The following is a 55356-nucleotide window of genomic DNA, read 5'->3' as shown; positions in this document are numbered from 1 at the left end:
GTCCACGAACGGCAGACCGACGTCACCGAAGGGCGCGGAGACGGCCCGCGTGCCGCGCACCGTCTCCGCCCAGGCAAAGGCGTTGGTGTGGTAGCCGCTGGGCCGCAGCACCGTCCACTCCAGGCCGGACGCCGTCACCGCTTCCTCGATCTGCGGCGGGTAGCGGTGGCTGACCACCCCCTGGGAGGAGAGCAGGACCACCCGGCGCACCTCGGCGTCGCGGGCGGCGGCGAGGATTTCGTTCGGGTCGGCCGCCAGCAGTTCTCCGGTGAGCAGCAGGAACAGCGCCTCCGCGCCGTGCAGCGCCGGCTTCAGGTCGGCCGGCGCGGCCAGGTCAGCGGGCACGGCCCGGACGCCGGCCGGCAGGTCGGCCGTCGCGACCTGCCGCGACACCGCCGTCACTGGCTCCCCGGCCGCGGCCAACGCCTGCACCAGCGGCCGCCCGACGTTCCCCGTCGCTCCCGTCACCACGATCATGATTGCTTCCTTTCGGTGTGCTCTCTCGACACCTCAGGACGCTAGTTGCCTGGATATAGTAGGTACCTATAGGAAAGTAATGGGCCGGGAGGCGATTGTGAGCAGCACCACCGCACCGGGGTCCCCGGTGGCGCTCGACCCCGAGCAGGCCTGCCCGATCGCGCCGGTGGTCGACATCGTGTTCAGCCGCTGGACCACCCCGATCCTCTGGGCGCTGCACGAGTACGGGCGGCAACGGTTCGTGGAACTGGAACGCCGCCTGACCACCATCACCCCGAAGGTGCTCACCCAACGGTTGCGGCAGTTGGAGCGCGACGGCCTGGTCGTACGCACTTACCACCCCGAGGTCCCGCCGCGCGTCGAATACGAGATCAGTGAGCTGGGGCGCAGCCTCGCGCCGCTGTTCGCCACCCTCGCCGAGTGGTCGGCCGTCAACCTCGACCAGGTCGACCAGGCCCGCCGCGACTACGACGCCCGGCAGCGAGGCACCGGCCGGCGCTGATCGGCCCGCCCGTTCTCGGGTGCGCAGGGCGCGCTCTGGACGTGTCCGTCGACGACTCCCGTCCGGCGGCCGCCGCGAGGTGCGTCATCGGCCCACCATCTGCAGGTAGTGCTCGTTGTACATGACGCCGAGGATGTTGCCGAACGGGTCGACCACAGAGGCGGTGACGAAGCCGGGACCGCGCTGGACCGGCTTCTCGTAGGCCGTGGCGCCCAGGGACAACAGCCGCTCGAATGCGGCCTCGACGTCGTCCACGTGCCAGTAGATCACCGCGCCGCCGGCCTCCTGCAGGCTCGGGCGGGGGGCGAAACGGCGGTCGATGATGCCGAGTTCGTGCTGCTGGTCGCCGATGCGGAACTCGACGTAGGCGGGCGTCCCCTGGACCGGACGGGTGAAGTACGGCTCGATCCCGAGCAGTTCGGCGTACCAGCGGGCGGCAGCGGTGACGTCGTCGGCGAAGAAGCTGACGGTGGTGAGGCCTCGCAGCATCGGAGGATTCCCTTCTTGATCGGTGACACCAGCCATCCTCCGCCTCAAAGTGCTCATCTTCTGAGCAGTTTGTGGGAGGATCCTGGATCATGCGCGCCGATCGTCTCGTGGCCGTCCTGCTGCTGATGCAGATCCGTGGCCGCGTGACCGCGGCCGACCTGGCCGCCGACCTCGAGGTGTCGGTCGCCACCGCCCGCCGGGACCTGGAGGCGCTCGCGGCGGCGGGCGTCCCGGTCTATCCGCAGCCCGGCCGCGGTGGCGGTTGGTCACTGGTCGGCGGCGCCCGCACCGACCTCAGCGGCCTGACCGCGGCCGAGGCGCAGGCGCTGTTCCTGCTCGTCGGCCCCGCCGCCGTCTCGCCCGAGGCCAGAGCGGCGCTGCGCAAACTTCTGGGCGCGCTGCCGCGGACCTTCCGGGCCGACGCCGAGGCCGCCACCGCCGCGACGATGATCGACCCCGCGGGGTGGGGCGAGCGGGACCGTCCCAGACCCGCGATGGTCGACCTGCTGCAGACCACCGTGGTCCGGCGCCGCAAGATCCGCCTGACCTACGCCGGCCGCGATCGGGAACCGGCGGAGCGGCTGGTCGATCCGTGGGGCCTGGTCGACAAGGACGACACCTGGTACCTGCTGGCGGGAACCGACCGAGGACGACGGACCTTCCGCATCGACCGGATCATCCAGGCCGCACCGACCGATCAGCCTGCCGAACGCCCGGACGACTTCGTCCTCACCGCCGCCTGGCAGGAGGTCGTCGACGAGATCGAACAGCGGCGTTCGAGTACCTGGGCGACCGTGCTCATCCAGGAACGGTTCGTGCCGATCCTGCGTGACCAGTTCGGCCGGCACTGCCACACCGACGGCGAACCCGACCGGGGGCGGGTCCACGTCCGCCTCGCCGCCCCGACCCCACTGGACATCGCCCGGCACCTCGCCGGCTGGGGCGCGCTGATCGAAGTCGTCGAACCCCGCTCCGTCCAGGACGAGCTCGCCCGCATCGGCGCCGAGCTCGTCAGCCGATACCCGGGCGGGCACACCGACCGCAAGGCCGCCGCGCCCGGGACCGGACACCGCGGCGCCGAGCACGGGAGGCCAGCTGCCGGCGGGTGACCTGGCTCCTCAGGCGGTGGCGTCACTCACCGCGGACCGCCGGAGCACCGCGCCGATCCGGTCGAGGTGCGCGCGCAGGGCCGTGCCGGCGGCGGTGAGCCGGTCGCCGAGAGGCTGATCGAGCGGGATCGCGGCCACCTCGCTGAGGCACTCCGTCAACGGCTCATCCCCGCCGTCGGGACCGGGCGGCCCAGATGACGTACGCGGGATCCCGGTCCAGGTTGTGCCGGTCCCGGTCGTAGCGGCGGGTGGTGCGCGGGTCGGCGTGCCCCATGGCGTCCTGCACGTCCTCCAGCGGCACGCCCTCGGCCCGGGCGGTGGTGGCGAACGCGTGCCGCAGCGAGTGCGGGGACAGCTTCGCCCAGGCGGGGATTCCGGCGACCCGGGCGAGCCGGCGCACCAGCCGGAACACCGAATGCCGGTCCAGCCGGGCGCCGCTGCCGGTGACCAGCAGCGGCCCGGTCAGCTCGGGCACGGTCACCCCCTGCGCGGCGGCCCGGGCGGCCAGGTAGGCGTCCACCGCGTACGCGGTGCCGGGGGTGAGCGCGCGGCGGCGGACCTTGCCGCCCTTGCCGACGAACCGGACGCTGCGGTGCCCGCGCTCCGCGCCCAGGTCGGTCAGGTCCAGCGAGATCAGCTCACCGACCCGCAGGCCCAGGTCGGCCAGCAGGGCGATGGCGGCCCGGTTGCGGGCGGCGGTCGGGCCGGTGTCCGCCTCGGCGGCCGCGAGCAGCGCGTCGACCTCCTCCGGGGTCAGGCCGACCGTGGCGGAGTGGTCCCGGTCGACCCGCGGACGGTCGGCGGCGGCGACCGGGTTGGCGTCGACCGCGCGCAGCTTGGCCAGGAAGTCGTACCAGCTGGACAGCGCGGACAGGCGGCGGGCGACGGTGGCCGGGGTGAGCGGCCGGCCGCTGCGCACGCCCAGCGTGGCCTCCAGCTCCCGGCCGTAGGCGTTGACGTCGAGGAACGTGGCCCGCAGCGGGTCGAGGCCCCGGCCGGCGCACCAGGTCAGCCAGCCGGCCACGTCGCGCCGGTACGCGTCCCGGGTGTGCTCCGACAGCCGCCGGTTCCGCAGCCACGCCTCGGTGAAGTCGGCCGGCCCGCCGGTCAGGGCGGGCCGCACCGACCCGCGGGGCAGCACCTCGGGACGCAGCACGTGAGAAAGGCTCTCAGCCGGCGGGCGGAATCGCGACGAGGCGCGCCCGACGGGAATCCGACGAAGATCACACCATTCCGCCACCTGGGCGGGCCACCAGCGGTTTTCCGGTACGGGATACCGTCACCGGGTGCGTGCCAGCCGCCTGGTGTCCCTGCTGCTGCTCCTGCAGACCCGCGGGCGGATGACCGCCCAGGAGCTCGCCGACGCCCTGGAGGTCTCCGTCCGGACGGTCTACCGCGACGTCGAGTCACTCGGCGCCGCCGGCGTCCCGGTGTACGCCGACCGCGGCCCGGCCGGCGGGTACCGACTGCTGGAGGGCTACCGGACCCGGCTGACTGGGCTGACCGCGCCGGAGGCGGAGGCGCTGTTCCTGGCCGGGATGCCCGGCCCGGCCGCCGAGCTGGGCCTCGGTCAAGTGGTGGCCGCGGCCGAGCTGAAAGTGCTCGCCGCGCTCCCCGACGAGCTGGCCGACCGGAGCGGTCAGGTGCGGCAGCGGTTCCATCTGGACGCGCCGGGCTGGTTCCGCCAGCCCGAGCCCACCCCGCATTTGGCCACGCTGGCCCGGGCGGTGTGGGAGGACCGGCTGGTGGAGATCCGTTACCGGCGCTGGCGGGCCCCGCGCGAGGTGACCCGGGTGGTGGCCCCGCTGGGCGTGGTGCTCAAGGCGGGCCGCTGGTATCTGGTGGCCCGGTGCGGCGAGCAGCTGCGCACCTACCGGGTCGGCGCGGTGCTCGACCTGGTGGTGCGCGACGAGTCGTACGCGCGACCGGCGGACTTCGACCTGGCCGGGTACTGGCAGGAGTGGACCGCGCGGTACGAACGGGACGTCTACCGCGGGCAGGCCCGGGTGCGGATGACGGTGGCCGCGCTGGAGTTCGCGCAGTACGTCTTCCCGCCCGAGATGAGCCGGGCGGCCCGGGCCGCGGCCGGCGAGCCGGACGAGCACGGCTGGCTGGAGACCAGCGTGCCGATCGAGTCGGTGAAGCACGCCCACACCGAACTGCTCAAGCTGGGCGCGGAGGTGGAGGTGCTGGCGCCGGCCGAGCTGCGGGAGCGGTTGGCCGCCACCGCCCACGCCCTGGCCCGGCTCTACCCGGTGCAGACACCGGTGGGCGCCGCCGCCCCGGACGCCTCAACCGGTGAGTCGGACTGACCCCGTTCAGCGTGGGGCGACCGCGTCGTCGACCCGGGCCGGCAGCAGCTTCTCGAACCAGTGCTGGGCGTACGGGCCGCCGTTGAACGCGGGGATCTCGCGGTAGCCGTGGCGGGCGTACAGGGCACGGGCCTCGACCAGGTCGGCGCGGGTGTCCAGCCGGAGCCGGTCCGCCCCGCCCGACCGGGCGTACGCCTCGACGGCGGCCAGCAGGGCGGCCCCGCCGCCGGTGCCGCGGTGCGCGGGGCGGACGTAGACCCGGGTGAGTTCCGCCCAGCGGGAACGCCAGCGCAGGCCGGCACAGCCGGCGAGCTGTCCGTCGTGGCGGGCCAGCACGAGCAGCCCGGTGGGCGGCGCGAGGTCGTCGCTGGGCATCTCGGCCAGCGCCTCGGTCACCTCCGCCGGCCGTTCCGGCCGGCCGTGCCAGCGGCGGACCATCTCCGCCATGTATTCGCGCAGCAGGATCGCCGCATCGGGGGCGTGGGGTGGGGCGGGACTGGTCGTCCAGGTCGTCACCGCTCGATCCTCACCGCACCGTCAAACGGCTTTCGCCCGCCCGAGGCGCCGGTCAGGGGCGAACCGGCGGGCGCTCGGCGGCGAGGGTGACCCGGCGCAGCAGGTCCGCCAGCAACCGCCGCTCCTGCGGGGTGAGCGCGCCGAGCACCCGGTGCTCCTCGTCGCCGACCACCCCGAGCGCGCGCCGCCAGGCCGTCCGGCCGGCCTCGGTCAGTTCGACGTCGATCCGCCGCCGGTCCACCGGCGAGGGGATCCGCCGGACGAACCCCCGGCGGACCAGCGCGTCCACCCGGGCGGTGATCGAGGCGGGCGCCATGCGCAGGTCACCGGCGATCTCCGAGGGGGCGGCCCGGCCACCGCGTCCGGCCAGGGCGTGCAGGGTGCCGTACTCCTTCTCCTGCAGGTCCAGGTCGGCGAGGGCCCGGTCCTTCACCTCGCGCAGGTGCCGGGTGAGGGCCGACATCCGGGTGACCGCGCTCTCCACGTCGGGGTCGAGGTCGGGCAGGACGGGCAGCCAGCGCGCCACGTGCTGGTCGGTACGGTCGCGGTCGATCACCCGCCCCACGGTACGGCGTCGTCGAAATATTCGTTGTCGAAATATTCGACGTCTAAGTATCCTGCCGGGGTGACACACCCCCTCCGGCTCCGCGCCTTCCGCCTGCTCTTCCTCGGCCGTACCGTCTCCACCCTCGGCGACGCCGTCGTCCCCACCGCCCTCGCCCTGGCCGTGCTCCGCGCCACCGGCTCGACCAGCGCCCTCGCGGTGGTGCTGGGCTGCGCCATGGTGCCGCGGCTGCTGCTGCTCCCCCTCGGCGGCGTGGTCGCCGACCGGTTCGACGCCCGCCGGGTGGCCCTCGTGACCGACCTGGTGCGCTGTGCCGCCCAACTGGTCGTCGGTGTCGAACTGCTCGGCGACGCCCCCGCGCTGCTCCACCTCGCGGTCGCCTCCGCCGTCGGCGGCGCGGCCTCGGCCTTCGCCATGCCCACCGCGTCCCCGCTCGTCGCCGGCACCGTCGACGCCGACGGGCGGCAGCGGGCCAACGCGCTGATGGGCGTCACCGCCAACGCCAGCCGGCTCGCCGGCCCCGCCCTGGCGGGCCTGCTGGTCTGGACCGCCGGCCCGGGCTGGGCGTTCGTGCTGGACGCGGCCTCGTTCGCGGTCAGCGCCGCCCTGCTGTCGGTCATCCGGGTCCGGCACGTCGCCGTCCCACACCGGTCGCTCCGCGCCGACTTGGCGCTCGGCTGGCGGGAGGTCCGCGCCCGCGACTGGTACTGGAGCAGCCTGCTCGCGCACGGCGTGTGGAACGGCGCCGCGGCGGTGCTGCTCACCGTCGGTCCGGTGGTCGCCGTGGACCGCCTCGGCGGGGAGGGCGTCTGGGTGCTGCTGCAGCAGGGCGGCGCGGTCGGCCTGCTGCTCGGGTCGCTGCTCGCCGCCCGGGTACGCCCCGCCCGGCCGGTGCTGCTCGGCAACCTGGCCCTGGCCACGTACGCGGCGCCGCTGCTCCTGCTCGCCGCCGCCGCGCCCGCCCCGGTGAGCATCGCCGCGTACTGCCTCGCGCTGGTCGCGCTCGGCTTCCTCAACCCGGTCTGGGAGACCGTGGTGCAGGGCCAGTTCCGGCCCGACGTGCTGGCCCGGGTCACCTCGTACGACTGGCTGATGTCGCTGGGCGCCATGCCGGTCGGGTACGCCCTCGCCCCGCTCGCCGCCCGCGCCTGGGGGCCGTCGACGCCCCTCGCCGTGGCCGGCGTGCTGGTGCTGCTCGCCTGCGCCGGCACCGCCGCCGTCCCCGGCGTACGCCGGCTGCGCTGGCCGGTCGACGCCCCGCCCGCGCCAGTGGCGCAGGTGCCGGTGGGGCGCTGACCGGACCGGTCAGCGCCGGTGCCCCTAGGCGGCTGCCAGCTCGATCGGCTCAGCTTCCATCCACCCGTGGTCGCCCACGATCACAAAGGACGGTGCATCACGTGCAACCCGACCCGGCCCAGAGTCGGATGCGCGAACGCCTCCGGCACCGTGCCGATCACCGCGAAGCCGAGCCGCCGGTACAGCGCCACGGCCGCCATGTTGCTCTCCACCACGGCGTTGAACTGCATCGCGGCGTAGCCCCGGCGGCGGGCCCAGGCCAGGGCGTACTCGGTCAGGGCCCGGCCGACGCCGCGGCCGCGGGCGTGCGCGGCCACCATGAAACTGGCGGTGGCCACGTGCGCGCCGGGGCCGGGCCGGTTGGTGCCCATCTTCGCGGTGCCCAGCACCGTGCCGTCCGCCTCGGCGACCACCGTGTGGCCGGGCGGCCGCTCCACCCACACGTCGTACGCGACCTCCGCGGGCCAGGCCGGGTCGTACGGGAAGGTCTCCCCGGCGGTGATGACGTCCTCGACGATCGGCCAGACCTGCGCCCAGTCGGCCTCGGTGAACTCCCGGATCAGCATGCCGGGCACGCTAGTGAGCCCGCCCGCCGCGCGGCGACCCGGTTTTCTGGCGCCCGTGCCCGAACTGTGATCCGCCGGCCGCTGGACGGGGCCGCACGCGTCGGCAGCCTGCACCATCATGGGCACATGGTCGAACCCGCCACCGACCTGGACCGTAGCGAGGCGCCGCCCGAGGTGGCCGCACCGTCGCCGGCCGGTCCCCGCACCGTCGGGCCGTGGCTGGTCGGCGGCGCGGTCAGCGCCGTGCTGCTGCTGCTCGCCGGCCGGTACGGCTACCACCGCGACGAGCTGTACTTCCTGCTCTGCGGCCGGCACCTCGACTGGGGGTACGTCGACCAGGGTCCGCTGGTGCCGGCCCTGGCCCGGCTGCTGGACACCCTCGCGCCCGGCAACCTGGTGGTGCTGCGTACGCCGTCGGCGCTGATCGCCGGCGCGGCGGTCGTGGTGGTCGCGGCGATCGCCCGGGAGTTCGGCGGCGGCCGGGGCGCGCAACTATTCGCCGCGTTCCTCGCCGCGGTGGCGGGCATCGTGCTCGCCCCCGGGCATCTGCTCAGCACCACCACCGTCGACCTGCTGGTCTGGCTCGGCGCCGCCTGGTGCGCGGTGCGGATGCTGCGCACCGGCGACACCCGCTGGGCCCTCGGCGTCGGTTTGGCGCTCGGCGTCGGCATGCTGAACAAGCTGCTGCCCGCCCTGCTCGCCGTGGGCCTGCTGGCCGGGGTGGCGATCGGCGGGCCACGCCGGCTGCTGCGCGACCGGTGGGTGTACGCCGCCGCCGGCATCGTCGTCGTGCTCGCCGCGCCCTACCTGCTCTGGCAGGCCGCGCACGGCTTCCCTCAGCTGTCCGTGGCGTCCGCGATCGCCGGTGGCGACAGCTCCTACAGCGGCCGGCTGGACGCGCTGCAGCTGCAACTGGTCATCATCAGCCCGTATGCGGTGCCGATCTGGGTCGCCGGGTTGGTGGCGCTGCTGCGCCGGCCGGCCTGGCGGGCGTACCGGGCGATCGGCTGGGCCTGGCTGGTGGTGTTCGCGATCGTGCTGCTCGCCGGCGGCAAGGGCTACTACGACGCCCCGCTGCTGTTGGCGGTCACCGCCGCCGGCGCGGTCGTCACCGCCGAGTGGGCCGGCCGGGGCGCGGTGCTCGCCCGGCGGGCGCTGCTCGCCGCCGGCGCGGCCGTGGCGGTGTCCGGCAGCGCCGTCCTGCTGCTGCCCACCCTGCCGGCCGACCGGCTGCCCGGCTTCGTGGTCGACGTCAACTACGACGCCGGCGAGACCATCGGCTGGCCGGCCTTCGCCGACTCGCTCGCCGCCGTGCACCGCGGCCTGCCGCCGGAGCAGCGGACCCGCGCGGTGATCCTCACCGGCAACTACGGCGAGGCGGGCGCGGTGGCCCGGTACGGGCCGCAACGGGGCCTGCCGCGGGCGTACTCAGGGCACAACAGCATGGCCGGATTCGGCCGCCCGCCAGAGGACGCCGACGTGGTGATCGCGGTCGGCTGGGCCCGCCCCGACCAGCTGCGGGGCTGGTTCACCGAGGTCACCGAGGCCGGCCGGATCGACCAGCGGGTCGACGTCGACAACGACGAGAACGGCCTGCCCGTCTACGTCTGCCGGGGGCTGCGGCGGCCGTGGTCGCAGCTCTGGGACATCGAGGTACGCCACGCCGGCTGAGCCTGCTCGGGCACCGTGAATACTTGTCGGCATGCTCTGGGGTGTCAGCGGTCCGGTCTTCCTCCTCGACTACGTCGTGGGGGTGGCCGGGGCCCTCGCGATAGCCCTGTCCGTGCGAGCGCTGGTCGGATGGCGGACCCGGGGCGAGCCGGTGTCGACCGTCGAGCTGGCGTACCTCACCGATCGGGCCGGACTGGCCTGCCAGGTGGGTGTGGCCGCGCTGCGCCGGGCCGGCGTGGTGCAGCTCGGTGAGCTGGCCACCCTGTCGGTGGACGGGCCGCCGCCGCCCGGGTCCGCCCCGCTGGTGCGCGCCCTGCACGCCGCGCTGCGCCGGCCGCAGACCTGGGCCGCCGTGCTCGCCGATCCCGGCGTGGGTCGTGCGCTGCGCCGGCTGGTGGGCCGGCTGGTCCGCGACGGCTGGCTGCTCACCCCGGGTCAGCGGCGGCGCCTGGCGCTGGGCACCCTGCCGCTGTTCGCGGTCGCCGCGGTCGGGGTGACCCGGCTGGTGGACAGCGCGGTCGAGGGGCGCACGGCCGGCGGGCCGGCGTCCGTGGTGGGGCTGCTGCTGTGCTGCCTGGCCACCGTGCTCGGCGGCTGGTGGCTGTGCGAGGTGCCGGAGACCGGTGCGGCCGCGCGGCGGCTGCTGCGCCGGCAGCGCCGCACGTACGCGGAGCTGGCGCCGGAGCGGCGGCCCGCGTGGAGCGAGCGGGGCGCCGAGGAACTGCTGACCGCGATGGCGGTGTTCGGGCCGCGCCCGCTGCTCGCCGTCGACCCGCGCTTCGCCGAGCTGGTCGGGGTCGACGCCGAGCGCACCCGGCCGCGGGAGTACGCGAAGACGGCACGTTGACCCCGGCCGCGGCAGGACGCGCGTGGCACGCCCGCGCGGCAGTATGATCCGAGTATGACGAAGCGGGTGACGGTCAGCCTGCCGGACGACGTAGCGGCCTACCTGGAGCGGGAGGACAACGCCTCGGCGGCGGTCGCCGACGCGCTGCGGGCCCGCATGGACCGGGCCGCCGCGACGGCCGCGATGCTGCGTGCCGTCGGCATCGACGTGACGGACGACGGGGTGGCCCGGGTACGCGGAAAACTGCCTCCCCTCACCGCCGAGCAGCGGGCGGAGAACGCGCGACGCCGCGACATGCTCCGGGACGGCACCTGGCCCGAGACTGACTCCGCGGCTGCTGCCTGATGCCCGCTGACGACATCGAGATCCGGGCGATCCTGGACGCCTCCGCCATACTTTCCTATTCCCGCGGCCACGTGCACGTCGGTGAGCTGCTGGTCGACATCGCCGACGAGGGTGCCTACCTGGGCCTGCCCACCGTCGCGCTGCTCGAGGCGTACGCGCAGACCAGTGACCGACCGGCGGCCGCCCGGCTCGGCGTGCTGGCCACTCTGCCCGGCGTGGCGGTGCTGCCGCTGTCCGCCCCCGATGCGGCCCAGGCCGCCACCACGGTGCGCCTGACCAAGGGCGACCTGGCCCGTGCCCACGCCGTGTGGGCGGCACTGCGGCACGACGCGTACTTCCTGACCTGCGAGCCGCACCTGGTTCCGGCGGTGATCGCTCCCGAACTGATCCATCGCATCCCCGTGGACGACGCCTGACCTTGGCGGGCACGGGGATGCGATGTGGGGATCAGCGGATCTTCTCGGCGAGCCGGATCACCCGCGCCAACTCCTCCACCTCCGGGTCCTCGCTGGCGGCGGCCGCCCGCTCCGCGATCGTCGCCAGGTCGCCCAGGCGCACCTCCCGGCCGTACGGGCCGCCCTGCAGCGACTGCGCGAAATAGGCCGCCGCGTAGCAGGTCCACAGCTGTGGCGACGCTTTGCCGAACGCCCGGTTCAGGTCGCTGACGGTCACCGACTCGTACGCCTCGGCGGGCGCCTGGTTCGTCGGGTCGGTCCAGCGCACCTGCACGCGGGCGACCCGGGCCGACGGGGGCGGCCCGTCGGCCAGCCGGACGGCGTAGAGCGCCGTGACGCTGTGCCCGGGACCGACCTCGCCGCCGTCGACGCGGTCGTCGCGGAAGTCCTCGTCGCTGATCGCCCGGTTGTCGTACCCGATGAGCCGGTAGGACCGCACGACGGCCGGTTCGAAGCTGACCTGCACCTTGGCGTCGAGCGCCCGGACGCTCAACGTCGCCGGCAACTGCCGGACGAACACCTTCCGAGCCTGGTCCCGCTCGCTGGCGTACACCACGAAGCCGTCGCCCTTGTCGGCGAGTTGCTCCATCAACTCGTCGCCGTACTCGCTGCCGACCCCCACGCCGAGCAGGGCGATCTCCTTCTCGGCCTCGTCGCGTACCCGGCGCAGGATCGGCTCCGCCTCGGTCCGGCCGACGTTGGCGAGCCCGTCAGAGAGCACGATCACCCGGTTCGTCGCGCCCGGTCGGAATCCGTCGCGGGCCACCCGGTAGCCGAGCACCAGGCCGGCTTCGAGGTTCGTGCTGTCCTGGGTGCGGAGCGAATCGATGGCGTCGTTCAGCTCGTCGGCGTCGGACAGCCGGGTCATCTCCCGCACCACCCGGGCCTCGTCGCTGAACGCCACGACGGCGATCGAGTCGGTACGGCGCAACTGGTCCACAAGGGTGTGCAGCGCGTCCTTCACCAGATCGAGCCGCCCGGGCTCGCGCATCGATCCGGAGACGTCGACGACGAAGGTGAGGGCGGCGTCGGGACGGCTCTCCGCGTCCTCCGCGCGGGTCTGCAGGCCGACCCGCATCAACCGGACCTCCCCGGCCGCCTCGTGGGACTCCGGCAGCCGCGCGCCGTCGACGTGTACGGCGAAGCCGTCGCCGGCCGGCTCGGGGTAGTCCTGCCGGAACGAGTTCACGAACTCCTCGGGCCGCACCGCGGTCCGCTCGGGCAGCTGCCCGTCCATGATGAGCCGGCGGGCGTAGCCGTACGAGGCGGTGTCGACGTCAACGCCGAAGGTGGAGCGCGAGTCGTCCTCCGTCGCCGTTTCGGCCTCACCCGACCGGGGTGTGCCGTCGTGCTGGCGGACCGGCCCGTGCGCCGTGTCGCCGCGCTGTGCGCCACCGGCGGAGCAGGCGGTGACCGTCATCGTGAGGGCGAGCGCGGCCAGCAGCAGCGATCGTCGCATGTGGACCATCGGTTCCTCCCGGGCAGGCTGGGGCGGGCGATCCGGCGCAGCCGCGTCGGATCCGTCCCGGTCATTGACGCAGCTGGACGGTCCGACGGATCCCGTCGTGGCCGAGCCGATACACAAGCGTGAACGTCGTGACCGTCCCGTATGCAAGACGTGACCTGCCCCGGCCAACCGCGCCCGATGCCGACGGGCGGGACGGCGCAGGACCGAGGTCCGGAAACCCCAGCCCTGCGCCGTGGTGACGGGGGTCAGCGCAGGGTGCTCGCCCCGGCGTTGGCGTACTGCTCGTCGAGGTCGCCGGAGGGCGCGCCGCCGACGCCGATGGCCGCGACGACCTGGCCGTCGACGGTCACCGGTACGCCACCGGCGAGGAACAACGTTCCGGGGATGTCGCGCAGCGTGGCACCCGGACCGGTGACCCGGCCGGCGAGCGCGGACGTCGGCTGCCCGAAGGAGGCGGCGGTGAACGCCTTACGGGTGGCGGACTCGGCCGTCTGCGGGCCCGCACCGTCACCCTTGAGCTGCACCTGCACGTCGCCCGACCGGTCCAGGACCACGACGGTGACGCGGTGCCCGCCCTTCTCCGCCGCCTTGAGGGTCACCTCCGCCGCGCGCAGCGCCGCGTCGATGTCGAGCGACGGGTTGGCGACCACCTGGTTCTTGCCGGCGGCTGCGGCGGCGCGGGGGGCCGCGGACTCGGCGGCGTTGGCGTTGAGGGTGACGCCGGTGGCGGTGGCCACACCCACGGCGCCGGCGATCAGGCCGAGCGTGGCCCGACGGCGGACGTTGATCATCGCAGTACTCCTCTGGTTCCAGGTCAGGGTCGAGGTGACGTCCCCCAGCCTGGTCGTGACCGGCGGTGCGGGCATGGCCCACCGGATCCAAGCGGGATACATCAGATGGTTGATTCGCCCGTCGGAGACCTGCCGTACGCTGGGCCTTTGTCAAGATCAGGCGGGTGCGTGCGGGAGGTGCGGTGATGCGGGAGGACCGGCTGCGCCTGGCGATGCGGTGGGGATTCCTGCTCCTGCTGGCCGCCTCCGCCTCCCGCTACGTGGCGTACCACGGCGGGGGTGGCGCAACCGTCGGCGTGCTGACGCTGGCCGCGGTACTGCTGGCCGCGTACGCGGTGAACGAGCTGGGGTGGTTCACACCGGGCGTCCGGTTCGCGGCGGTGGTCGTCGCGTTCCTCACCCTGGTGCTCGTCGCGCCGAGCTTCGCCTGGTGCGCGATCCCGCTGTTCTTCCTGGGCCTGCGTCAACTGCCGCAACGCGCGGTCTGGCCGCTGGTCGGAGTGCTGACCGCCGCGGTCGTGATCGCGCAGATCCGGCTGGCCGACCGGTTCGATCCCAGTCTGCTGCTCGGGCCGGTGGGCATCGCCGCCATCACCACCACCGTCTTCCTCGAACTGGATCGGCAGAACCGGGCCCGGCAACACGCGCTCGACGACCTCCTGGCTACCCGGGACGAGCTGAATCGCAGCCAGCACGAGGCCGGCGCGCTGGCGGAGCGGGCCCGGCTGTCCCGGGAGATTCACGACACCCTCGCCCAGGGCCTGTCGAGCATGAACCTGCTGCTGCAGGCGGCCGACCAGGAATGGGACACCGAGCCCGGGCAGGCGCGCGGGCACGTACGCCAGGCCGCGGCGACCGCCCGGGAGAACCTCGCCGAGGCGCGCCGCTTCGTCCGCGGGCTGGCCTCGCCGGCACTCGACAACGCCTCGTTGACCGACGCCCTGCGGCGGTTGTGCGCGGCGACCGAGCGGGACACCGACACCCCGGTCCGATTCACCGTGGCGGGCACGGTCGTGCCGCTCGGCGTCGACAACGAGATCGCGCTGCTGCGGGTCGCGCAGAGCGCCCTGGCCAACGTCCGCCGCCACGCGCACGCCCACCGCACCGCCGTCACGCTGACCTACGGCGACGATGAGGTGATGCTCGACGTGTACGACGACGGAACCGGGTTCGACCCCTCGGTCACCAGCGGATTCGGTCTCACCGGCGTCCGGGAACGGATAGCGCACCTCGGCGGCACGGTCACCGTCGAGAGCGCGCCTGGTGAGGGCACCGCGCTCGCCGTCAGCCTGCCGCTGCGGGAGGCGCGGTGACCACCCCGCTGCGGCTGATCCTGGTCGACGACCATCCGGTGGTCCGCGCCGGCCTCCGCGCGCTGCTCGGCGGCCGGCCGGACATGGCCGTGGTCGCCGAGGCGGCCACCGCCGACGACGCCGTCCGACAGGCCGCCGCCCTGCGCCCCGACGTGGTGCTGATGGACCTCCAACTCGGCGCCGGAGCCGACGGGGTCGCGGCCACCGAGCACCTCCTCGCCCTGCCGGACCCGCCGCGTGTCCTGGTGTTGACCACCTACGACACGGAGGACGACATCCTGCGCGCGATCGAGGCCGGCGCGACCGGATACCTGCTCAAGGACTGCCCGCCCGAGGAACTCTTCCGCGCCGTGCACGCCGCCGCCGCCGGACAGACCGTCCTCTCCCCGCCGGTCGCCGCCCGACTGATGGACCGGATGCGCGGGCCCCGCACCACCCTCAGCGCCCGCGAGGTGGAGATCCTCACGCTGCTCGCCCGCGGCCACGCCAACAAGGAGATCAGCCGGCGGCTGTTCATCAGCGAAGCCACCGTCAAGACCCACCTGGTGCACATCTACGCCAAGCTCGGCGTCGACTCCCGCACCGCGGCGGTGCACGCCGCCGTCGAGCGGAAGCTGATCCGGCTGTGAAACGGCGGGCCCTGCTCACCCTCACCCTCACCGTGGCCGCCGGCGGTTGCACGCGGCCCGACCCGATCCGACCCTGGGAGGACCCCATGACCACCCCCGCCGACAAGGCTCTGCTCGCCGCGGCGAGCGCCGGCGACGCGGCCGGCGTACGCGACGCGCTGGCGGCCGGCGCGGACCGCGAGGCCCGCGACGCGCGGCAGCGTACGGCGCTGCTGCTGGCCGCCGCGAACGACCACGTCGAAGCCGCCCGCGTGCTCGTCGACGCGGGCGCGGACCCGAACGCGCTCGACGACCAGCACGACACCCCGTGGCTGGTGACGGGCGTGACCGGCAGCGTGCCGATGCTCGAGGTCCTGCTGCCCGCGGGGCCGGACCTCACGATCGTGAACCGGTACGGCGGCATCTCGATCATCCCGGCGAGCGAGCGCGGCCACGTCGACTACGTCCGCCGCGTCGTCGGTACCGGCATCAACGTCAACCACGTCAACAACCTCGGGTGGACCGCCCTGCTGGAATGCGTCCTCCTCGGCGACGGGACGAAGCCCTACCAGCAGATCGCGGAGATCCTCGTGGCCGCCGGCGCGGACGTCCACCTGCCCGACAAGGACGGCGTCGACGCGCTGCGGCACGCCCGCGACCGCGGGTACGACCAGATCGTCGCCGTCCTGTCACGCTGAGCACCGCTCGGGCGCGGCGGCCGCCACCACGACGACCGCCCGCTGCGGGCCGGCGGCCCATGCGGCACAGTGACACCGGCGGCCGGCGTACGGCCGGAGCCAGAGAGGCGGTGGCCGGTGGAGAGCCCGACCGGGGTGGTGTTCCCCCAGACCGACGGCACCCGCAGCACGACGGCGCTCGGCCGCGCTGTCGTCGCCGACGCGCTGCGCGCGGTCGACCCGGTCGGCGCGCGTTCGGCCGAACACGAGACCAACTGGCGGCACGGCTATCTGGTCCACTTCCGCCGGCTCGTCGAGGCCGGCCTGCTCTCCCGCGGCGCCGCGGTCACCATCGCCCGCGACGGCCTGACCGCCCTGCACGCCCGGATGCGGGTCGTCGCGGAGGGCGGCACGGAACTCCCGCTGGACGAGGTGTTCGCCACCGGCGCCGGGCAGCCGCCGCTGCACACCGCCACCGTCACCGGCACCGGCGAGCCCGAGCGGGAACTGTCGCTGCCGTACCGCGGGCAGCGGCTGCGCGGCGATCAGCTGCACCGCCGGCTCGACGCCTGGCTGGCCGCCGGCGTGATCGAACCGTCCTGCGCCGAGGCGGTCCGCGCGGTCATCGCCAACCCGGACTGGCTCGACCTGCGCGACCAGCGGATCGTGGTGCTCGGCGCCGGCGCCGAGATGGGCCCCCTGCCGTCGGTGCTGCGCTGGGGCGGCGACGTCGTCGCGGTCGACCTGCCCCGGCCGGACATCTGGCGGCGGCTGCTGCGCACCGCCCACCGGTACGGCGGCCGGCTGCACCTGCCGGTGCGCCCCGGCACCGGCGACGACGACGAAGCCCTCGCCGCAGGCGCCGGCGCGGACCTGCTGCACCGGCTGCCGCAGGCCGCGCAGTGGCTGCTCGCCGTGGACGGCCGGCTCGTGCTCGGCAACTACGTCTACGCCGACGGCGCCACCAACGTACGGGTCGCCGTGGCCGTCGACGCGCTCACCCGGCACCTGCAACAACGCCGCGACAACCTGGCGCTGGCCTTCCTCGCCACCCCCACCGACGTGTACGCCGTCCCCGCCGCGGCGGTCGCGCACGCCGAGCGGGGGTACGCGGCCCGCGGCCTGGCCCGCCGGTCACTGCGGGGGCTCTCCGGCGGGCGACTGCTGCACCGCAACTACCCTCCCGGCGCCGACCCGGGCATCAACGACAGCCTCGTGCCGCAGCAGGGCCCGAACTACGCCCTCGCGAAGCGGCTGCAACGGTGGCGGGCGGTGGTGGCCCGCGACGCCGGGGCGACGGTGTCGTTCACGGTGGCGCCGCCGACGCGTACCCGCTCGGTGCTGCGCAACCGGGCGCTCGCCGCCGCGTACGCGGGCGCGCACCGGTTCGGCATCGAGGTGTTCGACCCGGCCACCAGCAACACTCTGATGGCCGCGCTGCTCGTGCACGACCTGCGCACCGGCGGCGGCCCGGCCCAGGACCACCCGTGGCGGGACGAGGCGTACGGGGCGGCGCACGGCGGGCTCTGGCGGGTGCCGTACGCCCCGCGCAGCGCCCTCGGGCTGGCCGTCCTGCTGGGCCTCGGCGCCGCCCGGGGCTGAGCCGGCGGTTACCTGCCCAGGACGTCGACGGCGAGTTCCTTCACCACCGACTCGTCGACGTCCACGCCGAGCCCCGGCCCGGTCGGCACCTGGGCGACGCCGTCGCGCACCTGCACGGTCGCCCCGGTGGCGTACGACGACTCCAGGAACTGCCGCCCGTTGAGGTCCACCGGCGTGTCGATGCCGTATGCCGCGAACAGGTGCACCGAGGCGGCCAGGCCCAGGTCGGAGTCGGTGAGCCCGGAGCCCATCAGCCGCACGCCGGAGTCCTCGGCCAGGGCGCACAGCCGCCGCGACAGCGTCAACCCGCCGCTGCGCTGCACCTTGGCGATGGCCACGTCCACCGCGTCGAGTTTGACGAAGGTGGCCAGGTCGCTGGGGTGGCGCAGGCTCTCGTCGAGCGCGACCGGCACCGGCGAGGCCTCCCGCAGCCGGCGCAGCCCGGCGACGTCGTTGGCCGGCAGCGGCTGCTCGAACGCGGTGACGTCGAGGTCGGCCAGCCGGCGGGCCATCCGCAGCGCCGCGTCCACGGTGTACGCCTGGTTGGCGTCCACCCACAGGGCGGCCTCGGGCGCCGCCTCCCGGACCGCCCGCACCACGGCGGCGTCCTCGGCCTCGCGGTGCAGGCCGACCTTCACCTTGAACGCCCGGTAGCCGAGGGCGTGTCCCTCCGCCACCGCGTCGGCCACCTCGCCGGCGGTCTGCCCGGAGACGATCCAGCCCAGCTCGATGGTCTCCTGGCGGCGCTGCCCCCACAGCACCCCGACCGACACGCCGAGTGCCCGGCCGAGCAGGTCGTGCAGCGCGACGTCGACGGCGCACTTGGCCAGCGGCGCGCCGATGGTGAAGCCCCGGTTGACGGCCCGGTCGAACGCGGCGGTCACCCCGTCGAGGTCCCAGGCCGGGCGGCCGAGCACCGCCGGGGCGAGGTACCGGTCGATGGTGGTGACGATGGATTCGGCGGTCTCGTACGTCCAGGCGGGGATCGGGGTGGCCTCGCCCCAGCCGGCGACACCGTCGGCGCTGACCTTGGCCAGGACGCGGATGCTGGGCGTGCCGGCGACGGCGACCGATCCGCCGGACACCCCGAACGAGCGCACGGTGGGCAGCGCGACGGCGTACGTCTCGACCGAGTCGATGGTCAGCCCGGCCAGGGCAGTGGCAAGAGGGGTCACGGGTGGGCCTTTCGTACGCGTGGGATCAGGTCAGCTTGGCGGTGCTGGCCCGGACGACCACCTCGCCGCCCATCCGCAGGATCCGGCGGCGCCGCCCGGTGTTCTCGGTCAGCGCCAGTTCCATCGCCTTCTCTCCGAGCTGCTGCAACGGCAGCGCGACGGTGGTCAGCGGCGGGGTGAGGTCGCGGACGATCGGGATGTCGTCGAAGCCGGCGACGGAGATGTCGTCCGGCACGGACAGGCCGTGGTCGCGCAGGGCCGCGCAGGCGCCGATGGCCATCACGTCGGTCAGCGCGAACACGCAGGTGGCGGTCGACCTGCGGGTCAGCAGTTCGGTCATGGCGCCGTATCCGCCGTCGCGGGTGAACGGGCCCTCCACGATGTCGGCCGGGTCCAGCGACACGCCGGCCTTCTTCAGTTCGTCGCGGAAGCCGCCCAGCCGGTCGGCGACCGTGGTCAGCGCCGGCGGCCCGGCGAGCACCGCGAACCGGCGGTGCCCCAGGTCGAGCAGGGCGCGGGCCATGGCGGCCGCACCGGCCCGGTTCTCCGGCAGGACACTGTCGACCTTCAGGCTGCGGTGCCGGCTGACCACGGCGACCCGGCCGCCACCCTCCAGGTAGGGCTTGAGCTCGGCGTCCAGGGCCCGCTCCCAGCGCGAGTCCTCGAACCCGGAACCGATGAGCAGGATGGCCGGTGCCCGCTCGGCGCGCAGCATCGACACGTACGCGATCTCCCGCTCCGGGTCCCGGAACGTGCTGGCCAGCATCACCAGCAGGTCGTTGTTGCCGGCGATGCGCATGACGCCGCCGGCGACGGCGGCGAAGTAGGGGTCGCTGACGTCGTGGCAGATCACGCCGACCGTGCGGTGGGAGGCGCCGGCAAGGGCGCGGGCGTGCGCGTTCGGCGTGTATGCCAGCTGCTCGGCCGCCGCCAGCACCCGGTCCCGCAGTTGCGGGGTCACCCGCATGCCGTTGAGTGCCCGGGAGGCCGTGGCCAGCGAGACGTCGGCGGCTCTGGCCACGTCTTCCAGGGTCACGTGCGTCCGTGGCTGCATGGACTTTCCCCCTGCGGAAGTTCTTGACCGGATTATTTCGGCGTGGTTACCGTAGCACCCTGAAAGCGCTTACTGAAAGCGCATTCAGGGCCGAGACCTGGAGTTTCCGGACGTCCTCGGCCCTACCGACGGCACGCGCCTACCCAGCGGCTGAGTACCCGGAACCGCCGGCCAGCCAGGGAGAACGGAGGGTCATGGCCGCGCAGAGCACCATCGAGCAACGGGAGCCGACCGCTCCCGCCCGCACCCCCGCGCCGGCCGCCCGCCGCCGGGGTTCGGCCGGCGGCGGCCTGCTCCGGTTCGTCCAGAGCACCTGGCGCCCCGCCGCGGTCCTCGCGGCCATCTTCGTCGCCTGGTGGGCGGTCACCGCGGCGGACCTGGTCAAGCCGTACCTGGTCCCCGCGCCGGGCACCACGCTGGACGTCGTCCTCGCCCAGACCGGCTACTTCGCCCACCACACCTGGATCACCACCTACGAGACGATCCTCGGCTTCGCCATCGCCATCGTCGTCGGCGTGCTCTCCGCCGTCGTGATGGTGTACTCCCCGACGGTCGAGAAGAGCCTCTACCCGCTGCTGCTGTTCGCCCAGGTCATCCCGAAGATCGCGATCGCGCCGCTGTTCATCGTGTGGCTCGGCTTCGGGCTCACCCCGAAGGTCGTCGTCGCGGTCCTGATGGCCTTCTTCCCGATCGTCATCTCCACGGTCACCGGCCTCAAGTCGATCGACCCGGAGATGCTGCAACTGTCGGCGACCATGGGCGCAGGCCCCGGCCAGACCTTCCGGAAGATCCGCTTCCCGGCCGCCCTGCCGCACCTGTTCTCCGGCCTCAAGGTCGCCGCCACGATGGCCGTCACCGGCGCCGTGGTGGGCGAGTTCGTCGGCGCCAACGAGGGCCTCGGCTACGTGATCCTGCAGGCCAACGGCAACCTCGACACCCCGACGCTGTTCGCCGGGCTGCTCATCATGTCGCTGCTCGGCGTGGTCCTGTTCGTGGTCGTGGAACTGCTCGAGTACTTCGTCCTTCCATGGCACGCCAGCCGCCGTACCGACGCCGCTACGACGTCGCTCTGAATAGGAGACCCGTCCCATGAAGTTGCGCACCTTCGCCGCCGCGCTCGTGCCGGCCCTCATACTGGCCGCCACCGCCGGCTGCGGCTCGTCCTCCGACGAGCAGGCCAAGACCGCCCAGGGCCACGACAAGGTCACCCTGACCCTCAACTGGTACCCGTACGGCGAGCACGCCCCGTTCTACTACGGTCAGAAGCAGGGCATCTTCGCCAAGCACGGCATCGACCTGACCATCCAGGCCGGCCAGGGCTCGCAGAAGACCGTCCAGGCCACCGCCGCCGGGCAGACCGACTTCGGCTGGGCCGACACCCCCGCCCTGCTCTCCGCGGTGGGCCAGGGGATGGACGTCAAGAGCGTCGGCGTCTTCCTGCAGACCACCCCGTCGTCGGTGCAGTTCTTCAGCGACAAGAACATCAGCTCCCCCGCCGACCTCAAGGGCAAGACGATCGCCTCCACCGCCGGCGACGCGCTGAGCAAGACCTTCCCGGCCTTCCTCAAGGCCAACGGCCTGGCCGCCTCCGACGTGACCCTGCAGAACACCGACCCGGCCGGCAAGATGGCCGCCGTCATGTCGGGCAAGACCGACGCGCTGCTCGGCTTCGCCACCGACCAGGGCCCGACCATGCAGGAGAAGGCCGGCAAGCCGGTCTCCTACCTCAAGTTCGCCGAGAACGGCCTGACCTTCTACAGCAACGGCCTGATCGCCTCCACCGACACCATCAAGAACAAGCAGGACCTGGTCAAGCGGATGGTCGCGGCCAGCAGCGAGGCCTGGGCCGCCGCCGAGAAGGACGCGGCCGGCGCCGTCGCGGCGATGGCCGGCGCCTCCCAGCAACTGCCGTCGGAGAAGGTGCTCACCGAACAGTTCAACGCCACTCTGCAGCTGCTGCACACCGACGCCACCAAGGGTCAGGCGCCCGGCATCAACGACGAGGCCGACTGGACGAAGACGATCAACGTGTTCGCCGAGGCCGGCGTGATCAACAAGGCCGAGTCCCCGGCGACCTACTGGGACGCGAGCTTCGCGCCGAAGGGATGAACCCGAGATGACGGTCGGCAACACCACCACACAGCGGCCCGCTGACGCCACGGCGACCGGCGCCGCGGTCGAGATCGACCAGGTCGCGGTCCGCTTCCGTACCAAGAAGAAGGACGTCACCGCGCTGCGCGACGTCTCGCTGCGGATCGAGCCCGGCGAGTTCGTCTCGATCGTCGGCGCCTCCGGCTGCGGCAAGTCGACGCTGCTGAAGCTGGTGTCCGGCCTGCTGCGGCCCTCGTCCGGCCAGGTCCGCCTGCACGGCGAGGACGTGCGGGGGCCGCGGCGCGACATCGGGTACGTCTTCCAGCGCGCCGCCCTGCTGGAGTGGCGTACGGCCCGGAAGAACATCCTGCTCCAGGCCGAGATGCGGCGCCTGCCCAAGGCGCAGGTACGCCAGCGCGTCGACGAGCTGATCGCGATGACCGGCCTGACCGGCTTCGAGGACGCGTACCCGAACGAACTGTCCGGCGGGATGCAGCAGCGGGTGGCCCTGTGCCGCGCGCTGCTGCACCGCCCCCCGGTCCTGCTCATGGACGAGCCCTTCGGGGCGCTGGACGCCCTCACCCGCGAGCAGATGAACGTCGAGCTGCGGCGCATCTGGCGGGAGACCGGCACCACCGTCCTGCTCGTCACCCACTCCATCGCCGAGGCGGTCTACCTGGCCAACCGGGTGATCGTCATGACCCCTCGACCCGGCACCGTCGCCGAGGTCATCGACGTCGACCTCCCCGTGGAGCGCGACTACGGCCAGACGATGTCGGAGCCGGAGTTCGCGCGCGCCACGGGACGCATCCGGGACCTCCTGGGTGCGACGACGACCGCCGAATAACCACCGGACCTGGGAAGGAAACACAGTGGAGCGCACGTCTATCGGGATCATCCTCAACGGCGTGACCGGACGGATGGGCTACCGCCAACATCTCGTCCGGTCCCTGCTCGCCATCCGCGAGCAGGGCGGACTGCCGGCCCGAGACGGCAGCCGCATCTGGCCGGAGCTGACCCTGGTGGGCCGCAACGAGGCCAAGCTCGCCGAGATCGCCGCCCGGCACGGGCTGACGTCGTACACGACGGACCTGGACGCCGCGCTCGCCGACGACTCCCACCAGATCTACTTCGACGCGCAGGTCACCGCCCAGCGGGAGAAGGCCATCCGGGCGGCGATCGACGCGGGCAAGCACGTCTACACCGAAAAGCCGCTCGCCGAGGGGCTGACCGGCTCCATGGAACTGGCCCGGCTCGCCGCCGCCAAGGGCATCAAGAACGGCGTCGTGCAGGACAAGCTGTTCCTGCCCGGCCTGCGCAAGCTCAAGCGGCTCGTCGACGGCGGGTTCTTCGGCCGGATCCTGTCGGTACGCGGCGAGTTCGGCTACTGGGTGTTCGAGGGCGACTGGCAGGACGCCCAGCGGCCGAGCTGGAACTACCGGGCCGAGGACGGCGGCGGCATCGTCGTCGACATGTTCCCGCACTGGCACTACGTGCTGGAGCAGATCTTCGCCCCGGTGACCGCGGTGACCGCGCACATCGCCACCCACATCCCCGAGCGGGTCGACGAGACCGGCCAGACCTACCGGGCCACCGCCGACGACGCCGCGTACGGCATCTTCGAGCTGGCCGGCGGCATCACCGCCCAGATCAACTCCTCCTGGGCCGTGCGGGTCTACCGCGACGAGCTGGTCGAGTTCCAGGTCGACGGCACCCACGGCAGCGCCGTGGCCGGGCTGCGCGAGTGCCGCATCCAGCACCGGGGCGCCACCCCCATGCCGGTGTGGAACCCGGACCTGCCGGTCACCGAGAACTTCCGCGGCCAGTGGCAGACCGTCCCCGACAACGACGACTTCGACAACGGGTTCAAGGTCCAGTGGGAGGCGTTCCTGCGCCACATCGTCGACGACGAGCCGTTCCCGTGGGACTTCCTGGCCGGCGCCCGCGGCGTGCAGCTCGCCGAGGCCGGCCTGCTGTCGGCGCGCGAGGGCCGCCGGGTGGAGATCGAGGAGATCACCCTGTGACCGCCCGGATCACCCTGCCCATCCCCGGCGGCGGCACCGAGGCCCTCACCTTGCGCGAGCCGGCCGGCTGGCAGCGGCCGGCCGGCCCGCCGGCCAGCCGGATCGCGTACGCCGCGGCGCACGTGGTCGCCGACCCGTACGCCGACAACGCCCCCGGCCAGCCCGCCCGGCTGGACTGGGACGCCACCCTGAGCGTGCGGCGCAACCTGTGGTCCTGGGGGCTCGGTGTCGCCGAGGCGATGGACACCGCCCAGCGCGGGATGGGCCTCGACTGGGCCGCCACCCACGAGCTGATCCGGCGCAGCGCCGCCGAGGCCGCCGCCTGCGGCGGGCGCATCGTCGCCGGCGCGGCCACCGACCAGCTGACCAACTTGCCCGACACCCTCGACGACGTCGTCACCGCGTACGCCGAGCAGGTCGCCTTCGTCCAGGAGTGCGGCGCGACCGCGGTGGTGATGGCCAGCCGGCAGCTCGCCGCGCTGGCCACCGGCCCGGACGACTACCTGCGCGTCTACGACCAGGTGCTGTCCGGCACGACGGCGCCGGTCGTGCTGCACTGGCTCGGCGACATGTTCGACCCGGCCCTCGCCGGCTACTGGGGCTCGACCGACCTCGACGAGGCGACCAAGACGTTCGTGTCGCTGGTGCAGGCCCACGCCGACGTCATCGACGGGGTGAAGGTGTCGCTGCTCGACGCCGAACGGGAGGTCCGGCTACGGGAACTGCTGCCGCCGACCGTCCGGGTCTACACCGGCGACGACTACCACTACCCCGAGCTGATCGCCGGCGACGGCCAGCAGTTCAGCCACGCCCTGCTCGGCGCGTTCGCGGCCATCGCCCCCGCCGCGTCGGCGGCGCTGCAGCGCCTCGACACCGGCGACACCGCGGGCTTCCGGGAGATCCTCGACCCGACCGTGCCGCTGTCCCGGCACGTCTTCGCCCCGCCCACCCAGTACTACAAGACCGGCATCGCGTTCCTGTCCTGGCTCAACGGCTTCCAGCCCGGCTTCACCATGGTCGGCGGGCTCCACAGCGGGCGCAGCGTGCCGCACCTGGTGCAGGCGTTCCGTCTCGCCGATGCCGCCGGCCTGCTGCTCGACCCGGACCTGGCGGTCGAGCGGATGCGCCGGTACCTTTCGGTCGCCGGGGTGAGCGCGTGAGCGCCGTCGACCCGCGCCTGGCGCGGCTGTCGCTCAACCAGCGCACCACCGAACGGTGGTCGGTCCGCGAGGCCGTCGAGGGCTGCGTCCGGGCCGGCATCCCGGCTATCGGCCTGTGGCGCGAGCCGGTGGCCGAGATCGGCGTGGCCGCCGCCGCGAAACTCGTCGCCGACGCCGGGCTGCGGGTGTCGTCGCTGTGCCGCGGTGGCTTCCTCACCGCCGACGGCGACGCCGGCCGCGCCGCGCTGGCCGACAACCGGCGCGCCATCGACGAGGCCACCGGCCTGGGCACCGACTGCCTGGTCATGGTGGTCGGCGGCCTGCCGCCCGGCTCCCGCGACCTGCGCGGCGCCCGGCAGCGGGTGGCCGACGCACTCGCCGAGCTGGCCCCGTACGCGGGCGAGCGCGGCGTACGGCTGGCGCTGGAGCCGCTGCACCCGATGTACTGCGCCGACCGGGCCGTCCTGTCCACCCTCGGGCAGGCGCTCGACCTCGCCGAACCGTTCCCGGTCGAGCAGGTCGGCGTCGTGGTCGACACCTTCCACATCTGGTGGGACCCGGACGTGTGGCGGCAGATCGACCGCGCCGGCGCGCGCATCGCCAGCTTCCAGGTCTGCGACTTCCTCACCCCACTGCCGGCCGACGTGCTGCTCGGCCGGGGCATGATGGGTGACGGCCACATCGACTTCCCGCCGTTCCGGCGGGCGGTCGAGCAGGCCGGCTACACCGGCGACACCGAGGTGGAGATCTTCAACGCCGAGGTGTGGGCGACCGACCCGGACGAGGTCCTCGCGACCATGAAGGACCGCTACCTGCGGCTCGTGCTGGCCGACTGATGCGCCTCGTCGTCGCACCCGACTCGTTCAAGGGCAGCCTGGGCGCCGACGCCGCCGCCCGGGCCCTCGCCAGCGGCTGGCTCGCCCGCCGGCCCGGTGACGAGACACGGCTGCTGCCCCTGGCCGACGGCGGCGAAGGCACCGTGGACGCCTTCGCCGCCGCCCTGCCCGACGCCGAACGCCGCACGGTGACGGTGTCCGGGCCGGACGGCCGCGCGGTGACCGCCGCCTGGCTGCTGCTGCCCGACGGGGCGGCCGTGCTCGAACTCGCCCAGTCCAGCGGCCTGCCGCTGATGGCCGCCCCGGACCCGCTTCACGCGCACACGTACGGGCTCGGCGCGGTCGCCCGGGCCGCCCTCGACGCCGGGGCCACCCGCCTCGTCATCGGACTCGGCGGGTCGGCGTCCACCGAAGGCGGCACCGGCGCGCTGCGCGCCCTGGGACTGCGGCTGCGCGACGCCCGGGGCCGGGACCTGCCGCTCGGCGGCGCCGCCCTGGCCGACCTGGACCACGTCGACACCACCGAACTGCTGCCCGCGCCGCCCGGCGGGGTGCAATTGCTGGTGGACGTGACCGCGCCGCTGACCGGCCCGGCCGGCGCCGCCGCCGTGTACGGGCCGCAGAAAGGCGCGGAACCGGCCGACGTGACGCTGCTGGACGCGGCACTGCGCCGGCTCGCCGAGCAGGCCGGCGGCCACCCCGACGAGCCGGGAGCCGGGGCGGCCGGCGGCACCGCGTACGGCCTCGCAGCGCTGTGGGGGGCCAAAATCGTGCCGGGCGCGACGATGATCGCGGAACTGGTCGGACTGACGGACGCGCTCGCCGGCGCGGACGTGGTGCTCACCGGTGAGGGACGGTTCGACGAGACCTCGCTGACCGGCAAGGTGGTCGGTTCGCTGCTGGCCGCGGCCGCGTCCGCTGCCGTACCCGTGGGGGTGGCCGCGGGGCAGGTCGGCGGCCCCGTGCCCGGGTCGGTGTCGGCGGCGGTGTCCCTGGTGGAGCTCGCGGGCTCAGTCGACGCGGCGCTGGGCGACCCGACGCGCTGGCTGGTCCAGGCCGGTGGTGTGCTGGCCGACCGGCTCGGCGCACTCTGACGCCGAGACCCGGGAGATGCGCCGGGCGGTGGCTGCGGCTATTCCAACCGGGCCCGTCGGGTTCGTCTCCGGCGCCACAGCAGGAACGCGGCGCCGAGGACGACGACACCTACGACGGCGTTCAGGACCATCGGCCAGGGGCCGCGGTGCGGGCGACCGGCGTGTCGCACCGTCAGGTCGGTCAGCAGCCCGGTGGCCAGGTGCAGGTCGAAGACCTGACAGCTCTGGGTGCCGAGTTCGCAGGTGCTGCCGGTGTCGAAGCGGGACAGGGTCCGGCGGGTGCCGGCGCCGAGGTGCACCTCGACCAGCGCCACATGGCCCGCGGCGTTGATGGTCGCGACGACCACGCTGTCCGCCGAGCGCCAACCGAGTAGCTGCACCACGTCCGGGACCGGCGCGGGTGCCGTGCCGCCACCGGAGACGGGCACGAACTCGACGTCGCCGGCCTTCCACAGGAAGGTGCCGTGGCTGGTGTCGCCGCCGGAGGTGCCGTTGAACGGCCCGTCCATGAGCCACGGCACGGTGGCGAGGAACGTGCCGTCCGGCGACCAGCCGACGTCGGCGGCCAGCTCGCGTCCACGCGGGATGGGCACGCTGCCGTACTCGCGGCCGTCGACGTCGACGAGGTGGGCCGTCTGGGCGACCTGCACGGCGAGCCGGCGGCTGTCCGGCGCGAACGCCGCCGTCCACGCCGGCTTGATCGCCGGCAGCTCCGTGCTGCGCCCGGTCGACAGGTCGAGCAGCCGCAGCGTGCCGGTGCGGGCCACCTGGGCCTCGACGACGTTGACCGTGCCGAACTCATCCGTGCGGATGACGGGCGCGGCGCTGTACGCGACGTGACGGCCGTCGGGCGACCAGGCCAGCAGCCGCACGCCGACCGGGTCGCCGAGCGGGATCGACCGGCGCTTGCCGGTGGTCAGGTCGACGAGGATCAGGTCGGCGGTCGCGCCGCGTTCGTCGCCGAGCAGCACGCGGGTGCCGTCCGGGGCGAGCAGCGCCGACGGCTGGTCCCGCTCCTCCATGGCGTCGACCCGCCGGTAGGTGTCCCCGTCGGCTCCGACGACCAACGACTGGAACATGTTGAACGCCTCGCCGTTGCCGTAGCCGTAGAGGGCGATCGCGCGGCCGGGCGGAGCCGACGTGACGGTGCTGGTGAGGATCGAGTACCCGGCGAAGCGGTCGGGCAGGCTCGGCTTCGTCGACGGGGCTGCCGGTTGAACGGGGAGCGGGACGCCGGGCACCACCAGGACGGCCAGGAGGAGCACCACGACCGCCCAGGCAGCGGCGACGCCGATCCGCTGGCGCCGGACCGAGCGGCGGCCCCGGGCGAGCACGGTGTCCAGGTAGCCGGGCGGCAGCGGCGGCGGATCATCCGGCAGGGTGGCGAACAGGTCTCTCATGGCGCGTCCGATCCTCCCGGCACGTAGTTCGGCAGCAGGCGGCGCAGCGCCGCGATGGCGTACGAGGTCTGGCTCTTGACGGTCCCGGCCGAGCAGCCCAGCACGGCGGCGGTCTGCGCGACGTCCAGGTCCTCCCAGTACCGCAGGACCAGCACCGCGCGCTGCCCGCGGGACAGCTTGGTGAGCGCGGCCAGCAGGTCGACGCGGTGGTCGGCACCGGCCAGCGGCGCCGTCGCGGGCGCGATCACGTCGGCCACCGGCCGGACCCGGCGGGCCCAGGACCGTTCCCGCTCGGCCAGGTACGCGTGGACGAGCATCGCCCGGACGTACGCGTCGAGCGAGTCCGCCGCCGTCGCCTTCCGCCAGTGCCGGTACAGCGCGACGAGGCACTCCTGCACCAGGTCGTCGGCGGCCGACCACTGCCCGCACAGCCGGTATGCCAGCCGGCGCAGCCACCACATGCGTGCCTGGACGTACTCGACGTACTCTCGTTCACTCCGCAACCCGGCCTCCCACCACACTAAGAGTGGCCCCGGACCCGTTTCGGTTGTGGCGCCGCTGGACGAGGTTCGGTCCAGGATGACTCGGTGCCTGTCACGATCGGCGACCGACCGGACATGGGGTGAAGGTGAGCTCCGGGACCGAGCACGAGGACCACTTCCGACTCGTCTACGCGGCCAACTTCGAGCGGCTGCTGGCGTACACCCTGCGGCGTGTCGAGCACCCCGAGGACGCCGCCGACGTGGTCGCGGAGGAGGTGTTCTGGGAGACAGCCGACAAGGTCGCCGCCGGACACCCGCCGGCCGGGTACGCGCAGGGGCTGGGCTGCGACTGACCGGTCGTCGCAGGTCGTGCCAGCGGCCGCCTGGTGGCGGAATTACGGAGGTACGCACCGCCCGACTGGGCCCCTCAGACACAGCGGGGCGGCGGCACATCCGCGCCGCCGCCCCCGCTGGGCGTTGGTCAGGCCGCCGGCGTGCCGGTGACCGTGAACAGACGGGTACGGCCGATGTTGTCGAACGAGCCGAAGCCCACCCGACCGGAGCCGAAGGTGGTGTCCTTCGCGGTCAGCAGCGGGTCCTTGGCGTTGTCGACGTAGACGGCGATCTCACCGGTGGCGGGCAGGTGCACGACCCGCACCTTGTGCCAGTCGGCGTCGGTGATCGCCGGGTTGGCGCCGCGGGAGCGGCCGTTCCACTGGTGGTCGATGCGTTCCCGGTCGGCGTTGTTGACCTTGAAGATGCCGTTGTGCGGGTAGATCGTGTTGTCGGTCGACAGGTGCGCGTAGTAGTACTGCGTGTCCGACTGCCAGCCGAAGACGATGATGATGTCCCGGTTGCTGACCTCCAACGGCGTGTCGAGGCGTACCCGGGCGTCGATCTGCACCGACGACCAGGCCGACGGGCCCTTGTTGAGGAGGGCGTACTCGAACGGGCGGCGCGGGCCGGGGCGGCTCACGCCGGCCTCGGCGAGGATCACCTGGTCGCCGTCGAACTGCCACTTGGACGGGGTCACCGGGGTCCAGTTCTCGGCGCCGCCGGTGTGGACGACCTTGGTCTTGCCCACGTCGCCCTTCGCCACCTTCTTGGTGCCGACCACCTTCCAGATCTTCCCGTTGGCCTTGGCGACGATGTAAAGCTCGCCGGCCGCGTCGGTGCCGAAGCGCAGGTCGACCCGGTTCGGGTCGCCGGGCGCGCCCGGGCTGGAGAGGCCCTGCATGCGTACCAGGTCGCCGGCGGTGGTGTAGAGGGCGAGCCGGTGGATCGGGGCGAGACCCTCGCCGCGGCGCATCTCGTCCGCCACCGTGTAGAGGATCTGGCCGTCGACGAGGTCACCGAAGACGTACTTGCCGATCAGGGCCGGCAGGGTGTGGCCGCGGTAGACGAAGCCGCCCGCCACCGCGACGCCCACGTCGGAGGTGCAGTTCCAGCCCGGGGCCGGGTTGTGGTCATACGCGGCGACCGGGTACGTGTAGCCGTACTTCGCGTCGTCGGCCGGCAGCGGGTAGAGCTTGTCGCAGGGCTTGGTCGCGGTCTTGTCGAAGACCCACGAGCCCTCGCGCTCGCTCCAGCCGAAGTTGTCCCCGGCCCGAACCTCGTAGATCGACTCGATGGCGTGCTCGCCGATGTGGCCGAGGAACATCCGGCCGGTGGCCCGGTCCCAGCTGAACCGGTGCGGGTCGCGGAAGCCCACCGCGTAGATCTCGCCGAGCGCGCCGTCCCGGCCGACGAACGGGTTGTCGGCCGGGATCCCGTACCGGCCGTTGGGCGCGTTGGTGCCCTGCGGGTCGATCCGCAGCAGCTTGCCGTGCGGCATGCCCATGTTCTGCGGGTCGCCGTTGCGGTAGCCCTGCCCGCCGTCACCGACCGCGAGGTAGAGCATGCCGTAGTCCGCGTCGTCCAGCTTCGCGGTCGGGTTGAAGTTGATCTCCTGGATGCCGTGGATCTGGCCGCCGAAGCCGATGCGCAGCAGCTCCCGGTGGGTGCCGGAGAAGGTGTCCGCGGCCGGGTCGGTGGCCGTCCACTCGGTGATGACGCCCTGGTAGATGGTGCCCGGCTGGGCGTAGTCCGGGGTCCGGGTGGCGAGCGAGGCCTGCTCGGTGTGGATGGTGTAGAAGCGGCCGTTGCGCGCGAAGTCCGGGTGGAACGCGACGTACCCGAAGCCCTGGCCGAGGCCGCGGCCGGAGAAGAACTGCGGCGCGAAGGTCGCGGCCACGTCGAGGTAGACGTGCGGCACGCCGTTCTCGACGAAGTAGAGGTTGCCGTTGAGGTCCGGCACGGCGCGGCGGCCGGAGCCGTCGGGCAGTTCGTTGATGGTGTTGATCCGGGCCTTGCGGACCAGCCGCTGGTCGACGGGGGCCGGGTTCGGGTTCGACTGCGGGAAGCTGGCGTACTCCTCCAGCACCAGCCCCAGCTGGGACTGGATCGGCGACTCGGGGATCGGGTCGTAGACGGCGCCGGCGGCCCGGGCGGGTCCGGCGACCAGGGTGGACAGGACGAGGGTGGCGGCAGTGACCCCGGCGGTAAGGGCGGCTCTGCGGAGCCTGCCGGTGCTGCCAGCGCGAATGAACACGCGGGTTCTCCTTCTCGGTGGGACGGACCGAGGAACGGTCAGCGGGCCATGTAGCGGTACTGCTTGGCGATGTCGCTCGCCGGGATCACGCTGTCGAGGAACATGAGCCCGTCCATGCGGCAGTCGCACGGGTTGCGCTCGAGGTTGTTCTGCGGGAAGCTCCCGCCGATCTTGATGCCGCGCGGGTCGGTGGAGCTGGTGACGTGCGGGCCCGGCCCGGACACCTTCCACGGGTCACCGGCGACGGTGTAGAAGCCGTCGACCGGCTCGCCGTTGCGGTAGAGCGCCATGGTGCCGGTGGTGAAGTCGTAGGTGGCCGCGAGGTGCACCCACTCCCCCTTCGGCAGCAGGGTGCGCCAGTCCTCACTCGCCGCGAACGTCTGCGAGGACCCGCCGTCGAGGCGCCGGCCGAGCGCGACCAGGCGCAGCTCGCCGTTGACGTCGATCAGCTCGAGCAGGGCTCGCACCCCGTGCCCGTCGGAGTCACCGGTCAGCACGCCGGCCAGGCCGATCGCGTTGTACCGGTCGGTCGGGTTGGCGGTGGTGGAGTTCAGTGCCGGGCCGTCCATCTCCCGCTTGAACCAGCCCATCACCGTCGTACCCTCGGCGCCGCTGAACGTGCGCAGCGTCCGCACACCGCTGGATGACCAGGTGCCGGCCTTCCAGTCGTCGTTTCCGGCGACCTCCGGGTTGACCTGCCGGGTCTGCAGCGCGTTGCCGCTGTTCTTGTACGCCTGGTCGGGCACGCGCATGTCCGCGCCGCCGTTGACCAGTTCGATCTCGGTGCTCGAGCGGCCGAGGTCCCGTTCGAGCGCGGCGTCGCCGGGCATCGGGTGGTCGAAGTCGTAGAACGCGACCAGATGCGACCACAGGGCGGGGTGGACGTCGTGCGGGCCGGGCCGGTCGGCCTGGGCGGGGCTCGCGCTGGCGGTCAGGGCCAGTCCCAGCAGGGCGGTGGCCGCGACGGCGGCCCTTCTGTGTCTTCTCATTGGGCGGTGCTCCGTTCGTCGGTGCGTGGTGGTCGCTGACGAAAGCGCTTACGTGAGGCGCGGGACCGTGCTCCGGTCGCTGAAGTTGGAGGTACGTCTGGACAGGACTGAGGGCCGCCCGGGCCGCTGGCCGGGCGAGGTCACGCTCGCCGGACGACGGTCGGGCAGCGGCGGTGCCGCACGTACGTAAGCGCTTACGAAAGCGCTTACGTACTTTATGCTGTGCCTTACGCCACAGGCAAGAGCCCGGTGCGGATCAATGTGATGTCAGGAGTTCGTGGATGCCCAAACCCGGTGCCCGGCTGCGCCTCGTCGACGTGGCGGAACGCGCCGGCGTCTCGCTGGCGACCGCCTCCCGCGCCCTGGCTGGCCGCGAGGGCGTCAGCGAGGAGGTCGCCGACCGGGTCCGGCAGGTCTCCCGCGAGCTCGGCTACGTCGCCAACCCGTACGCCCGCACCCTCGCCGGCGGTGCCAGCTCCACGGTCGGCCTGATCGTCCACCAGATCGACGACCCCTACTTCTCGGAGATCGCCAGCGGGGTCGTCGAGGTCGCCGCCGAGGAGGGGCTGCTGGTCCAGATCGCCCACTCCGGCCGCGACCCGGATAACGAGCTGCGTCAGCTGCGGCACCTCATCGCCCAGCAGGTGGGCATCATCCTGATCGCCGGGTCCGGTTACGACGACCCGCGCGTGGAGGGCGAGGCGCGCAGCGAACTCGCCGCGTTCCAGCGCGCCGGCGGCCGGGTCGCCGTCATCGGCCGGCACGCCCTCGGCGTCGACGCCGTCGTGCCCGACAACGAGGCCGGCGGCCGCGCGATCGGCGCACACCTGCTGGGGCTCGGCCACCGGCGGATCGCCGTGGCCGCCGGCACGCCGGGACTGACCACAGTGGCCGACCGGCTCGCCGGGGTCGCCGCCGCGCTGTCCGCGCACGGGCTCTCGCTCGACGAACTGCCCGTCGTGCACTCCGACTTCACCCGCGACGGTGGCCGGGTGGCCGCCGAGCGGATCCTGCACCAGCATCCGGACAGCACCGCGATCATCGCGCTCAACGACGCGATGGCGATCGGCGTGCTGTCCATCCTGCGGGCCCGGCGCATCCCGGTGCCCGAACGGATGTCGGTGGTCGGCTTCGACGACGTGTCGGTCGCCGCCGACCTCGCCCCGAGCCTCACCACCGTACGCCTGCCGATGACCGAAATGGGACGGATGGCCCTCACCCTCGCCCTCAAGCCCAGGTCGACCCGCCCCCGCCGCCGACCCACCGGTCACACCCTGGTCGTCCGCGACTCGACCGGCCCCGCGCCGGCCGGCTGACCGGATACGCGAAACGGCGACAAACCGGCGACGGCGGGTTTCCCGGCCCGAGCCCCGGGAAGGCACCGGCATGGCCGAATCTTTCGTGGATAAGGACCTGGCGACGCTGCGCGCCATCGCGTACGCCGCCGGGATCCCGGGTTGCGAGCGGATGTCACACGACGAGCTCGTCACCGCGCTGCGCCGGGCCGGCCTGTCCGAACCGACCGGCGGGCCGATCGACACCAGCCTGGCCGATCCCGGCGATCCGGGCACGGACGAGGGCATATACCACGGCCAGGGTGTGGGTCGCCGCGAGTCCTCGGGTGGTCCGGCTGCCCAGACGGCGGCGCCACGACCGGGCCCGCCCGGGCCAGGTCGGCCGGCCATCGGCCGCTGACCGGCACCGCCGGCCAGCTCGACAGCCAGCACACGGGAGGCGACATGAGCGACGACATCAAGCGCGTGGCGAAGTCCCGAGCCGATCACCTGGGGGGCGAAACCGCGCACCAGCGCCTGGACGAACGCGGTGTGACCCGGGGCCGTACCGGTGATTCCCGCACCGCCGGTCCACCGGACGGCACCGGCATCGCCGCCGGGGTGGAGGGCATGCCCCGCAGCGACCTCAACCTGGGTGACGAGAGCACCGGCGGCCGGGCCGCCGAGCAGGCGATCGGCGCCCTGCCCGAGGAGTCCGGCACCGAGATCGAAGACCGCACCGAGCGGTGAGGGTGCAGTCCCGGGGCGGCCTCGCGATGCGAGGCCGCCCCGGCGTACGTCCACTCCCGACGTGGCCTGAGGGTCGGGCGGCCGGACGCCGGGGCGGCGTGCAATGCGGTGCGCCGGTAGCGTCGCCGGAGTGGCTCTCCTGGACATGGTCGCGGCGGAACGACGCCGGTTCGCCGACCTGATCGACTCGCTGACGCCGGAACAATTGGACACGCCCAGCCTCTGCGGAGAGTGGACGGCCAAGGAGGTGGCCGGCCACCTGATCGCCCCGTTCGCCACGCCTCCCCGCTGGTTCCTGCCGCTGATCCTGCGCAGCCGCTTCAACCTGCACCGGGCCAACGCCGAGTTGGCCCGCAGGATCGCCCGGCGGCCGACCGCCGAACTGGTGGCCGAGCTGCGGCGCAACGAACGCAACCCGTTCAAGCCGCCCGTGGTCGGCCTCTTCGGCCAGCTCACCGACCTGCAGGTGCATGGCCAGGACGTACGCCGCCCACTCGGCCTGCCGCCCGAGCTCGACCCGGATCACGCCCGGACCTCGCTCGACTTCCTGGTCAGCCGCCGGTCGGTGGCGTTCGGGCCGCGCCGGCTCCGGGCCGAGCTGCGGTTCGCGGCCACCGACCTGGACTGGTCCCGGGGTGACGGGCCGGAGGTCCGGGGCACGGCGGAGGCGTTGATGCTGGCCCTCACCGGGCGACTGGTCGTCCTGCCGGAGTTGTCCGGCGAAGGCGCCGAGATCCTGCGCGCCCGGTCGAGAAGAGCCTGAGCACGTCGACTCACGCGCGAGCGACCGAAGTCAGCGGAGCCCACTACCCTCACGACGTGCTGTCGCAGATCAAGGGCTTGTCTCGCCATTTCACCGAGGAAACCCTCCGGACGTACCTGCGGAACCGGTCAGTCCGCACGGAAGACGGCTGCCTCGTCGTGCGTGGCTACGGCAACCAGCGCGGCGTGTACCAGAAGGTCGCGGGCCGGGCCTGGGCCCACATCGCCGCGTTCGTCGTCTTCGTCGGCGACTACAACCCTGCGCTGGATGTGCACCACGTCTGCGGCGTGCCGGACTGTATCGAGCCCACCCACCTGCGTCAGGTCGGTCATGGCGAGAACCGCCGCAACCGGAAACAGCAACCTCAGTGCCGCAACGGACACGACCGCGAAATCGATCCCCGGACCGGCCGCTATCGCAAGGTCTGCCGGCGCTGCAACAGCGATGCGCAGAAGCGGTGGCGCGATCGGCAAGCCAGCCAGGTGGCCGAGGCCCGCGCCAGCTACGGCCGCCCAACGGATTGACAGGCGGACCTCCACCCAGCTGGGTGGAGGACGCTCGCTGACCCTCTTGGCGATCCTGTCGCGCAGAATGCTGCCGCTTCGCGAGGAGATGACCCATCCACGGTGGGCGATAAATAGAAAGGACAGGGAGCGCACTTACTCCCTGCCACTATCAACATATAGCGCACCGGGGGGCTTGCGGCAAGACCCCGGTCGTGCCGCAGAATCGCCGGCCGAGGCCAGAACTTGACGAAATGGGAACCGCGAAATAGGTGCGTTGTTGTTGTCGACGTATTGCGCGGGCACCACGACGACGGCCGCGGCCTCAGATCGGAGCTGATGACGTGACCCCGCTGACCACCAGCGCGTTTGATCTTCCCGACCACCTCTCCCCCAAGGCCGACCCGGCGCTCATCGCCGGCGACGAGCAGCATTTCGCGGCCATCGCGGAGAGCCTTGAGCAGACGATCACCGACCTGTCCGGCCGTCTCGATGCCGAACTCAAGGCGCCCGGCGGCAAAGGCCGGCAGGCGCTGGACCGGGACCAGGCGATCCACCGGCTGACCGCTCGCCTGCGCGCCCTGCGCCGCTTCAGCCGGGACCTGTGCCTGGGCCGCATGGTCAGCGCGGACGACCCCGAGCCCGGGTACGTCGGACGACTCGGCCTCACGGACGGCACGGGTCGCCGGCTGCTGGTCGACTGGCGCTCCCCCGCGGCCGAGCCGTTCTTCGCAGCGACCCACGCCAACCCCATGGCTCTGGCGAGCCGCCGCAGGTATCGCTGGACCCACGGCCGGATCACCGACTACTGGGACGAGGTGTTCACCCCGGACGGGTTCGAAGGGCACGCCGCGCTCGACGACCAGTCCGCCTTCATCGCCAGCCTGGGCGGCAACCGGTCGGCCCGGATGCGGGACGTGCTCGGCACCATCCAGGCCGACCAGGACGCCATCATCCGCGCGGGATCCGCTGGCGCTCTCGTCGTCGACGGCGGCCCCGGTACGGGGAAGACCGTCGTCGCCCTGCACCGCACCGCATACCTCCTCTACTCCGACCCTCGCCTCGGTCACCGCCGCGGCGGCGTGCTGTTCGTCGGCCCGCACCAGCCCTACCTGGCGTACGTCTCCGACGTCCTGCCCAGCCTCGGCGAGGAGGACGTGCAGACCTGCACGCTGCGGGACCTCGTCCACGAGGGCGCCGCCGCCAAGAGCGAGGTCGACCCGGAGGTGGCCGCGCTGAAGTCGTCCGCCGACATGGTCAAGGCGATCGAGGCGGCCGTACGGTTCTACGAGGAGCCGCCCGCGAAGGGGATGACGGTCGCGACCGAGTGGTCCGAGATCCGGCTGAGCGTCGACGACTGGGCGGAGGCGTTCGAGGCGCCGGATCCAGGCACGCCGCACAACGAGGCGCGCGAGCAGATCTGGGACGCGCTGCTCACGATCCTGCTCGAGAAGCACGACGGCGACGAGCCGGAGGCCCAGTTCCGCGCCTCGATGGAGGGGAATCGGGAACTGCGCGCGGTCTTCCACCGCGCGTGGCCGCTGCTCGACGCGGCCGACCTCGTCGGAGACCTCTGGTCGGTCCCCGCCTACCTGCGCAGATGCGCCCCCTGGCTCAGCACCGACGACATCCGCAAGCTCCAGCGCGCGGACACCCAGGCGTGGACGGTATGTGACCTGCCGTTGCTGGACGCCGCGCGGCAGCGGCTCGGCGATGCGGAGGCCGCTGAGCGCCGGCGCCGGCATGACGCCGCCGCCTCCGTCGGGCGCGAGCAGATGGCCCAGGTCGTCGACGACCTGATCGCCTCCGCCGCGTACGACGACGGCGAGGGCCTGATGACCATGCTGCAACAAGGGGACCTGCGGGAGGCGCTGGCCGACGGCGTCGCCCCGCCGCCCGCCCACGACCCGGATGTGCTCGCCGGCCCGTTCGCGCACATCGTCGTCGACGAGGCTCAGGAACTGACCGACGCGGAATGGCAGATGCTGCTGCTCCGCTGCCCGTCCCGCAGCTTCACCATCGTCGGGGACCGCGCCCAGGCCAGGCACGGGTTCACAGAGTCGTGGCAGGATCGGCTCGAGCGGATCGGGTTCGACCGGATCAACCTGGCCCCCCTGAGCATCAACTACCGGACGCCGAAGGAGGTCATGGCGGAAGCCGAGCCGGTCATCCGGGCCGTGCTCCCGGACGCCAACGTGCCGACCTCCATCCGCAGCGGCGACGTCCCCGTCGTACACGGATCTGCTTCGGATCTGGGTTCGATCCTCGACACCTGGCTCGCCGCACACGCCGACGGGATCGCCTGCGTCATCGGCGATCCCGCGTTCCGGGCGACGTCCCGCGTCCGGTCGCTGACCCCGGAGCTGTCGAAGGGGCTGGAGTTCGACCTGGTCGTCCTCGTCGACCCCGAGGGATTCGGCAACGGCATCGAAGGCGCGGTCGACCGCTATGTCGCGATGACCCGAGCGACCCAGCAACTCGTCATCCTCACCAGACCCTGACCACGTGTCGGCCTGGGCTTGATGAGATTTCTCGCTAATCTGTCAGTGCATGATTATCAGGGCCATGTCAGTTGTTTCTCACCGGGCGTCAGTCTCCCGGGTCCGGCCTATCGGGCGCGCTTCGACGCGAAGCCGTTGCGCGCGCCGGGAGCCCGTTCCCGCCTGAGCATTCCCTGCTGTTCGAGGAAGGCGACGGCGTGCTAGACCGACGCCGGGCTGACGCGAAACCGCTAGACCAGGCCAGCGGCGGTGAGAGCGCCGGAGTCGATGATGTACAGGCAGGCCAGCACCCGGTCTCCTCGTGCTCGGTCGCGCCTCACAAAGTCTCCATGGACGAGCCGCGCGGCGGCCGGCCCTGCGCGGCCGGGCGCCGGACGGTCGTCGAGGCGGCGCAGTAGCACCGTCGCGGCGTACCGGGCCATCGCCTCGGAGTCGATGGCGACGCTCGTCAGTGGTGAGTCGCTCAAAGCCGCGACGAGCAGGTAGCCCTTGCATCGCTGCCTCAACATTCACGCCACCTTGAGGCACCTCGGTTCGGTGCGCGGGCGACTATCACAGGAGCGGCAGCAGTGGTTTGAGCTCGTGCAGTTCCCCAGCGACGGTTCGGACCGACACCCCGAGGTCCCGAGCGATCGCAGCCCGCGTCCACCCTCGGGCAGCGCGCTGCGCCACGGCGAGCTGCCGCGACGTCAGGGCCGGCCACGGGCTGCGCAGTGCGGGTACGGATGCGGCGTACGTAATGTCCCACAGCTGGCACACCATGCGGACGAGGTCGGGGCGGGTCACTATCCATGCGGTGCTGGCCCCGGCGCCTGTCGGCATGCCGGGCAGCACGGCGCAGGCGCGGTCGAGAAGCAGTGCCGACCCCATCACCGGTCCGCACCGTGCGTGGGGCTGGGTCGCGCGCAGGAAGGGGTTGGCCAGCCCCGCGTGCTCCGACGCGATCGCCTCGATTCGCACACCGCGCCGCATCGATTCCCGGTCGAGGCGGCCACCGCGGTCCTCGGGATCGAACGGTGGGCGTCGCTGGAGCGCCAGGGCGGAGGCGCGGCAGCGAGGTTCCAGGGCACCGAAGGCTTCCTGGATCCGGTTGTCGCCCTCTCCCAGCAGCCTGAACCCGTCGGGAGCGCGTCCGCGGCGTGCCGCCACGGACATCTCGAGCACCTTGACCGCGATGGTCGCCCACAGTTCCGCGATCATCGACTCGCGGTCTGCGTCCAATTGCCTGCCGCTATCCAGCACGAACCCTCCGGGTTGCCTCGTACTCGCCCCGACCGGCCTGTCGGGCCAATGTCGCCCCTCATCGTGCAGTTTGAGAAGGGGTTGGCCAAGAGCCGGTGGACGCAGGCGCGCCGATTAGCGGACTCGGGCTCGTGCCGTCAAGGTCAGTTGCACGACCCTGCAAACACCATTGACCGCCTCGCGCCAAGGGTGTTCCGATCCGTCCACCACACTGCACACCGGCGCTAACGCCGGACAGAGCGAAAGGGCACTAGACACGTGCGTCGACTCTCACAAGTACTTGCGTTGGCGTTGCTCCTCTGCACCGCCACCATCGGCATCGGCGCCCAGAGCGCCCAGGCTGCGGACTGCAGTGGGTACCTGATCAACCGGTCTGTCGCGCGCACCTCGTCGGGCGTGACGGTCGGAGAGCTGGTCACCTACTACAACTCCAGCACGGGTTACAACTGCGCGCGGTTCAACCACCTCGGCCCGACCTACGGGGTTGCCAGCCAGACATATGTGTATCTCAAGCGGTGCGCCAACGGGACAGGGCCAGACCTGTGCTGGGCCGAGACGGAGGACCGGTCCCTAGGCACTTACGCCTATTACGCGGGCCCGGTGAAGGTGTACGCACCCAACAACTGCGTCGGCGCGCAGGGATATGTGGAGTACCAAGGCAAGTATGTCTGGGCCTACTCGCCGACCAAGATCGGGTGCTAGTCGACCCGATCTGCGGGGTGCTTGACAGGCGAAGACCTCCGGGCGTGGGGTGGAGCTTCCATCAACCGCTCCTCGCCCAGGAAGGTCTTCGCCCCGACCTACACGACCCTGGGTCAGGCAAAACTGCTTCGGCTGGCCACGCGTTACCGCCGCAACCGCCGGTCTGGCCGGTGCACCCACTCGGCTGTTGATTAGCTGCGCCAGGATGTCCGCGGTTACTGCGACCCGGCTCGCAGGCCGCGGATCGCCCCGTCGCCACAGCGCCACACCGCGCGCAACGGCCATCGTGACGTTCCGTTACCAGAGGACCAGCGCCGACCGTGTGGCGCATCCGCCTCTAGCCGATGGGAGGACGTTGCTGCTGCGACCGGCCTTCCGTTGGCTGCGGCCAACGGTTGCCCCTTCGCTGGCCGAGCGGCGAGCGGCGAGCGGCGAGCGGTCTTTTCTGCAGGCCGGCGCGCCAGCGTGTAAGCAATGATCCGCAGTGTTGCAGGAGGAACTAACCCGAGCATAGACTGATCTTGAACTATGCAAGCCGTAGCGCGACCATCCCGCAGCGGCATGCCGTCACTTGGTTATTGCGGGTGACCCACCCCTCGCAAGTCGTGCAGTACATGGCGTCGAGGAGGTCCGCAACATCCTCGGCGAATGCCACAGCGTCGGACAACGGAAGACTTGCGGCCCATTGGTTTGGTGGGCGCCGACCATGTTCCGCAAATGCTGCCGCAGTTCGAGGCTTTCCACCACGGCCCGCACAGAGGTCTTCTTCAGCTCCTTGGCCCGGTGGGGGCCTGACCAGCCAAGGCCTCTGCCGATTCTGCGGCCGCCATCCTGGTGATGAGTTCGGCCGTCGATGTCAGTGGCAGATCGGCCGGAGGGCCGGGCAGATCGGCCAAGCGCTCATACGCCTGTATGGCGTCAGCCCTGGCCACCAGGCCGGAGAGCCTGACGAGTTCATCGTCCCTAGCTCCCAGATCTGGAGCGAGTTTCGGCTCGGTCGACCCGCGTTCGAGGCGCGCGAGCCGCTGCCTCAGGCTCGGCCACGTCTTCAGTTGCTTGACGAGGGGCCCCGCTGGCAGCGCGCTTTTTCACCCACTGACGTTCGTGGGAAATCACTGACACGGGCGAGAAGCGCTGGACGACGGGTAGGCCTCCCAAGCGAACGGCGCTGCGCCCGCCTCTCTGGGTGCGGCCCCGTACGTTCGGCGCGTCCGTCGCTCGGGGACAACGCGATCGGCAGTAATCAGGCGAAAAGTGACAGTGTCGGCGCTGCTGACAGAAGATGAGAAGCCGGCACTGACATCCTGCCGAGAAATCTCACTTGATCGGCGGCCCTACAACGGCCACGCATGCCCAGGCCGGCACCCCCGATGCGAGGTCGATTTACACCATCCCCATTCATTACGCCAAAGAACTGTCATTATGATGTACTAGCAGCTTGTCCCGATCCGTCCGTTTGTATTAGCGGATTATCGGTAACTCCAATCCGATAATCCGTGCCGGAAGCTGGGGAGCTTCGCCAACGAACGTGTCACGAACCGCGCCGACTCCGTTGGGATGATGGGGTTGACCCTGACGCGACGTGCGGCTCTACGTTGGTTGCCATGGAACGTTGTGGTTGTGGGGGCCTGGTACCGGTCGAGGGTGGGCCGAGGCATCCGTACATGGAGTCTGCGCCCGCGTGCTGGCGGCTGTACGGCGAGCTGACCATCCGCCTGCTGGCGCTGAGCCCGGCCGCGGCGCAACCGTCTCACGTCGACTGCTTCGCAACCCAGCACACGGGAGGCGCCGACAACGACCGGCGTCAGCGTTCCTCGATAGCCGTGCACCTGGTCGCGCTGTGTGCGCGCATCGAGCGCGGCATCACCGCCGTACAGCTGCAGCGATTGCGCCCGCGCGTCAGCGCCACCGTCCTGCCCACACTTGGCATGGACGACTGGCCCCTGCTCACGCCGCCTGATGACTACGGGGAACTGACTGTCGCGGTGCTCTGGAACCTACCCGACGACGAGTTCGGCCCGAGCCTCGCGGACTGGCCGGGCTGCGTCTGGTCCGCCTGGCAGCATCAACACGCCACAGTCCGGGTGTGGACCGACGCCCTGTTGGAGGCCCTATGAGGTACCGGACGCCCCACGCAGTACCGAGCGCTGTGCGTCCGATGCACCTCCGGCGTGCTCACGCACTTCGACCACCACGTCAACGTCGGCGGCAGGCGGGGCAGCCGTGACCCCCGACGCGCCACCGTACGTTCAGACCCTCGACGCGTTGCCCTTGGAGGCGACATGAGCCTGATCACCTGCCCCGGATGCGGCCTGACCCACACCGACCGAGGTCTGCCGGTCGTGCCCAACCGGGCTGCGACCGGGGAGTGCGTGGCCGAGGCCGGCGCGGTGCAGGCGGCGTTCTACGCGCCGGACCTGCTGGGGTACAGGCAGTATGTCGTCGATGCCTACGCGTGCCTGCACGCGGACCCGAGCACTCGGATCGGGGTGCAGGCCACGGCGCTGTGCCTGATGACCATGGACCTCTACCTCGAGTGCGGGCAGCCGGTCTCGGAGGGGTCGATCCTGCACCAGGAGATGATCCGGACTCGTCCGGACATCTTCACGCCCCTGCCGGCACCGGATCTGGATGGAGTCCTGACGCAGCGGCACCTCCTCGCGGCGCCACACAGCCAGTACGCGGCCTTGGCCGCCGAGTGGGCTCGCTCGGTGTGGGACGCGTGGTCGGACCACCACGCTCAGGTCCGGGCCTGGAACCAACTGCTCGTTCCGCACCGGGTCACCGGACGTCCAGCGTGGCTGGACCCTGCACAAGGTAATCGATGATCATGCGGTGCTGCGTTCGGCCAAGGGTGTCGGGCCGGATCTGGAGTTCCTTCGCAGGCCCGGCGTGAAGACCGTGTGGAACCCCGTCCATCTCGACCTGATGCCGTATCCCGGTGATGATCAAGCGGCGGAGGTGGCCCGGCTGGGGGCTCTCGGTGCCACCGGCGCCGACGTCGGCCAGGGCGATGTGTCGTGGACGTGCCTCGCCGGGTTCGACGGCACCATCACCTTCGCCACTGAGGGGTCCCGGTAGCACTGAGGAGTTTTCGGTCCGAAAACCGTTTGAGCCTTCCTTCCGCGTTCCCGTAGGTTGCCTGCGGCCCGTCGCAGTGAGGACAGAGGACAAAACCGCGTGACCCCGCCTGCTCTTTAGACCTGACACGTTCTTCCGCTCACCTGTAGCCGACGCTCCCGTCGGCTCTGCCGGTCTGCCCTTGGGCGCCCGGTCATACAGCGTTTGAGGTCGCGCGTTATCGGCCTCGTGTCAGCTCTAGCGAGATCAGGTCTAGAGAGATCATGTCTTCACAACCTCATACCGTGCTGCCCTGGGTCGTTCGTCGGACCAGGCTGCCTCTGCTGTCGTTGCGGTGCGTGGACTGCCGGTCGGAGTCGGCCACCACCGGCGAGGGCAGGTTCCGCGTCAATGCCAACGGCAAGCTGCTGGACGTGTGGCTGCTGGTCCGCTGCGTATCCTGCGATCGAACGAGCAAGCTCACCGTGCATGAGCGAGCCCCGGTCAGATCCTTCGATCCGGCCGAGCTCCACGGCTACTACGTCAACGATCCGGAACTGGTGGCGTCCCGGCTGTTGGATCCGCTGCTCGCCCGGCGCAACCGCTTCACCCTGGACTGGACGGGGGCTTGGCGGCTTGACACCCCTTCGGCGTGGCTCGACGAGGCGTGGCCGGTCCAGGTGGAGGTCCTCTTCGCGGATCCGGTGCCGGTGCGCCCGGAACGGCTCATCGCGCAAGGGCTCGGCCTCAGCAGAAACGAGGTACTGCGCCGGATCAAGTGCGACATTCCGCTGCGGCGTCCGACGAACGCCGGGTTCACCTTTGCCGTGATGGCCGGGGACTAGCGGGGGTATAGCCGCGGCGGGCCACCCGGCCCGCCCGGCTCCACGCCCCGAAACCGCGACCGCTGACGGCTCTGGCACCAGGTAACCCGGCACATGGTCCCCGAAAGGGCTTACCGCTGGGTTCCGTTCCGATGTAACCCCCATGCCGCACTCACGGCCGCAGCAGTTGCCGCACCCGTGCGGCCTCTCGAGTGAGGTGGTCGCGCTCCGGCACGCTGGTGGCGGCGCGGGAGGCCTCGGCATAAAGTTCGGCGGCGTGCTCGAGGTCGCCGGCGCGTTCGTGCAGGTATGCCGTCACCGCGGCGTAACGGGGCAGGTCGGGATCCACGTCAGCCAGCGCCGCCAGGCCGGCCTGCGGTCCGTCGGCCTCCCCGACGGCCACTGCCCGGTTGAGCCGCACCACCGGGCTGCCGGTGAGGAGCAGCAGTTCGTCGTACCACTCCACGATCTGCACCCAGTCCGTCTCGAAGGTGCTCCGGGCGTCCGCGTGCAGGGCGGCGATCGCGGCCTGTGCCTGGTATTCGCCGAGCCGGTCGCGGGCCAGCGCGGCCTGCAATATCGTCACCCCCTCGGTGATCAGGCCGGTGTCCCAACGCGATCGGTCCTGCTCACCGAGCGGCACCAGGCGACCTCCGGGGCCGGTGCGGGACGCGCGGCGCGCATGGTGCAGCAGCATGAGCGCGAGCAGCCCCGCCACCTCGGGCTCGTCGGTCAAGGCGATCAGCTGGCGGGTGAGGCGGATCGCCTCGGCCGCCAGGTCGACGTTTCCGCCGTACCCCTCGTTGAAGACGAGGTAGAGCACCCGTAGTACCGTCCCGAGATCGCCGGGCTGGTCGAGCGGCAGCCCCGCGATCCGCCGCTTGGCCCGGCTGATCCGCTGCGCCATGGTCGCCTCGGGGACGAGGTATGCCGCCGCGATCTGCCGAGTGGTCAGGCCACCGACCGCGCGCAGCGTCAAGGCGACGGCCGAGGCCCGCGGCAGGGTGGGGTGCGCACACAGGAAGTAGAGCCGCAGCGTGTCGTCCGTGGCGGGCGCCGGACCGGCGGGAGGCTCGACCTCCACGGCGAGTTCCCGTCCTCGCCGCGACGCCTCGGCGCGGGCGGCGTCGAGGAACCTGCGCCACCCGACGGCGACGAGCCATGCCTTCGGATCGCGCGGTGGATCATCCGGCCAGGTGTCCAGCGCCCGGATCAGGGCCTCCTGCACGGCATCCTCGGCCGACGCGAAGTCCGCTCCGCGCCGGACGAGGACACCGATCACCGCGGGCACGAGTTCCCGCAGCAGCGACTCGTTCACTCGGTCACCGTGGGGGCCTCGGTGAGAAACGGTCGCACCTCGAGCCACTCGTGGATCGGCTCGCCGCCGGCCCCGGGAGCGGCGGACAGCTCCCCCGCCAGCTGGACGGCGCGGTCCCAGGACTCCACGTCGATGATCATCCAGCCGGCGATGAGGTCCTTGGTCTCGGCGAACGGACCATCGGTCACCGGTGGGCGCCCCTCGCCGTCATATCGCACGAACGCGCCCTCGGGCGACAGTGCCTGTCCGTCGACGAACTCACCCGTTCCCTCCAAGCGGGCTGCGAAGTCGCGCATGAACTGCACGTGCGCGTCGACCTCCTCCGGCGTCCACTGGTCCATCGGCACGTCGTTGACCGGAGCCGGGGCGCCGCGGTAGTGCTTCAGCAGCAGGTACTTCATGGTGGTCCTCCTTCTTCCACACGCGGCCCGTCGTGGCCGCTCGTGTCCCTGGGACGGAGCCAGCGCCACATTCTCGACACCCGACACGACAACGATCCAGGACACCCGACAACGTCCCCGGCAGACGCTGCTATCCGTTCCGGCCGACTCCCTGCGGGTGTGGCGGCGTTACGCGGGCGAGCAGCTTGTGACCCGCACTGTCCGAGCGCTCGTGGTCGGAGCCGAGCCGGAACTCCCGCCCCTGCCAGCGCTTGCGCAGCCAGCGGTCGTGGCTGGCCAGCACGATCGCGCCGGGGCCGCCGCCCAGCGCCGCCTCCAACTCGTCGCACAGGCGCGGGGACAGGTGGTTGGTGGGTTCGTCGAGCAGCAGCAACTGCGGCGGTCGCGCCACCAGCAGCGCCAGCGCGAGACGTCGGCGCTGCCCCACCGAGAGCCGGCCGACCGGCTTGTCCAGGTCCGCGTCGTGCATCAGGCCCAGCGAGCCCAGCGGCACCGCCTCGGCCCGCTCGGCGCCCAGCACCAGCTCATAGGTGGCCCGAACGGACCGGTCCGACCGGTCGAACACGGTGTTCTGGGCGAGCAGTCCCACGGTCAGCCCGCGCCGCCGCCGCACCTCACCCTCGGGTGTGAGCCGCCCGGCGAGCACGGCCAGCAGGGTTGACTTCCCCGCCCCGTTCCCCCCGGTGACCAGCAGACGGTCGGTCGCCGACACCTCGGCACTCACCGGTGCGAGCCGGCCCGGCACCCGTACGTCAGCCAGGGACACCAGCGGACCGTCGCCTTCCGCCGCGGGTGCGGCGAGTGCCGTGCTCTCGAACCGCAGGGGCTTCGGCGGCTCGCCGACCTGGGCGCGCTCCAGCTCCTCCAGGCGTCGGGTGGCGTTGCGCACCCGGCGGGAGATCTGGCTCTGCACCCGGCCGGCGCGGTGGCCGTAGCCCATCTTCTCGTTGTCGCGCGGCCTCCGGTCCGGTGCGACGCGGTGCGCGGTGACCTCGGCGGAGACCCGCAGCGCCACCAGTTCTTCCTGTTCCTCGGCCCAGCGGCGCTCCCAGCGGTCCCGCTCGGCACGTTTCTCGGCCAGGTAGGCGCTGTAGTTGCCGCCGTAGCGGACCGGGCCATGCATCGCCGGGTCGAGGTCGATCAGGTCCGTGCACACGGCGTCCAGAAAGGCCCGATCGTGGCTGGCCACCACGACGACCCCGGGCAGGGTACGCAGTTGCTCCTCGACGAAGGCGGCGGCACGGTCGTCGAGATGGTTGGTCGGTTCGTCCAGCAGCAGCGCGGAGGGTCGCCGGACCAGCAGCGCGGCCAGCGCGAGCCGGCCGCGCTGCCCGCCGGACAGCGACCCGAGCGTCCGGTCGTGGCCGAAGCTGCCGAGGGCGAGGCCGTCGAGCACGAGCGCGGCACGCCGGTCGGCGTCCCAGGCCTCCCGTTCCTGGGCCTGTTCGAGCCGGACGCCGTACGCGTCGAGCAGACCGGGGTACTCGGCCGCGTCCTGCGCGGTCCGCGCGAGCTGATCGGTGAGCCGGTCCAGCTCGGCGAGGTCCTCCCTGGCCTCGCGCAGGGCGTCGTCGAGTACGTCGGCGATCGTCGCGCCGGTGTCGTAGGGCATCTCCTGCTGGAGAAAGCCCAGGTCGGGTGGGCGCGTGACGCTGCCGGCGTGGGGCTGGTCCGTCCCGGCCAGCAGGCGCAGCAGGGTCGACTTGCCGACGCCGTTCTCCCCGATCAACCCGATGCGGTGCCCGGGCGAGGCGGTCAGGGAGACACCGTCGAGCACCCGTCGGTCGCCGAGGGTGTGGACGAGGTCGTGGGCGAGCAGAGCGGGCTGAGGCATGGGATCCGTCCAACGTGATCGGTGCGCGGCCCGCGGGGCGGTATGCCTCGGACACGGGCCAGGTCGACACGCCGGCGGCTCACACCTCAGGGGCCCCCGTCTCCTTCAGCACGCCGTCGGCCAGCCGCAGCCACCGGTTCACGCCGATGTCGCGCAGGAACCGTTCGTCGTGGCTGACCACCACGAAGGCCCCCTGGTACGAGTTCAGGGCGCTCTCCAACTGGCCCGCGCTGACCAGGTCGAGGTTGTTCGTCGGCTCGTCTAGGAGCAGCAGGTGCGGAGCTGGTTCCGCGCACAGCACACAGGCCAGGGTGGCGCGCAGCCGCTCGCCTCCGGAGAGCACCCCGACGGGCAGATGGGCGCGGGGCCCCCGGAAGAGGAAGCGGGCGAGCAGGTTCATTCGCTCGGCCTCCGGACGCTGCGGGGCGTAGTCGGCGAAGTTCTCGGCGACCGTACGGTCCACGTCCAGCAGGTCGAGGCGCTGCGAGAGGTAGGCGATGCGGCCGTCGGCCCGCTTGATCTCGCCGCTCTGCGGTGTCAGGTCGCCGTTGATCAGACGCAGCAGGGTGCTCTTGCCGGCACCGTTGGGACCGGTCAACGCGATGCGCTCCGGGCCCCGGACGGTCAGGTCGACGCCCTGGCCGGCGAACACGTCCCGGTCGCCGAGGCGGACGCGGAGCTGCTCGCCGAGGAACAGGGTGCGTCCGGCGGGCACGTTGGTCTCCGGCAGGGCCAGCGTGATGCTCTGTTCCTCGCGCAGCGCACGCCCGGCCTCGTCCAGCCGGGCCTTCGCCTCGCTGACCCGGTTGGCGTGCATCTGGCCCGCCCGGCCCGCGGACTCCTGCGCGCCCCGCTTCATGGTGCCGGCGAAGATGCGGGGCAGGCCGGCGCTCTTCAGGTTGCGGGCGGCGTTGCTCTGCCGGCGTTCGGCGCGCTCGCGGGCCTGCTGCATCTCCCGCTTCTCCCGCTTCAGCTCCTGCTCGGCGTTGCGGACGTTCTTCTCGGCGGCTTCCTGCTCGGCCCGCACGGTCTCCTCGTACTCGGTGAAGTTGCCGCCGTAGAAGCGCAGTTCGCCACGGTCGAGTTCGGCGATGCGTTCCATGCGGTCGAGCAGGGCGCGGTCGTGGCTGACCAGGAGCAGCAAGCCGGTGAAGTCCTCCAGCACGTCGTAGAGCTTGTGCCGGGCGTCGAGGTCGAGGTTGTTGGTGGGCTCGTCGAGCAGCAGCACGTCGGGCCGCTTCAGCAACTGGGCGGCGAGACCGAGGGAGATGACCTGGCCGCCGCTGAGGGTGCTCAGGCTGCGGTCCAGGGTGAGGTCGGCCAGGCCGAGGCGGTCGAGCTGGGCGCGGGTGCGTTCCTCGATGTCCCAGTCGTCGCCGATGGTGGTGAAGTGCTTCTCGTCGACGTCCCCGGACTCCACGGCGTCGATGGCCTGGATGATCGCGGCGACGCCCAGCACCTCGGCGACCGTGAGGTCGCCCGTCAGGGGGAGGCTCTGCGGGAGATAGCCGAGGGTGCCGGTCACGGAGACCGACCCGGTGTCGGGCCGCAGTTCACCGGCGATGAGCTTGAGCAGCGTGCTCTTGCCGGTGCCGTTGGGCGCGACGAGGCCGGTGCGGCCGGCGCCGACGGTGAAGGACAGGTCCTGGAAGACGGGAGTGTCGTCGGGCCAGCTGAAGGACAGGTTCGAGCAGACGATGGAGACGTCGGACATGGAGGTGACCTCGTGATGAGGGGGCAGGGAAGACACTTCTGCCCCGGCGGCAGACAGGGAAAGAGGGGACGACAGCAAGGCCACGTCGGCGGCGCTTCCACGCGCCGGGCCGGTGGCCTGTCGGCTCCGGGTATCACCCGGAGATGTCGTCGTCCACCACCATGTCTGGTCTCCTCAACAAACGATCAACGTCGCCACCACTCTAACAGCAGCGGGCGGGGACCGGAGACACGACGGATCAGCCGGCCGGCCGCAGGGGGCCCGGCGCTGCTGGTGCGGCATTCGGCCGGCCTCCGGGTGGAGCCGGTCGGCAGCCAAGGTAGGCGTCCAGGGCGGCGGCGCCCGTGAGCATGGCGCGGCTGCGGGCCGAGAGCCGGGCGCGCCAGTCACGCAGCATCAATTCCAGGGGTGCGACGCCTCCGGCGGAGCGGACCTGGGCGATCAGCGGGGCGATCTGCTCCAGCAGGTAGCCGCCTCGCCTGAGCTGGTGGGCCAGCAGGGCGTCGCGTACGTCGGCCGCGCTGTAGACCCGGTAGCCGGTCCGCGGATCGCGGCGCGGCTGGACCAGGCCGGCGCGTTCCCATTTGCGCAGGGTGGCCGGGCGGATGCCGAGCCTTCTCGACAGGGGGCCGACGAACGTGTCGCCGCGTTCCGGCGGTACGGGACTGAGGTCGTGCAGCGCGGCTTCGACGGCCTGGAGGGTGCGGCGGTCGTCGAGCAGTTGGGCGTGGCTCTCGTCGATGAGCCGAAGCGCTTCCTCGGTCGCGTCCCGGTTGACCGCCTGCATGATCGACGTGGCCGTCTGGTGGCCGTGTCCCGGTACGAGGGCGAGGAACGCCTGCAGGGCGGTCGCGTGCAGCGGCGTGTAGGTGCGGTAGCCGTGCGGGGTGCGTTCCGCGCCCGGAAGGATGCCCGCCGCCTCGTAGTTCCTGATCGCCTGCGTGGACAGGCCGTGCCCGCGCGCCAGGTCAACCGGCCTCAGCCGACCGCTGTCTTGAAGGTTTCGTCTCACTGTCCTGCCAATATCGCCGAGAAGTTTCAACAGTTGGTTCAACGATACCGTTGATGGCATGACTGCTGGCATCACAGACACCGCCCATGCCGTTGACGCCGCGACCGTCATGGGATTGCTCCCGGCCCGGCCGCGGCTGCTTGCCCTGGGTGAGCCCACCCACGGCGAGGACGTTCTGCTCGAGGTGCGCAACGATCTCTTCCGGCAACTCGTCGAGCAGGAGGGCTACCGGACCATCTCGATCGAGAGCGACTGCGTGATGGGCTTGGTCGTGGACGACTACGTCACGTCCGGCACGGGCACCCTCGACGAGGTCATGGAGCGTGGCTTCAGCCACGACTGGGGCGCCTTCGCGGCCAACCGTGAACTGGTGCGCTGGATGCGGGCGTACAACGACGGCCGGCCCGCGTCCGAGCAGGTGCGCTTCGCCGGTTTCGACGGCCCGCTGGAGATCACCGGCGCCGCGAGCCCCCGGCAGGCCCTCACCGCACTCCACTCCTACCTCACCGCCCGGGTGGACGCCGACCTGCTGCGCTGCACCGCGGAAACGCTCGACCGTCTGCTCGGCGCGGACGACCGGTGGACCAATCCCGCCGCCATGATGGACCCGTCCCAGTCCGTGGGGCAGACGCCCGAGGCCACCCAGCTGCGACTGCTCGCCGACGACCTGGTAGCCCTGCTCGACGCGCAGACGCCCCACCTGATCGCGGCGTCCTCACCCGACGACTGGGACCGGGCCCGCATGTACGGGCGCACCGCCACCGGCCTGCTGCGCTACCACTTCTGGATGGCCGACACGGCACCGAGGCGCATGGCATGGCTGCTCGGCGTGCGGGATTCGATGATGGCCGCCAACCTCTTGGCCCTCGCCGAACGCAGCCCGGCGCTTGTCTACGCCCACAACGCACATCTGCAGCGGGACAAGAGCACGATGCAGATGTGGCAGGGACCGGTGCAGTGGTGGAGCGCCGGGGCGATCGTCAGCCTCCAACTGAAAGAGGCGTACGCCTTCCTGGCCACGGCGCTCGGCACGATCCGCCACCACGGTGTGCAGACCCCACCCCCGGACACCATCGAAGGGCTCCTGTACGCGCTCCCGCAGGACCGGTACGTCGTCGACGCCCGCCGACTGGCCGATTCTCTCGGCGACGTGACGCCCGCTCGCCGGGTGTCCCCCTGGTTCGGCTACGCCCCGCTGGACCCGGCCCAGCTGGCCAGCAACGACGGGATCGTGTTCGTGAAGGACGCCCCGCGGAACTAGGATCAGCCCGGTGCCCACAGGACACATGCCGGGGATGACCGCGGCGGACGTCCGCAGCGCCGCCGCCGAGATGACGCGGGTGCTGCGGCCCGCCGTGGACCGCGACTGGACCGTGCCGGCGGCAGACCTGGAGTGGACCTGCTGGACGACTGCGGCGCACGTCGCCCACGACCTGCTCGCCTACGCGGCGCAGCTGACCGGCCTGCCGGCCGACGGCTACCTCCCCCTCGACCTGCGGGTACGCGCCGACGCGACCCCGGCCCACCTGCTGACCGTGATCGGCGCGGCCGCCGGGTTGCTCGCTGCCGCCGTCGACACCGCCGCCCCCGGCAGCCGCGCCTGGCACTGGGGACCGTGCGACCCGGGCGGCTTCGCGGCGATGGGCGTCGCCGAGACCCTGCTGCACGGCCGGGACATCACCGGCGGCCTCGGGCTGGACTGGTCGCCACCACCACAGCTGTGCGCCGGGGTGCTGGGCCGGCTGTTCCCGGACGCGCCGGACGGCGACCCCGTCGCGGTGCTGCTCTGGATGACCGGCCGGGCACGGCTCGGCGACCGGCCGCGGCGCACCGCGTGGACCTGGCGGGCCGCACTCGGCTGAGGCAGGGTCAGCGGCGGCGCCAGGGCAGCCGCCGACGTCGGCGCTGCCCGCGGACCGGGACGCCCGCGCTGTCCGCCGTCGCGGCGGCCGCGATCCGCTCGGCGGCGGCCCGTGCGCGTTCCTCCCGCCAGACCCGGACGGTCTCCTCGACGTTGACGGGGCGGACCACCACCCGGGGTCCGCTCGGCGCGCGCAGGAAGTCCACGATCTCCCGGTTCAGCGCGGTGACCGCCGCCCGCACCAAGTCCTCGGTCGGCAGGTCCCGCACCTCGCCGGGCAGCCGCTCCACCCGGCGTCGCAGCTGCAAGGGGGTGGGCAGCAGCAGGTCGCCCGGGATCCGCTCGCGCTCCAGGAAGCTCTTGATCCACCACGACTCGTCGTAGGGCAGACCCCGCCCGGGGATCGGCTTGCCGGCGCCGGGCAGGTTGTCGAACTCGCCGCGCTCCTGGGCCGAGCGGATCTGCGCCTCGACCGCCGCATCCCAGCTGGTTGTCACCGCCGTCACCTCCCGCTCCCACCGTATCCGCCGCTCCCCGGCGAGGTCAGCGCCGACCGGTGGCGGACCATTCCCGCCCGGCCTCCAGCAGGGTCAGCGGTGCCAGCGCACGTGCCGGTGCCCGTCACGGGGGAACGGGGGCCGGGCGGGCAGCACCTCCTGGAAGGCGTACCCGCTCTTCTCCGCCACCCGGCAGGAGGCCAGGTTGTCCACCTGGTGCAGCAGCTCGAGGTGGGTCAGCCCGCCGGCGGCGAAGCGGGCGAAGGCCCAGTCGCTGACCGCGGTGACCGCGCGGGGCGCGACCCCGCGACCGCGGGCGGGCGCCGCGGTCCAGTAGCCGACCTCGGCGTACGGGCGGCCGGGGGTGATCTCCTTGAGCACCACGTTCGCCACCAGCCGCTCCCCGTCCGGCTCCGGCTCCAGCACGGCGAAGCTGAACCGGCGGCCGGCCGCCCAGCCCTGCCGGGCCCGGCGCAGGAACGTCCGGGCGTCCGCGGTGGTGGTGACCGGAAACCGGGTCCAGCTGCGCAGCACCGGGTCCCGGTACGCCGCCAGCAGGGCCTCGGCGTCGCCGGCGCGCCACGGCCGGAGCACGAGTGCGGGGGCGGTGGCCGTGGCGGCGGCGCGCAGGACCATGGACATGCCCGCATTCTCGCGCCTCGGTCCCGCCCGCCGGAATCGGGTCGATCATCTTCTTCGGCGTCCTGGACGCCTGCACCGCCGGATGTCACAGCAGCCCGGCCCGACGGGTGGGACGGTCACTGTCCACCGGCTCCGGCCGCGACCGCCCGGCGTAGGGTCATCGGCAGATTCACCGGAACGGGGGCGTCATGGTCACAACCGGAGCGTTGGTGGGTATCGGCCTGGTGGCGTTGGGCCTGGTGCTCACCCCCGGCCCGAACATGGTCTACCTGGTGTCCCGGTCGGTCGCCCAGGGCCGGCGGGCCGGGCTGATCTCGCTGCTCGGGGTGGCCGCCGGCTTCCTGGTCTACCTGGTCGCGGCGGTCGCCGGGATCGCCACGGTGTTCGTGCTGGTGCCGCCGCTGTACGTGGCGGTGAAGCTGGCCGGGGCGGCGTACCTGCTGTGGCTGGCCTGGCGGACGCTGCGCCCGGGCGGCCGGTCGGCGTTCACGCCCACGGCGCTGCCGCCGGACCGCCCCCGCCGGCTGTTCACCATGGGCCTGGTCACCAACCTGCTGAACCCGAAGATCGCCATTCTGTACGTGTCGCTGCTGCCGCAGTTCATCGACCCGGCGCGCGGTCACGTGGCGGTGCAGAGCCTGCTGCTGGGGCTGACCCAGATCAGCATCGCGCTGACGGTCAACGGGCTGATCGTGCTCACCGCCGGCACGGTGTCGTCGTTCCTGACCCGCCGGCCGGCGTGGGAGCGGGCGCAGCGGTACGTGATGGGCAGCGTGCTGGCCGGGCTCGCGGTCCGCATCGCCGCGGACCGGTCCCGCGCCGCCGTCGCCACCCCCTGACCGGTACACGCGGCCGGCGCCGCCGGACGGCGCACGGTCAGAGGTTGTCGGGCCCGGTGAGCCCCGGGTGCCGCTCACCCGGCGCGGCGTACCAGGCCCGCGCCGGTTCGCGCAGCGCCGTGTCGATCCGCAGCCGGCTCCAGTCGTCCAGCTCCGGCAGGTCGGTCCGGTCGAACCAGCCGACCGCGACGGACTCGTCGCCGTCGGCGGTGGCGACGCCGCCGACCGCCCGGCAGCGGAACCACACGTTGAGGTACTCGCAGGTGTCGCCGTTCGGGTAGCGCACCGGATGGGTGGCCACCCCGCCGACCCGCTCGATCGCCACCCGCACCCCGGTCTCCTCGTATACCTCGCGCAGCAGCGCCTCGGCCGGCTGCTCACCCGGGTCGACCATCCCGGCGGGCAGCGACCAGCGGCCGTTGTCGCCGCGGCGGGCCAGCAGCAGCCGCCCGGCGTCGTCGGTCACCACCGCGCTGACCCCGTAGAGCATGAGCAGGTCGTGTCCGATGTGCTGGCGCAGCCGCGCGACGTACGGCGAGACAGGCATGTCCGGCAACCTACCCGCCGCCGGCGCGGCCCGCCGTGCCGCCCGGCCCGGTCACTACACTTCGCCCCGATGGACGCCCACCCCACCCCCGACACCCGCCCCTGCGCGCACTGTGGACGGGAGGTGCCGCAGCGTGCCGGCGCCGGCCGCCCGTTCCGCTACTGCCGGGACAACGACGGCGCCTGCCAGCGGGCTTCCCGTAACTCCCGGATGCGCCACCGCAACGCTCCCGGCCTGCCCGGGCAGGTGGCCCGCACCTGGGAGGCGGTCGACCGGCTCGACCAGATCGTCGAGAGCCTCACCGAGGCGCTGCACGCCGAGCTGTCCCCGGCCGGGGTGGAGCGGCAGGTCGCCCTGGTCCGTGCCGAGACGGCCGCCCAGGTCGCGGCCGCGCACACCGAACGCGACGACGCCCGCCGCGACGGCGAGGACGCTGCCGCGGCCGCCGCCCGCGCCCGCCAGGACGCCCAGGCGGCGGCCGCCGAACGGGACACGGCCCGGCAGCGGGCCGAGCGGGCCGAGGCGGAGGCCGCCCGGGCCGTGGCGGGGGCGCGGCACGCCGAGGCGG

General features: G+C 72.5%; 59 protein-coding genes and 1 pseudogene (1 of these 60 only partly in view). 35 read left to right on the top strand and 25 right to left on the bottom strand.

The features are described from left to right. Positions 1–477, bottom strand: the 5' portion of a protein-coding gene (locus A6A27_RS04290; RefSeq protein WP_073833114.1) for an SDR family oxidoreductase. The gene continues 345 nt to the left of window position 1, outside the view; the window shows 477 of its 822 coding nt (coding positions 1–477); the start codon lies at positions 475–477; the stop codon falls past the left edge of the window. Positions 478–574: 97 nt separating this feature from the next. Between A6A27_RS04290 and A6A27_RS04285 the strand changes: the two genes are divergently transcribed. Further along, positions 575–979, top strand: coding sequence for a winged helix-turn-helix transcriptional regulator (locus A6A27_RS04285; protein ID WP_241825064.1), 405 nt, complete (start codon positions 575–577; stop codon positions 977–979). An 84-nt stretch (positions 980–1063) separates the two neighbouring features. Here the strand turns inward: A6A27_RS04285 and A6A27_RS04280 are convergent, their stop codons facing one another. Further along, positions 1064–1468, bottom strand: a complete 405-nt coding sequence (locus A6A27_RS04280; RefSeq protein ID WP_073833111.1) for a VOC family protein — start codon at positions 1466–1468, stop codon at positions 1064–1066. A gap of 89 nt (positions 1469–1557) precedes the next feature. Here A6A27_RS04280 and A6A27_RS04275 point away from each other — a divergent pair, with 89 nt between their 5' ends. Next, on the top strand, positions 1558–2577 hold the full coding sequence (locus A6A27_RS04275) for a helix-turn-helix transcriptional regulator (RefSeq protein ID WP_083672415.1): 1020 nt from the start codon (positions 1558–1560) through the stop codon (positions 2575–2577). 9 nt (positions 2578–2586) lie between these two features. On the opposite strand, the gene A6A27_RS44100 is transcribed toward A6A27_RS04275, so the two are convergent. Both A6A27_RS44100 and A6A27_RS04270 read right to left on the bottom strand, forming a co-directional pair. Further along, positions 2587–2736 (bottom strand): hypothetical protein, encoded by a 150-nt coding sequence (locus A6A27_RS44100; RefSeq protein ID WP_158073941.1) that lies wholly within the window; start codon positions 2734–2736, stop codon positions 2587–2589. Positions 2737–2740: 4 nt separating this feature from the next. Then, entirely contained in the window at positions 2741–3733 is a 993-nt protein-coding gene (locus A6A27_RS04270; protein WP_073833109.1) for a tyrosine-type recombinase/integrase, read from the bottom strand. Between the two features lie 130 nt (positions 3734–3863). Between A6A27_RS04270 and A6A27_RS04265 the strand changes: the two genes are divergently transcribed. Beyond that, complete coding sequence (locus tag A6A27_RS04265; protein ID WP_073833108.1) at positions 3864–4889, top strand: helix-turn-helix transcriptional regulator; 1026 nt, start codon at positions 3864–3866, stop codon at positions 4887–4889. Between the two features lie 6 nt (positions 4890–4895). On the opposite strand, the gene A6A27_RS04260 is transcribed toward A6A27_RS04265, so the two are convergent. Both A6A27_RS04260 and A6A27_RS04255 read right to left on the bottom strand, forming a co-directional pair. Continuing rightward, entirely contained in the window at positions 4896–5405 is a 510-nt protein-coding gene (locus tag A6A27_RS04260; protein ID WP_073833107.1) for a GNAT family N-acetyltransferase, read from the bottom strand. A 52-nt stretch (positions 5406–5457) separates the two neighbouring features. Further along, positions 5458–5961 (bottom strand): MarR family winged helix-turn-helix transcriptional regulator, encoded by a 504-nt coding sequence (locus tag A6A27_RS04255; protein WP_073833276.1) that lies wholly within the window; start codon positions 5959–5961, stop codon positions 5458–5460. Positions 5962–6030: 69 nt separating this feature from the next. On the opposite strand from A6A27_RS04255, the gene A6A27_RS04250 reads away from it, so the two are divergent. After that, complete coding sequence (locus tag A6A27_RS04250) at positions 6031–7266, top strand: MFS transporter (RefSeq protein ID WP_073833106.1); 1236 nt, start codon at positions 6031–6033, stop codon at positions 7264–7266. An 80-nt stretch (positions 7267–7346) separates the two neighbouring features. Here the strand turns inward: A6A27_RS04250 and A6A27_RS04245 are convergent, their stop codons facing one another. Then, on the bottom strand, positions 7347–7832 hold the full coding sequence (locus A6A27_RS04245; protein ID WP_073833104.1) for a GNAT family N-acetyltransferase: 486 nt from the start codon (positions 7830–7832) through the stop codon (positions 7347–7349). 126 nt (positions 7833–7958) lie between these two features. Between A6A27_RS04245 and A6A27_RS04240 the strand changes: the two genes are divergently transcribed. From A6A27_RS04240 to A6A27_RS04225, 4 genes are read left to right on the top strand one after another with little or no spacing between them, the layout of a single operon-like run. Continuing rightward, the gene (locus A6A27_RS04240; protein ID WP_073833275.1) at positions 7959–9503 is read left to right on the top strand and encodes a glycosyltransferase family 39 protein; all 1545 of its coding nucleotides are present in this window, start codon (positions 7959–7961) and stop codon (positions 9501–9503) included. 31 nt (positions 9504–9534) lie between these two features. Next, positions 9535–10350, top strand: coding sequence for a TIGR04222 domain-containing membrane protein (locus A6A27_RS04235; protein WP_073833103.1), 816 nt, complete (start codon positions 9535–9537; stop codon positions 10348–10350). A 54-nt stretch (positions 10351–10404) separates the two neighbouring features. After that, positions 10405–10695, top strand: a complete 291-nt coding sequence (locus A6A27_RS04230; protein ID WP_073833101.1) for a hypothetical protein — start codon at positions 10405–10407, stop codon at positions 10693–10695. Next, positions 10695–11111 carry a hypothetical protein gene (locus A6A27_RS04225; protein WP_073833100.1) on the top strand — a complete coding sequence of 139 codons (417 nt, stop codon included), beginning with the start codon at positions 10695–10697 and terminating at the stop codon, positions 11109–11111. The genes A6A27_RS04230 and A6A27_RS04225 overlap by 1 nt, the downstream gene beginning before the upstream one ends. 31 nt (positions 11112–11142) lie before the next feature. Here the strand turns inward: A6A27_RS04225 and A6A27_RS04220 are convergent, their stop codons facing one another. After that, positions 11143–12609 (bottom strand): vWA domain-containing protein, encoded by a 1467-nt coding sequence (locus A6A27_RS04220; protein ID WP_198940182.1) that lies wholly within the window; start codon positions 12607–12609, stop codon positions 11143–11145. Positions 12610–12863: 254 nt separating this feature from the next. Next, positions 12864–13409, bottom strand: coding sequence for a GlcG/HbpS family heme-binding protein (locus A6A27_RS04215; RefSeq protein ID WP_073833097.1), 546 nt, complete (start codon positions 13407–13409; stop codon positions 12864–12866). 185 nt (positions 13410–13594) lie between these two features. Here A6A27_RS04215 and A6A27_RS04210 point away from each other — a divergent pair, with 185 nt between their 5' ends. From A6A27_RS04210 to A6A27_RS04195, 4 genes are all read left to right on the top strand, one after another. Beyond that, positions 13595–14722, top strand: a complete 1128-nt coding sequence (locus A6A27_RS04210; RefSeq protein WP_073833095.1) for a sensor histidine kinase — start codon at positions 13595–13597, stop codon at positions 14720–14722. Next, positions 14719–15351 carry a response regulator gene (locus A6A27_RS04205; protein ID WP_073833094.1) on the top strand — a complete coding sequence of 211 codons (633 nt, stop codon included), beginning with the start codon at positions 14719–14721 and terminating at the stop codon, positions 15349–15351. The genes A6A27_RS04210 and A6A27_RS04205 overlap by 4 nt, the downstream gene beginning before the upstream one ends. Then, complete coding sequence (locus A6A27_RS04200) at positions 15348–16028, top strand: ankyrin repeat domain-containing protein (RefSeq protein WP_241825063.1); 681 nt, start codon at positions 15348–15350, stop codon at positions 16026–16028. Before A6A27_RS04205 ends, A6A27_RS04200 begins: the two co-directional genes overlap by 4 nt. 117 nt (positions 16029–16145) lie before the next feature. Then, positions 16146–17609, top strand: coding sequence for a hypothetical protein (locus tag A6A27_RS04195; RefSeq protein ID WP_143193872.1), 1464 nt, complete (start codon positions 16146–16148; stop codon positions 17607–17609). Between the two features lie 8 nt (positions 17610–17617). Here the strand turns inward: A6A27_RS04195 and A6A27_RS04190 are convergent, their stop codons facing one another. Together A6A27_RS04190 and A6A27_RS04185 are read right to left on the bottom strand one after the other, a co-directional pair. Then, positions 17618–18784, bottom strand: a complete 1167-nt coding sequence (locus A6A27_RS04190) for a mandelate racemase/muconate lactonizing enzyme family protein (protein ID WP_073833092.1) — start codon at positions 18782–18784, stop codon at positions 17618–17620. A 25-nt stretch (positions 18785–18809) separates the two neighbouring features. Then, complete coding sequence (locus A6A27_RS04185; protein WP_073833090.1) at positions 18810–19838, bottom strand: LacI family DNA-binding transcriptional regulator; 1029 nt, start codon at positions 19836–19838, stop codon at positions 18810–18812. A 194-nt stretch (positions 19839–20032) separates the two neighbouring features. On the opposite strand from A6A27_RS04185, the gene A6A27_RS04180 reads away from it, so the two are divergent. The 7 genes from A6A27_RS04180 to A6A27_RS04150 are packed head-to-tail and all read left to right on the top strand — an operon-like array spanning position 20033 to position 27043. Further along, a complete protein-coding gene (locus tag A6A27_RS04180) occupies positions 20033–20911 on the top strand; it encodes an ABC transporter permease (RefSeq protein ID WP_073833089.1) in 879 nt (292 codons plus the stop codon). Between the two features lie 16 nt (positions 20912–20927). Then, positions 20928–21947: an ABC transporter substrate-binding protein gene (locus tag A6A27_RS04175; protein WP_073833087.1), complete on the top strand. Its 1020-nt coding sequence runs from the start codon at positions 20928–20930 to the stop codon at positions 21945–21947. A gap of 7 nt (positions 21948–21954) precedes the next feature. Beyond that, on the top strand, positions 21955–22776 hold the full coding sequence (locus A6A27_RS04170; protein ID WP_073833085.1) for an ABC transporter ATP-binding protein: 822 nt from the start codon (positions 21955–21957) through the stop codon (positions 22774–22776). Between the two features lie 25 nt (positions 22777–22801). Further along, on the top strand, positions 22802–23953 hold the full coding sequence (locus A6A27_RS04165; protein WP_073833083.1) for a Gfo/Idh/MocA family protein: 1152 nt from the start codon (positions 22802–22804) through the stop codon (positions 23951–23953). Beyond that, positions 23950–25113 (top strand): dihydrodipicolinate synthase family protein, encoded by a 1164-nt coding sequence (locus A6A27_RS04160; protein WP_073833081.1) that lies wholly within the window; start codon positions 23950–23952, stop codon positions 25111–25113. Before A6A27_RS04165 ends, A6A27_RS04160 begins: the two co-directional genes overlap by 4 nt. Then, positions 25110–25949, top strand: coding sequence for a sugar phosphate isomerase/epimerase family protein (locus A6A27_RS04155; protein ID WP_073833079.1), 840 nt, complete (start codon positions 25110–25112; stop codon positions 25947–25949). The genes A6A27_RS04160 and A6A27_RS04155 overlap by 4 nt, the downstream gene beginning before the upstream one ends. Further along, positions 25949–27043, top strand: a complete 1095-nt coding sequence (locus A6A27_RS04150; RefSeq protein ID WP_073833077.1) for a glycerate kinase — start codon at positions 25949–25951, stop codon at positions 27041–27043. Before A6A27_RS04155 ends, A6A27_RS04150 begins: the two co-directional genes overlap by 1 nt. Positions 27044–27081: 38 nt before the next feature. On the opposite strand, the gene A6A27_RS04145 is transcribed toward A6A27_RS04150, so the two are convergent. Beyond that, the gene (locus A6A27_RS04145; protein ID WP_073833075.1) at positions 27082–28443 is read right to left on the bottom strand and encodes a WD40 repeat domain-containing protein; all 1362 of its coding nucleotides are present in this window, start codon (positions 28441–28443) and stop codon (positions 27082–27084) included. Further along, a complete protein-coding gene (locus tag A6A27_RS04140) occupies positions 28440–28946 on the bottom strand; it encodes a SigE family RNA polymerase sigma factor (protein WP_198940181.1) in 507 nt (168 codons plus the stop codon). Before A6A27_RS04140 ends, A6A27_RS04145 begins: the two co-directional genes overlap by 4 nt. Before the next feature lie 125 nt (positions 28947–29071). Here A6A27_RS04140 and A6A27_RS45650 point away from each other — a divergent pair, with 125 nt between their 5' ends. After that, positions 29072–29278 (top strand): hypothetical protein, encoded by a 207-nt coding sequence (locus A6A27_RS45650; protein ID WP_241825062.1) that lies wholly within the window; start codon positions 29072–29074, stop codon positions 29276–29278. Between the two features lie 128 nt (positions 29279–29406). Here A6A27_RS45650 and A6A27_RS04130 read toward each other — a convergent pair whose 3' ends face one another. Then, on the bottom strand, positions 29407–31515 hold the full coding sequence (locus A6A27_RS04130; RefSeq protein ID WP_083672414.1) for a PQQ-dependent sugar dehydrogenase: 2109 nt from the start codon (positions 31513–31515) through the stop codon (positions 29407–29409). Between the two features lie 38 nt (positions 31516–31553). After that, positions 31554–32504 (bottom strand): LamG-like jellyroll fold domain-containing protein, encoded by a 951-nt coding sequence (locus A6A27_RS04125; protein WP_073833072.1) that lies wholly within the window; start codon positions 32502–32504, stop codon positions 31554–31556. Between the two features lie 281 nt (positions 32505–32785). Between A6A27_RS04125 and A6A27_RS04120 the strand changes: the two genes are divergently transcribed. From A6A27_RS04120 to helR, 6 genes are all read left to right on the top strand, one after another. Next, on the top strand, positions 32786–33820 hold the full coding sequence (locus A6A27_RS04120; protein WP_073833070.1) for a LacI family DNA-binding transcriptional regulator: 1035 nt from the start codon (positions 32786–32788) through the stop codon (positions 33818–33820). Positions 33821–33890: 70 nt separating this feature from the next. After that, complete coding sequence (locus A6A27_RS04115; RefSeq protein WP_073833068.1) at positions 33891–34199, top strand: hypothetical protein; 309 nt, start codon at positions 33891–33893, stop codon at positions 34197–34199. Between the two features lie 44 nt (positions 34200–34243). After that, positions 34244–34528 (top strand): hypothetical protein, encoded by a 285-nt coding sequence (locus A6A27_RS04110; RefSeq protein ID WP_073833067.1) that lies wholly within the window; start codon positions 34244–34246, stop codon positions 34526–34528. A 130-nt stretch (positions 34529–34658) separates the two neighbouring features. Then, on the top strand, positions 34659–35291 hold the full coding sequence (locus tag A6A27_RS04105; RefSeq protein ID WP_158073940.1) for a maleylpyruvate isomerase family mycothiol-dependent enzyme: 633 nt from the start codon (positions 34659–34661) through the stop codon (positions 35289–35291). A gap of 56 nt (positions 35292–35347) precedes the next feature. Beyond that, positions 35348–35815: an HNH endonuclease gene (locus A6A27_RS04100; RefSeq protein WP_073833065.1), complete on the top strand. Its 468-nt coding sequence runs from the start codon at positions 35348–35350 to the stop codon at positions 35813–35815. Positions 35816–36147: 332 nt separating this feature from the next. After that, positions 36148–38295, top strand: a complete 2148-nt coding sequence (helR, locus tag A6A27_RS04095) for an RNA polymerase recycling motor ATPase HelR (RefSeq protein WP_198940192.1) — start codon at positions 36148–36150, stop codon at positions 38293–38295. 230 nt (positions 38296–38525) lie between these two features. On the opposite strand, the gene A6A27_RS44815 is transcribed toward helR, so the two are convergent. Continuing rightward, positions 38526–38804: a substrate-binding domain-containing protein gene (locus tag A6A27_RS44815; protein ID WP_073833061.1), complete on the bottom strand. Its 279-nt coding sequence runs from the start codon at positions 38802–38804 to the stop codon at positions 38526–38528. A gap of 43 nt (positions 38805–38847) precedes the next feature. Further along, the gene (locus tag A6A27_RS04085; protein WP_143193871.1) at positions 38848–39537 is read right to left on the bottom strand and encodes a helix-turn-helix transcriptional regulator; all 690 of its coding nucleotides are present in this window, start codon (positions 39535–39537) and stop codon (positions 38848–38850) included. A gap of 285 nt (positions 39538–39822) precedes the next feature. On the opposite strand from A6A27_RS04085, the gene A6A27_RS04080 reads away from it, so the two are divergent. From A6A27_RS04080 to A6A27_RS04060, 5 genes are all read left to right on the top strand, one after another. Beyond that, positions 39823–40239 (top strand): hypothetical protein, encoded by a 417-nt coding sequence (locus tag A6A27_RS04080; RefSeq protein WP_083672411.1) that lies wholly within the window; start codon positions 39823–39825, stop codon positions 40237–40239. Between the two features lie 1604 nt (positions 40240–41843). Then, the gene (locus tag A6A27_RS04075; RefSeq protein WP_274534519.1) at positions 41844–42356 is read left to right on the top strand and encodes a DUF5946 family protein; all 513 of its coding nucleotides are present in this window, start codon (positions 41844–41846) and stop codon (positions 42354–42356) included. Positions 42357–42521: 165 nt separating this feature from the next. Further along, entirely contained in the window at positions 42522–43067 is a 546-nt protein-coding gene (locus A6A27_RS04070; RefSeq protein ID WP_073833054.1) for a DUF5946 family protein, read from the top strand. 7 nt (positions 43068–43074) lie between these two features. Continuing rightward, positions 43075–43320 (top strand): VOC family protein, encoded by a 246-nt coding sequence (locus tag A6A27_RS04065; RefSeq protein WP_241825061.1) that lies wholly within the window; start codon positions 43075–43077, stop codon positions 43318–43320. Between the two features lie 338 nt (positions 43321–43658). After that, positions 43659–44144: a DUF1062 domain-containing protein gene (locus tag A6A27_RS04060; RefSeq protein WP_241825060.1), complete on the top strand. Its 486-nt coding sequence runs from the start codon at positions 43659–43661 to the stop codon at positions 44142–44144. A 151-nt stretch (positions 44145–44295) separates the two neighbouring features. Here A6A27_RS04060 and A6A27_RS04055 read toward each other — a convergent pair whose 3' ends face one another. The 5 genes from A6A27_RS04055 to A6A27_RS04035 form a co-directional block, all read right to left on the bottom strand. After that, positions 44296–45441 (bottom strand): RNA polymerase sigma factor, encoded by a 1146-nt coding sequence (locus tag A6A27_RS04055; protein WP_073833050.1) that lies wholly within the window; start codon positions 45439–45441, stop codon positions 44296–44298. Beyond that, positions 45438–45842: a YciI family protein gene (locus A6A27_RS04050; RefSeq protein WP_073833048.1), complete on the bottom strand. Its 405-nt coding sequence runs from the start codon at positions 45840–45842 to the stop codon at positions 45438–45440. The genes A6A27_RS04055 and A6A27_RS04050 overlap by 4 nt, the downstream gene beginning before the upstream one ends. 130 nt (positions 45843–45972) lie before the next feature. After that, a complete protein-coding gene (locus A6A27_RS04045) occupies positions 45973–47676 on the bottom strand; it encodes an ABC-F family ATP-binding cassette domain-containing protein (RefSeq protein ID WP_073833047.1) in 1704 nt (567 codons plus the stop codon). 79 nt (positions 47677–47755) lie between these two features. Continuing rightward, on the bottom strand, positions 47756–49390 hold the full coding sequence (gene abc-f / locus A6A27_RS04040; RefSeq protein WP_073833045.1) for a ribosomal protection-like ABC-F family protein: 1635 nt from the start codon (positions 49388–49390) through the stop codon (positions 47756–47758). 238 nt (positions 49391–49628) lie between these two features. Then, positions 49629–50402 carry a TioE family transcriptional regulator gene (locus A6A27_RS04035; protein ID WP_073833044.1) on the bottom strand — a complete coding sequence of 258 codons (774 nt, stop codon included), beginning with the start codon at positions 50400–50402 and terminating at the stop codon, positions 49629–49631. Between the two features lie 58 nt (positions 50403–50460). On the opposite strand from A6A27_RS04035, the gene A6A27_RS04030 reads away from it, so the two are divergent. Both A6A27_RS04030 and A6A27_RS04025 read left to right on the top strand, forming a co-directional pair. Then, on the top strand, positions 50461–51663 hold the full coding sequence (locus A6A27_RS04030) for an erythromycin esterase family protein (protein ID WP_073833042.1): 1203 nt from the start codon (positions 50461–50463) through the stop codon (positions 51661–51663). Between the two features lie 34 nt (positions 51664–51697). Further along, the gene (locus A6A27_RS04025) at positions 51698–52264 is read left to right on the top strand and encodes a maleylpyruvate isomerase N-terminal domain-containing protein (protein WP_073833040.1); all 567 of its coding nucleotides are present in this window, start codon (positions 51698–51700) and stop codon (positions 52262–52264) included. 7 nt (positions 52265–52271) lie between these two features. Here A6A27_RS04025 and A6A27_RS04020 read toward each other — a convergent pair whose 3' ends face one another. Further along, positions 52272–52760, bottom strand: a complete 489-nt coding sequence (locus tag A6A27_RS04020; RefSeq protein WP_073833270.1) for a J-domain-containing protein — start codon at positions 52758–52760, stop codon at positions 52272–52274. A 93-nt stretch (positions 52761–52853) separates the two neighbouring features. Then, entirely contained in the window at positions 52854–53402 is a 549-nt protein-coding gene (locus A6A27_RS04015; protein WP_073833038.1) for a GNAT family N-acetyltransferase, read from the bottom strand. 188 nt (positions 53403–53590) lie between these two features. On the opposite strand from A6A27_RS04015, the gene A6A27_RS04010 reads away from it, so the two are divergent. After that, a complete protein-coding gene (locus tag A6A27_RS04010; protein ID WP_073833036.1) occupies positions 53591–54241 on the top strand; it encodes a LysE family translocator in 651 nt (216 codons plus the stop codon). A gap of 37 nt (positions 54242–54278) precedes the next feature. Here the strand turns inward: A6A27_RS04010 and A6A27_RS04005 are convergent, their stop codons facing one another. Beyond that, the gene (locus A6A27_RS04005; protein WP_073833035.1) at positions 54279–54788 is read right to left on the bottom strand and encodes an NUDIX hydrolase; all 510 of its coding nucleotides are present in this window, start codon (positions 54786–54788) and stop codon (positions 54279–54281) included. 69 nt (positions 54789–54857) lie between these two features. On the opposite strand from A6A27_RS04005, the pseudogene A6A27_RS04000 reads away from it, so the two are divergent. Further along, positions 54858–55356, top strand: a pseudogene (locus tag A6A27_RS04000) (hypothetical protein); the annotation flags it as partial.

The organism is Micromonospora sp. CB01531 (genome assembly GCF_001905095.1).
In the GTDB taxonomy this organism is placed as follows: domain Bacteria; phylum Actinomycetota; class Actinomycetes; order Mycobacteriales; family Micromonosporaceae; genus Micromonospora.
The sequence above is the reverse complement of the archived record's forward strand: the minus strand, read 5'-3'. Positions and strand labels throughout refer to the sequence as shown.

Excerpts from the sequence above, each read along its gene's own strand:
- A6A27_RS04280 (WP_073833111.1), bottom strand. The coding sequence starts at position 1,468 with ATGCTGCGAGGCCTCACCACCGTCAGCTTCTTCGCCGACGACGTCACC.
- A6A27_RS04275 (WP_083672415.1), top strand. The coding sequence starts at position 1,558 with ATGCGCGCCGATCGTCTCGTGGCCGTCCTGCTGCTGATGCAGATCCGT.
- A6A27_RS04245 (WP_073833104.1), bottom strand. The coding sequence starts at position 7,832 with ATGCTGATCCGGGAGTTCACCGAGGCCGACTGGGCGCAGGTCTGGCCG.
- A6A27_RS04240 (WP_073833275.1), top strand. The coding sequence starts at position 7,959 with ATGGTCGAACCCGCCACCGACCTGGACCGTAGCGAGGCGCCGCCCGAG.
- A6A27_RS04235 (WP_073833103.1), top strand. The coding sequence starts at position 9,535 with ATGCTCTGGGGTGTCAGCGGTCCGGTCTTCCTCCTCGACTACGTCGTG.
- A6A27_RS04230 (WP_073833101.1), top strand. The coding sequence starts at position 10,405 with ATGACGAAGCGGGTGACGGTCAGCCTGCCGGACGACGTAGCGGCCTAC.
- A6A27_RS04225 (WP_073833100.1), top strand. The coding sequence starts at position 10,695 with ATGCCCGCTGACGACATCGAGATCCGGGCGATCCTGGACGCCTCCGCC.
- A6A27_RS04220 (WP_198940182.1), bottom strand. The coding sequence starts at position 12,609 with ATGCGACGATCGCTGCTGCTGGCCGCGCTCGCCCTCACGATGACGGTC.
- A6A27_RS04215 (WP_073833097.1), bottom strand. The coding sequence starts at position 13,409 with ATGATCAACGTCCGCCGTCGGGCCACGCTCGGCCTGATCGCCGGCGCC.
- A6A27_RS04210 (WP_073833095.1), top strand. The coding sequence starts at position 13,595 with ATGCGGGAGGACCGGCTGCGCCTGGCGATGCGGTGGGGATTCCTGCTC.
- A6A27_RS04185 (WP_073833090.1), bottom strand. The coding sequence starts at position 19,838 with ATGCAGCCACGGACGCACGTGACCCTGGAAGACGTGGCCAGAGCCGCC.
- A6A27_RS04180 (WP_073833089.1), top strand. The coding sequence starts at position 20,033 with ATGGCCGCGCAGAGCACCATCGAGCAACGGGAGCCGACCGCTCCCGCC.
- A6A27_RS04175 (WP_073833087.1), top strand. The coding sequence starts at position 20,928 with ATGAAGTTGCGCACCTTCGCCGCCGCGCTCGTGCCGGCCCTCATACTG.
- A6A27_RS04170 (WP_073833085.1), top strand. The coding sequence starts at position 21,955 with ATGACGGTCGGCAACACCACCACACAGCGGCCCGCTGACGCCACGGCG.
- A6A27_RS04150 (WP_073833077.1), top strand. The coding sequence starts at position 25,949 with ATGCGCCTCGTCGTCGCACCCGACTCGTTCAAGGGCAGCCTGGGCGCC.
- A6A27_RS04145 (WP_073833075.1), bottom strand. The coding sequence starts at position 28,443 with ATGAGAGACCTGTTCGCCACCCTGCCGGATGATCCGCCGCCGCTGCCG.
- A6A27_RS04125 (WP_073833072.1), bottom strand. The coding sequence starts at position 32,504 with ATGAGAAGACACAGAAGGGCCGCCGTCGCGGCCACCGCCCTGCTGGGA.
- A6A27_RS04120 (WP_073833070.1), top strand. The coding sequence starts at position 32,786 with ATGCCCAAACCCGGTGCCCGGCTGCGCCTCGTCGACGTGGCGGAACGC.
- A6A27_RS04115 (WP_073833068.1), top strand. The coding sequence starts at position 33,891 with ATGGCCGAATCTTTCGTGGATAAGGACCTGGCGACGCTGCGCGCCATC.
- A6A27_RS04110 (WP_073833067.1), top strand. The coding sequence starts at position 34,244 with ATGAGCGACGACATCAAGCGCGTGGCGAAGTCCCGAGCCGATCACCTG.
- A6A27_RS44815 (WP_073833061.1), bottom strand. The coding sequence starts at position 38,804 with ATGTTGAGGCAGCGATGCAAGGGCTACCTGCTCGTCGCGGCTTTGAGC.
- A6A27_RS04075 (WP_274534519.1), top strand. The coding sequence starts at position 41,844 with ATGGAACGTTGTGGTTGTGGGGGCCTGGTACCGGTCGAGGGTGGGCCG.
- A6A27_RS04070 (WP_073833054.1), top strand. The coding sequence starts at position 42,522 with ATGAGCCTGATCACCTGCCCCGGATGCGGCCTGACCCACACCGACCGA.
- A6A27_RS04050 (WP_073833048.1), bottom strand. The coding sequence starts at position 45,842 with ATGAAGTACCTGCTGCTGAAGCACTACCGCGGCGCCCCGGCTCCGGTC.
- A6A27_RS04045 (WP_073833047.1), bottom strand. The coding sequence starts at position 47,676 with ATGCCTCAGCCCGCTCTGCTCGCCCACGACCTCGTCCACACCCTCGGC.
- abc-f (WP_073833045.1), bottom strand. The coding sequence starts at position 49,390 with ATGTCCGACGTCTCCATCGTCTGCTCGAACCTGTCCTTCAGCTGGCCC.
- A6A27_RS04030 (WP_073833042.1), top strand. The coding sequence starts at position 50,461 with ATGACTGCTGGCATCACAGACACCGCCCATGCCGTTGACGCCGCGACC.
- A6A27_RS04025 (WP_073833040.1), top strand. The coding sequence starts at position 51,698 with ATGACCGCGGCGGACGTCCGCAGCGCCGCCGCCGAGATGACGCGGGTG.
- A6A27_RS04015 (WP_073833038.1), bottom strand. The coding sequence starts at position 53,402 with ATGTCCATGGTCCTGCGCGCCGCCGCCACGGCCACCGCCCCCGCACTC.
- A6A27_RS04010 (WP_073833036.1), top strand. The coding sequence starts at position 53,591 with ATGGTCACAACCGGAGCGTTGGTGGGTATCGGCCTGGTGGCGTTGGGC.
- A6A27_RS04005 (WP_073833035.1), bottom strand. The coding sequence starts at position 54,788 with ATGCCTGTCTCGCCGTACGTCGCGCGGCTGCGCCAGCACATCGGACAC.